Source organism: Chitinophaga polysaccharea, assembly GCF_902150045.1.
GTDB lineage: Bacteria > Bacteroidota > Bacteroidia > Chitinophagales > Chitinophagaceae > Chitinophaga > Chitinophaga polysaccharea_A.
The window spans coordinates 749,730-807,400 of the sequence record NZ_CABFVU010000004.1 but is presented as its reverse complement, the minus strand read 5'-3'; the positions used below and the strand labels follow the sequence as shown (position 1 = coordinate 807,400).

Annotated in this window: 49 protein-coding genes and 1 tRNA gene (2 of these 50 cut by a window edge); 22 read left to right on the top strand and 28 right to left on the bottom strand. The window is 47.2% G+C overall.

Annotated elements, in window-relative coordinates:
* Positions 1 to 340 carry the 3' end of a c-type cytochrome domain-containing protein gene (locus tag FN124_RS27885; protein ID WP_142688058.1) on the top strand. It extends 1,100 nt beyond the left edge of the window, so only the last 340 of its 1,440 coding nucleotides appear in the window; the start codon falls outside the window, past its left edge; the stop codon is at positions 338 to 340.
* Positions 341 to 470: 130 nt separating this feature from the next.
* On the opposite strand, the gene FN124_RS27880 is transcribed toward FN124_RS27885, so the two are convergent.
* Entirely contained in the window at positions 471 to 1,481 is a 1,011-nt protein-coding gene (locus FN124_RS27880) for a helix-turn-helix transcriptional regulator (RefSeq protein ID WP_142688057.1), read from the bottom strand.
* Between the two features lie 243 nt (positions 1,482 to 1,724).
* Between FN124_RS27880 and FN124_RS31030 the strand changes: the two genes are divergently transcribed.
* The 3 genes from FN124_RS31030 to FN124_RS27870 all read left to right on the top strand — a co-directional run bounded on the left by FN124_RS31030 (position 1,725) and on the right by FN124_RS27870 (position 5,625).
* A tRNA-OTHER gene (locus FN124_RS31030) sits at positions 1,725 to 1,844 on the top strand.
* A gap of 78 nt (positions 1,845 to 1,922) precedes the next feature.
* Positions 1,923 to 4,154 (top strand): hypothetical protein, encoded by a 2,232-nt coding sequence (locus tag FN124_RS27875; protein ID WP_142688056.1) that lies wholly within the window; start codon positions 1,923 to 1,925, stop codon positions 4,152 to 4,154.
* Between the two features lie 316 nt (positions 4,155 to 4,470).
* Positions 4,471 to 5,625 (top strand): BamA/TamA family outer membrane protein, encoded by a 1,155-nt coding sequence (locus FN124_RS27870; RefSeq protein ID WP_142688055.1) that lies wholly within the window; start codon positions 4,471 to 4,473, stop codon positions 5,623 to 5,625.
* A 308-nt stretch (positions 5,626 to 5,933) separates the two neighbouring features.
* Here the strand turns inward: FN124_RS27870 and xseB are convergent, their stop codons facing one another.
* Positions 5,934 to 6,146, bottom strand: coding sequence for an exodeoxyribonuclease VII small subunit (xseB, locus tag FN124_RS27865; RefSeq protein ID WP_142688054.1), 213 nt, complete (start codon positions 6,144 to 6,146; stop codon positions 5,934 to 5,936).
* Positions 6,124 to 7,563 carry an exodeoxyribonuclease VII large subunit gene (xseA, locus tag FN124_RS27860; RefSeq protein WP_142688053.1) on the bottom strand — a complete coding sequence of 480 codons (1,440 nt, stop codon included), beginning with the start codon at positions 7,561 to 7,563 and terminating at the stop codon, positions 6,124 to 6,126. The genes xseB and xseA overlap by 23 nt, the downstream gene beginning before the upstream one ends.
* 94 nt (positions 7,564 to 7,657) lie before the next feature.
* Between xseA and FN124_RS27855 the strand changes: the two genes are divergently transcribed.
* From FN124_RS27855 to FN124_RS31270, 5 genes are all read left to right on the top strand, one after another.
* Positions 7,658 to 8,245 carry an RNA polymerase sigma factor gene (locus FN124_RS27855; RefSeq protein WP_185937415.1) on the top strand — a complete coding sequence of 196 codons (588 nt, stop codon included), beginning with the start codon at positions 7,658 to 7,660 and terminating at the stop codon, positions 8,243 to 8,245.
* A gap of 102 nt (positions 8,246 to 8,347) precedes the next feature.
* A complete protein-coding gene (locus FN124_RS27850; protein ID WP_142688051.1) occupies positions 8,348 to 9,514 on the top strand; it encodes a FecR family protein in 1,167 nt (388 codons plus the stop codon).
* 276 nt (positions 9,515 to 9,790) lie between these two features.
* Positions 9,791 to 13,342: a SusC/RagA family TonB-linked outer membrane protein gene (locus FN124_RS27845; RefSeq protein WP_185937414.1), complete on the top strand. Its 3,552-nt coding sequence runs from the start codon at positions 9,791 to 9,793 to the stop codon at positions 13,340 to 13,342.
* Positions 13,343 to 13,352: 10 nt separating this feature from the next.
* Positions 13,353 to 14,702: a RagB/SusD family nutrient uptake outer membrane protein gene (locus tag FN124_RS27840; protein ID WP_142688049.1), complete on the top strand. Its 1,350-nt coding sequence runs from the start codon at positions 13,353 to 13,355 to the stop codon at positions 14,700 to 14,702.
* A gap of 10 nt (positions 14,703 to 14,712) precedes the next feature.
* Positions 14,713 to 16,221: a TlpA family protein disulfide reductase gene (locus FN124_RS31270; RefSeq protein ID WP_221887932.1), complete on the top strand. Its 1,509-nt coding sequence runs from the start codon at positions 14,713 to 14,715 to the stop codon at positions 16,219 to 16,221.
* 466 nt (positions 16,222 to 16,687) lie between these two features.
* Here the strand turns inward: FN124_RS31270 and carB are convergent, their stop codons facing one another.
* Both carB and carA read right to left on the bottom strand, forming a co-directional pair.
* Entirely contained in the window at positions 16,688 to 19,915 is a 3,228-nt protein-coding gene (gene carB / locus FN124_RS27830) for a carbamoyl-phosphate synthase large subunit (protein WP_142688048.1), read from the bottom strand.
* A 54-nt stretch (positions 19,916 to 19,969) separates the two neighbouring features.
* On the bottom strand, positions 19,970 to 21,607 hold the full coding sequence (carA, locus tag FN124_RS27825) for a glutamine-hydrolyzing carbamoyl-phosphate synthase small subunit (RefSeq protein ID WP_221887931.1): 1,638 nt from the start codon (positions 21,605 to 21,607) through the stop codon (positions 19,970 to 19,972).
* A gap of 215 nt (positions 21,608 to 21,822) precedes the next feature.
* On the opposite strand from carA, the gene FN124_RS27820 reads away from it, so the two are divergent.
* Positions 21,823 to 22,509: a transposase gene (locus FN124_RS27820; RefSeq protein ID WP_142688047.1), complete on the top strand. Its 687-nt coding sequence runs from the start codon at positions 21,823 to 21,825 to the stop codon at positions 22,507 to 22,509.
* Positions 22,510 to 23,389: 880 nt separating this feature from the next.
* On the opposite strand, the gene FN124_RS27815 is transcribed toward FN124_RS27820, so the two are convergent.
* From FN124_RS27815 to lgt, 3 genes are read right to left on the bottom strand one after another with little or no spacing between them, the layout of a single operon-like run.
* On the bottom strand, positions 23,390 to 24,259 hold the full coding sequence (locus FN124_RS27815) for a DUF4846 domain-containing protein (RefSeq protein WP_142688046.1): 870 nt from the start codon (positions 24,257 to 24,259) through the stop codon (positions 23,390 to 23,392).
* Between the two features lie 47 nt (positions 24,260 to 24,306).
* Entirely contained in the window at positions 24,307 to 25,248 is a 942-nt protein-coding gene (locus FN124_RS27810) for a CobW family GTP-binding protein (RefSeq protein ID WP_142688045.1), read from the bottom strand.
* On the bottom strand, positions 25,235 to 26,098 hold the full coding sequence (gene lgt / locus FN124_RS27805; RefSeq protein ID WP_221887930.1) for a prolipoprotein diacylglyceryl transferase: 864 nt from the start codon (positions 26,096 to 26,098) through the stop codon (positions 25,235 to 25,237). The genes FN124_RS27810 and lgt overlap by 14 nt, the downstream gene beginning before the upstream one ends.
* 59 nt (positions 26,099 to 26,157) lie before the next feature.
* Between lgt and FN124_RS27800 the strand changes: the two genes are divergently transcribed.
* The 4 genes from FN124_RS27800 to FN124_RS27785 all read left to right on the top strand — a co-directional run bounded on the left by FN124_RS27800 (position 26,158) and on the right by FN124_RS27785 (position 29,017).
* Positions 26,158 to 26,958 carry an MBL fold metallo-hydrolase gene (locus FN124_RS27800; RefSeq protein WP_142688044.1) on the top strand — a complete coding sequence of 267 codons (801 nt, stop codon included), beginning with the start codon at positions 26,158 to 26,160 and terminating at the stop codon, positions 26,956 to 26,958.
* 121 nt (positions 26,959 to 27,079) lie between these two features.
* Positions 27,080 to 27,541 carry a PA2169 family four-helix-bundle protein gene (locus FN124_RS27795; protein WP_142688043.1) on the top strand — a complete coding sequence of 154 codons (462 nt, stop codon included), beginning with the start codon at positions 27,080 to 27,082 and terminating at the stop codon, positions 27,539 to 27,541.
* 116 nt (positions 27,542 to 27,657) lie between these two features.
* A complete protein-coding gene (locus FN124_RS27790; protein WP_142688042.1) occupies positions 27,658 to 28,266 on the top strand; it encodes a Crp/Fnr family transcriptional regulator in 609 nt (202 codons plus the stop codon).
* Between the two features lie 49 nt (positions 28,267 to 28,315).
* Positions 28,316 to 29,017 carry an alpha/beta fold hydrolase gene (locus FN124_RS27785; RefSeq protein WP_142688041.1) on the top strand — a complete coding sequence of 234 codons (702 nt, stop codon included), beginning with the start codon at positions 28,316 to 28,318 and terminating at the stop codon, positions 29,015 to 29,017.
* Here FN124_RS27785 and FN124_RS27780 read toward each other — a convergent pair.
* Complete coding sequence (locus FN124_RS27780) at positions 29,014 to 29,883, bottom strand: DUF4349 domain-containing protein (protein WP_142688040.1); 870 nt, start codon at positions 29,881 to 29,883, stop codon at positions 29,014 to 29,016. The two genes, FN124_RS27785 and FN124_RS27780, sit on opposite strands and share 4 nt — an antisense overlap.
* Before the next feature lie 123 nt (positions 29,884 to 30,006).
* Here FN124_RS27780 and FN124_RS27775 point away from each other — a divergent pair, with 123 nt between their 5' ends.
* Positions 30,007 to 30,417, top strand: coding sequence for a helix-turn-helix domain-containing protein (locus FN124_RS27775; RefSeq protein ID WP_142688039.1), 411 nt, complete (start codon positions 30,007 to 30,009; stop codon positions 30,415 to 30,417).
* Here FN124_RS27775 and FN124_RS27770 read toward each other — a convergent pair.
* The 4 genes from FN124_RS27770 to FN124_RS27755 form a co-directional block, all read right to left on the bottom strand.
* Positions 30,385 to 30,873 carry a hypothetical protein gene (locus tag FN124_RS27770; RefSeq protein ID WP_142688038.1) on the bottom strand — a complete coding sequence of 163 codons (489 nt, stop codon included), beginning with the start codon at positions 30,871 to 30,873 and terminating at the stop codon, positions 30,385 to 30,387. The two genes, FN124_RS27775 and FN124_RS27770, sit on opposite strands and share 33 nt — an antisense overlap.
* 403 nt (positions 30,874 to 31,276) lie before the next feature.
* Positions 31,277 to 32,362, bottom strand: coding sequence for a Gfo/Idh/MocA family protein (locus FN124_RS27765; protein ID WP_142688037.1), 1,086 nt, complete (start codon positions 32,360 to 32,362; stop codon positions 31,277 to 31,279).
* Between the two features lie 66 nt (positions 32,363 to 32,428).
* Positions 32,429 to 32,887, bottom strand: coding sequence for a NanQ anomerase/TabA/YiaL family protein (locus FN124_RS27760; protein ID WP_142688036.1), 459 nt, complete (start codon positions 32,885 to 32,887; stop codon positions 32,429 to 32,431).
* A gap of 60 nt (positions 32,888 to 32,947) precedes the next feature.
* Positions 32,948 to 33,625 carry a GDSL-type esterase/lipase family protein gene (locus FN124_RS27755; protein ID WP_142688035.1) on the bottom strand — a complete coding sequence of 226 codons (678 nt, stop codon included), beginning with the start codon at positions 33,623 to 33,625 and terminating at the stop codon, positions 32,948 to 32,950.
* A gap of 82 nt (positions 33,626 to 33,707) precedes the next feature.
* On the opposite strand from FN124_RS27755, the gene FN124_RS27750 reads away from it, so the two are divergent.
* Positions 33,708 to 34,094 carry a YrdB family protein gene (locus tag FN124_RS27750; RefSeq protein WP_221887929.1) on the top strand — a complete coding sequence of 129 codons (387 nt, stop codon included), beginning with the start codon at positions 33,708 to 33,710 and terminating at the stop codon, positions 34,092 to 34,094.
* Here the strand turns inward: FN124_RS27750 and FN124_RS27745 are convergent.
* The 5 genes from FN124_RS27745 to FN124_RS27725 form a co-directional block, all read right to left on the bottom strand.
* The gene (locus FN124_RS27745) at positions 34,091 to 35,074 is read right to left on the bottom strand and encodes an ABC transporter ATP-binding protein (protein WP_142688033.1); all 984 of its coding nucleotides are present in this window, start codon (positions 35,072 to 35,074) and stop codon (positions 34,091 to 34,093) included. The two genes, FN124_RS27750 and FN124_RS27745, sit on opposite strands and share 4 nt — an antisense overlap.
* A 246-nt stretch (positions 35,075 to 35,320) precedes the next feature.
* Positions 35,321 to 36,394, bottom strand: coding sequence for a dipeptidase (locus tag FN124_RS27740; protein WP_142688032.1), 1,074 nt, complete (start codon positions 36,392 to 36,394; stop codon positions 35,321 to 35,323).
* Between the two features lie 23 nt (positions 36,395 to 36,417).
* The gene (locus FN124_RS27735; RefSeq protein ID WP_142688031.1) at positions 36,418 to 36,888 is read right to left on the bottom strand and encodes a RidA family protein; all 471 of its coding nucleotides are present in this window, start codon (positions 36,886 to 36,888) and stop codon (positions 36,418 to 36,420) included.
* Between the two features lie 157 nt (positions 36,889 to 37,045).
* A complete protein-coding gene (locus FN124_RS27730; protein WP_142688030.1) occupies positions 37,046 to 37,258 on the bottom strand; it encodes a hypothetical protein in 213 nt (70 codons plus the stop codon).
* A gap of 14 nt (positions 37,259 to 37,272) precedes the next feature.
* Positions 37,273 to 37,761 carry a DinB family protein gene (locus FN124_RS27725; RefSeq protein WP_142688029.1) on the bottom strand — a complete coding sequence of 163 codons (489 nt, stop codon included), beginning with the start codon at positions 37,759 to 37,761 and terminating at the stop codon, positions 37,273 to 37,275.
* A 143-nt stretch (positions 37,762 to 37,904) separates the two neighbouring features.
* Between FN124_RS27725 and FN124_RS27720 the strand changes: the two genes are divergently transcribed.
* Positions 37,905 to 38,879 (top strand): GlxA family transcriptional regulator, encoded by a 975-nt coding sequence (locus FN124_RS27720; RefSeq protein ID WP_142688028.1) that lies wholly within the window; start codon positions 37,905 to 37,907, stop codon positions 38,877 to 38,879.
* Here FN124_RS27720 and FN124_RS27715 read toward each other — a convergent pair whose 3' ends face one another.
* From FN124_RS27715 to FN124_RS27680, 8 genes are all read right to left on the bottom strand, one after another.
* Positions 38,880 to 39,407 (bottom strand): DinB family protein, encoded by a 528-nt coding sequence (locus tag FN124_RS27715; protein WP_142688027.1) that lies wholly within the window; start codon positions 39,405 to 39,407, stop codon positions 38,880 to 38,882. It abuts the gene before it with no gap.
* A gap of 128 nt (positions 39,408 to 39,535) precedes the next feature.
* Positions 39,536 to 40,939, bottom strand: a complete 1,404-nt coding sequence (gene uxaC / locus FN124_RS27710; RefSeq protein WP_142688026.1) for a glucuronate isomerase — start codon at positions 40,937 to 40,939, stop codon at positions 39,536 to 39,538.
* A 17-nt stretch (positions 40,940 to 40,956) separates the two neighbouring features.
* On the bottom strand, positions 40,957 to 42,612 hold the full coding sequence (locus FN124_RS27705) for a UxaA family hydrolase (RefSeq protein WP_142688025.1): 1,656 nt from the start codon (positions 42,610 to 42,612) through the stop codon (positions 40,957 to 40,959).
* 18 nt (positions 42,613 to 42,630) lie between these two features.
* A complete protein-coding gene (locus FN124_RS27700) occupies positions 42,631 to 44,094 on the bottom strand; it encodes a tagaturonate reductase (protein ID WP_142688024.1) in 1,464 nt (487 codons plus the stop codon).
* Between the two features lie 7 nt (positions 44,095 to 44,101).
* On the bottom strand, positions 44,102 to 45,274 hold the full coding sequence (locus FN124_RS27695) for a glycoside hydrolase family 88/105 protein (protein ID WP_142688023.1): 1,173 nt from the start codon (positions 45,272 to 45,274) through the stop codon (positions 44,102 to 44,104).
* The gene (locus FN124_RS27690) at positions 45,264 to 47,495 is read right to left on the bottom strand and encodes a glycosyl hydrolase family 28 protein (protein WP_142688022.1); all 2,232 of its coding nucleotides are present in this window, start codon (positions 47,493 to 47,495) and stop codon (positions 45,264 to 45,266) included. Before FN124_RS27690 ends, FN124_RS27695 begins: the two co-directional genes overlap by 11 nt.
* The gene (locus FN124_RS27685) at positions 47,495 to 49,135 is read right to left on the bottom strand and encodes a RagB/SusD family nutrient uptake outer membrane protein (protein ID WP_142688021.1); all 1,641 of its coding nucleotides are present in this window, start codon (positions 49,133 to 49,135) and stop codon (positions 47,495 to 47,497) included. The genes FN124_RS27690 and FN124_RS27685 overlap by 1 nt, the downstream gene beginning before the upstream one ends.
* 17 nt (positions 49,136 to 49,152) lie before the next feature.
* Entirely contained in the window at positions 49,153 to 52,110 is a 2,958-nt protein-coding gene (locus FN124_RS27680) for a SusC/RagA family TonB-linked outer membrane protein (RefSeq protein ID WP_142688020.1), read from the bottom strand.
* Positions 52,111 to 52,327: 217 nt separating this feature from the next.
* Here FN124_RS27680 and FN124_RS27675 point away from each other — a divergent pair, with 217 nt between their 5' ends.
* Positions 52,328 to 53,362 (top strand): LacI family DNA-binding transcriptional regulator, encoded by a 1,035-nt coding sequence (locus tag FN124_RS27675; RefSeq protein ID WP_142688019.1) that lies wholly within the window; start codon positions 52,328 to 52,330, stop codon positions 53,360 to 53,362.
* A gap of 6 nt (positions 53,363 to 53,368) precedes the next feature.
* Here the strand turns inward: FN124_RS27675 and FN124_RS27670 are convergent, their stop codons facing one another.
* Positions 53,369 to 54,979 carry a glycoside hydrolase family 43 protein gene (locus FN124_RS27670; RefSeq protein ID WP_142688018.1) on the bottom strand — a complete coding sequence of 537 codons (1,611 nt, stop codon included), beginning with the start codon at positions 54,977 to 54,979 and terminating at the stop codon, positions 53,369 to 53,371.
* 241 nt (positions 54,980 to 55,220) lie between these two features.
* On the opposite strand from FN124_RS27670, the gene FN124_RS27665 reads away from it, so the two are divergent.
* Positions 55,221 to 55,682, top strand: coding sequence for a GNAT family N-acetyltransferase (locus tag FN124_RS27665; RefSeq protein ID WP_142688017.1), 462 nt, complete (start codon positions 55,221 to 55,223; stop codon positions 55,680 to 55,682).
* 64 nt (positions 55,683 to 55,746) lie between these two features.
* Positions 55,747 to 56,211, top strand: coding sequence for a YMGG-like glycine zipper-containing protein (locus tag FN124_RS27660; protein WP_142688016.1), 465 nt, complete (start codon positions 55,747 to 55,749; stop codon positions 56,209 to 56,211).
* A 179-nt stretch (positions 56,212 to 56,390) separates the two neighbouring features.
* On the opposite strand, the gene FN124_RS27655 is transcribed toward FN124_RS27660, so the two are convergent.
* Positions 56,391 to 56,756: a winged helix-turn-helix transcriptional regulator gene (locus FN124_RS27655; protein ID WP_142688015.1), complete on the bottom strand. Its 366-nt coding sequence runs from the start codon at positions 56,754 to 56,756 to the stop codon at positions 56,391 to 56,393.
* Between the two features lie 95 nt (positions 56,757 to 56,851).
* On the opposite strand from FN124_RS27655, the gene FN124_RS27650 reads away from it, so the two are divergent.
* Both FN124_RS27650 and FN124_RS27645 read left to right on the top strand, forming a co-directional pair.
* The gene (locus tag FN124_RS27650) at positions 56,852 to 57,520 is read left to right on the top strand and encodes an NAD(P)H-dependent oxidoreductase (RefSeq protein WP_142688014.1); all 669 of its coding nucleotides are present in this window, start codon (positions 56,852 to 56,854) and stop codon (positions 57,518 to 57,520) included.
* A gap of 11 nt (positions 57,521 to 57,531) precedes the next feature.
* Positions 57,532 to 57,671 carry the 5' end (the start) of a short chain dehydrogenase gene (locus FN124_RS27645; protein WP_142688013.1) on the top strand. 463 nt of this gene lie beyond the right edge of the window, so only the first 140 of its 603 coding nucleotides appear in the window; its start codon is at positions 57,532 to 57,534; its stop codon lies beyond the right edge, outside the window.

Here is a 57,671-nt window from a genome sequence, read left to right as displayed (position 1 = left end):
TATCACCGACAACGCTTTTGCCGCACTTGGCCAGCTGAAGAAGCTCACACGGCTGGATCTGAGGAATACTGCCATTAAAGGCAATGGCATAAAAGAACTTGGCAACTGCAGGGAGCTCCGCTATCTTAATCTCGCCGGAACGGCGGTAAATTCCGAAGGACTATTAGCCTTACGGCAAAATAAGAAGTTGCAGCAGTTATATGTGTACCAGGCGGGTGTTACACCTGCCGCATTCGGGCAGCTGCAGCGGGCGTTACCAAAGCTGAAGCTGGATACGGGCGGTTACCGTTTACAACAACTGGCATCCGATACTATTATTTATCATAAGGTAAGCGGGTAATGATGCCGGCGTTTACGGCTGTTATTTATCCGGAAGCAGCAGGTTATGATGCCGGCCCTGGAGATCATCAGTAATATGCATCTGCCGGTATCAGCTGCCATTAAACAGCAACTGCGTGCAGGCATTACCGTTACTCATACTCCTGCGCCGCATTCGCCAGCCGCAAGGCAATTTTCTTAGCCAGGGATCTGGGGGACAGCACTTTCATATGTTCCCCGAATCCCAGGATCTCCCGCTCCAGCTCAAAATTCAGGACTACATCAATGCTCACGATAGTCCCTTTCTCATCTTCCTTTAATATTTCCTGCGAATGATGCAGCGGCTTTGTAAGCACATAAGGCGCATGCTTAGGATCAATTTGCAGTACTACTTTATGTACCGGGTCTTTCTCCGTTTTGGTAACGCCTATCAGGTTATTGTAATACTCATCAAAGGGCATACCTTCCCAGGCAACGAATTTTTCTTTGGGCAGTTCCTGGATGCTGATGATACGGTCCAGCGCCAGAGTTAGCAGCTGATGATGGTGTTTGTTCCGCGTGATCAGGAACCAGCGGTTGCGGTATTCCTTCAGAAGATAGGGATAACAGATGAATTCCCGGGCCTTGCTGGCCTTAAAGGATTTATAGGCAATCAGCAGGGCCCTCTTATGCAGCGTCGCCTGGTAAAGCGGGTTAATATGCGATAACCCCAGCAGGCGGTGATTATTCTCCAGCTGTATACAGTTCTGGTGCGCACCGGTCGATTTATACAGGTTATTCTCCAGCCGCGCTATCATATCGCTCATATCATCAAAGTAACTGAATCCGTTGAACTGTTTCAGCACCGCTACTATTTCCTTCATCTTATCTACGTCGGCATTATTAATGGGAGCGTTTGTAATGCTATAGGCAGGATCGCTGTAGGTATAATACTTACGGTCCTTTACTATAATAGGCGCATTATAACCCAGCTTATCACTGCGCATTAACTGGATATCCGCCTGGATGGTGCGCCTGCTCACACCACTGCTGATACCTTCAAAATCATACAACACGTCTGCTACTTTCTCAATGAGATCTTCCAGCGTCCACTTACGGTAGCGGTTACGCAGGCATTCATCGATGGCTTTGTACCGGATCAGGGCCAGCTTATTAATGGACATACTAACTATTTATACAAAGAAACGAAATTACTACGCAATATACCTGCGTAGCATTTTTTATTTTCCGGGAAATGAAAATATAAGTAGATGATAAACAGTATATTAAAAATATTTTCAGAAAAATAACCCAGTACGCAGGTGCATTGCGCAGATGTATATGCATCTTTGTTTCATCGGAAGCGGTCAAATAAATGTTACTTCATTCGATTAAAAAGAACATTTGTAATTAACGCAGAAGATGGGAAAGCAGTAGTTCAATGGTTGAACACCGGATCCTGTAGTTTTGAAATTACCGCCAGGGTCAATTAAAACTTACTTCCTGATTCCAACCCGGAGTTGCTGGTTCGAATCCGGCCTGCTTTACGAAATCGAGGTCAATTGTTGCTTACTTCTTTTTGGTAAAACAGCAACAAAATTATCTGATTATTAAATACGACTACAATGGACGCTTTATTAAGAACAGGATTAAGACAACAGGCTATTTACATTCCTGATACAGTTGTGAATACAGACATGCTGCACATCACGCTGGCGACGGGAATGCTGGTGACCAATCTTGCTAAACTGGGATTCGGCGTTACGGAAGATCTTCTGCACGCGCTGAACCATACCTCGCCTGCCTACCAGGCTACTATCCTGGAAACATTCCAGGAAGTGATGGGTGTGAAAGCCAACTGGACCCCGCTGATAAAAAACTGGCAGGTGCCTACCAACGAATCGTTCATGGATCACTTTATCACCTACTTCACCAATAAATTCAAAGGCCCCGGCACAACGCTCCGGTGCGGGCATATCATTCCTGCGAATACTTTTCCGCTGGAAAGATATAACGGCTGCCCTTACTGCGGTACACCGTTTGAATTTGGGGAGCTGGAGAACATGGGTCAGGGAAGCAAGATCCGTGTACTGGAACGCTGGAACGATAAGCTGGCAGCGAAATACATGGAAGATCTGCTGACTTCCAAAACAGCCCTGGATGCTACCCAGGTAGAAAGCCTGAAAGCATTACTGTATATTTTTCCGCTGCCTGCTGTAAAAGTGGGTATGAAAGAAACGCTGATCACAATTATAGATGTGCTGATCGAAAAAGAGGAAACAGAAAAAGCGGGGACAATGTTTACTACGCCTACGGATATACTCCGCTACCTGTGGTACAAACATACCGGCTTCCTGCAACTGGTTAAACCTGGCACCATCATCAAACGGAAAGAAAAAAACAACCGGCAGATGCACCCTGATAGCTATCCTACGTTACAGTCGGTATCCGCAGCAGCCATGCTGAAACTGAAATACAACCGCCGGCAGGGATTGATGGTCGCCCGGTGGCTGAACAGCCTTGACATGGATATAACAGCCATGTGTGAAATCATGCATCCGCAACGTAACATGTGGGTACGCTTTATCCGCGCCCTTCGCCTTCCTGAATTCAGCAAACGCGAAGGCTTCGGAAAACTCCGGGCACTGCTTGACCGGTTCTACCGCCAGGATTATACGGTATGGCAGGGGCAGGTGAATCATTACCGTTTACGTTATGATGCCACCAATACACTGCAGCTGCTGCAACTGCGCCCAGGCCTGTTTGCCCGCTCGCTGTTTGCCAATATGCTGTGGTTTGGCCCTGAAGTCGTGGTTGCGGCCTTTGATAACATCACCCATAAAGTACCTGCCCGGCTGTTGCTGACCCTGCAGATGTACGCAACGTATTACTTCGATAAATCAGCTACCCGTACAGTAAAACCACTGGGCGGCGTAAGTAAAAGCATCCCGGCCAACCGCCAGCTGCACATCTACGAAGATGATCAGGTACAGGAAATGCAACAGGCTGTAACAAACCTCTGCATCTCCGCCATGAAGAAACGCTTTGCAGCGGTGCCTGCCACTGCCAAAAGCATCTACATCGCGCCGGAGCTGTACAAAATACCACTGTCTATCGGCGACCGCAGCGAACAGCTGCAGGACCTGCCGGGCGCATTAATGGGTACCCGGTTTAAAGTGGAAGGCGATAAGATCATCCTGTTCATGCAATGGGGTAAAGGCTTACCTGCCCAGCACCTGGATATGGACCTCAGCTGCCGTATCGCTTATGAGAACAACCGTACAGATCACTGCTCTTTTGCCAACCTGAAAACAACCGGGTGTATACATAGCGGGGATATCCGTTCCATACCGGACCAGATAGGTACTGCGGAATATATTGAAATAGACATTCCTGCACTGGCCCAGGCCGGCGCACAGTATGTCACATTCACCTGCAATGCCTACAGCCAGGGCGCCATCGCCCTGAACCTGGTACTGGGATGGATGAACAGTAAACACAAAATGACAGTATCCAATAAAAGCGGCGTAGCCTACGATCCTTCATGCGTGGATCATCTGGTACGCATCACCGGCGGGTTAGCCAAAGGGCTCGTGTTTGGCGTACTGGATGTGGCAGCCCGGGAAATCATCTGGCTGGAAATGGCCTTCGATGGCCAGATTATCCAGAGCCTTAGCACCAGCAACGTACAGGCTATCCTGAAAAAACTGGACAGCAAACTGACCATTGGCCAGCTGCTGGCAGCCAAGGCCGAAGCCCAGCAACTGCAGCCTGCCACCGAAGCAACCGCCGACGAAGTGTACAACATGCAATGGGCGCTGAACACCGCTGCCGTAACACAATTGCTCATCGATTAAAACAATTATAAAACACAACTACTCATCTGTTAACATTAAATATTCATAAAAATCAACACATTATCGCCGCCGCGATGCAGTGACTCATCGATTTAATATGATAAGATCAACACATAATCCATCATAATCATCATAATCATTATATAATCATTATAATCCTGAGTCAGACAACATCCGCGTATCGCCTTCGGCGATCCCGGTAAAACAACAGCAGCCGGCCCGCCGTGCTGCTGTTGTTATTGTGATTTAACACACTTTTTGCATCCGCCCTCATCAATTTTCTGAAAATGGTGTTATATTCATTCCATTGTCATACATGGATAGAAAGATTTTACTACTACTGCTACTGGTTGCACCTGCTGTAGGGTATGCCCAGCAAACAGATAAGGCAGACTCAACAGTCACTGTTTCAGCGCCCAAAGGATTTTTTGATAACATTAAGTATTATCTGAAGCATACCAACGTAGAAAAGAAAAAGAAAAACCTGGACCTCAGCTTTATCGGAGGCCCGGTTTATACCCCCGAAACCAGCTTCGGGCTGGCCGTCATGATGGCCGCACAATACAAAACAGATAGGAAAGATTCCCTGCTGCCTATCTCCAATGCCGCGATATACGCCTCCGGCGCCCTCACCGGGTTTTATGGCATCGGGATCAGCAATACCACCATATTTCCGCACGACCGGTTCCGGCTGGCACTCAAAGCCTCTTTCAGCTCCAGGCCCAACAAATACTGGGGCATAGGCTATGAAGCCGGCAGCCATAAAGATGATTACACCGAATATGTACAGCTCACAGAAAAACTCCAGGCCGATTTCAGCGTGAACCTGAATGGCAACCTGTTCATGGGTATCTGTACACAAATCCAGAACGTACAAACAAAAAAGCTCGATACAGCCGGCGGCAAGCCGCTCATGACACCGGGAAAAGTGCTCGGCATCGGGGCCGGCCCGTTTATTGTGTATGATACGCGCGACTTTATTCCGAACGCCTACAAAGGCATGTACGTACGACTGGGGTACCGCTTTTTCCCCTCCTTCATGGGTAATAAAGCTGTATTTTCGCAACTGGACCTGCAGTTCGACTGGTACAAGCAACTCTGGAAAGGCGCCGTACTGGCTACAGACCTCTACGCAGAAGAACGCAGCGGCAATGTTCCATGGAGCCTGCTGGGAGAAGCTGGCGGCTCTAACCGCCTGAGAGGTTACTACGAGGGCCGCTTCCGCGACAAGAACTACCTGGCGGCCCAGGTAGAGCTACGGCAGCGGATCTACAACCGCAGCGGCGTGGTGGCCTGGATAGGCGGAGGCAACGTATTCCCCCGCTTTAATGAACTTGAATTCCGGCAGTCGCTCATCAGCTATGGTATCGGTTATCGCTGGGAGTTCAAAAAACGTATCAATATCCGGCTGGATTATGGCAGGGGCAAGGATCAATCGGGTTTTTACTTTGGTATTAACGAGGTTTTTTAAGGAGATGCCCAGGTGATGATCCGCGACTTTTAAATCAACGCCGGACCCTTTACAGCAAGTCGTTTCCTGATCAAGTCCACCTCCCCTCCACGTACAGAACACCTGCTAAACATGTGCAAAGCAACTGCCAGGCATTTCCCCGGCAATTGCTCCTCCTGTCACCTTTACTGCTGGCTTAAACTAAATGCACCACGTGGCTATTTTTGTGTAAGCTTCCTTTCTTTTAACGCGGCAGCGCTTTCTCCGGGCATGGTGTTGAAATATGCGTATCTCCCTGAGGCCCCGCGAAACGGCTTCCAGGCAAGCGTTTACTTCTCTCCTTTATTCCCCTCCATCTGCTTAATAATATTATTCACCTCCGTTTCGGTGGCGCGTAACTTCTGCTGGCAAAACTCAATAAGCACAGCAGCACGCTTTACCTTCTCCGCCAGCAGGTCTACGGAAACAGCTTCATTCTCTATTTCTGCTGCAATCAGCTGCAGTTCATTATAGGCAGTTTCATATGTCAGTTCCTGGCTCATGTATAGTGTTTTTTTCAGTAATAGTTGCTTCCAGTGAGGCATCCTGCAATACCACCCTGATATGGCTCCCGGGTTCGAGGGTAGACGCATCGGGAAGAATTTGCCCGTCCCGGTATACGATGGCGAAACCCCGTTTCAGGATACTGGCGGGGCTCATTAGTTTAAACAGCGAATCGTAATGCGCAACCTGTCCCCTTTTGCTTTGAATATACAAACGGCTGAAAGAACGGAAGCGGCCAATCATATTTTCCAGGTCATTCAGGCGGTTGGAAACAGTGATCCTGGGTTTCGACAACACGGCATTGGACACATTCAGCAATTCCCGGTGCCGGTTCAGCAGTATGGACTTCGAGGTGTGCAGCACCACGTTGTTGCACACATGCAGGGTCTCTTTATGATGAGCCAGCAGCGTCCTCGACTGATTAATAATAGTGCTGTTCAGGTATGACAATGCCTGGAAATGCGCGGAGAACAGCTGCTGCGAACGGATCACAATATGCTGCTGCATACCGGTCACCAACTCTTCAAATGAACGGTTATGCGCAATGATCAGTTCCGCCGCTTTAGTGGGTGTTTTGGTAGCGGTATGCGCCATCATATCAGTGATGGTCTCATTTTTCTGATGCCCTATTCCCGTGATCACCGGGATGGGAAACTTTGCCACCGCCCTGCCCAGGATAAAGGTATCAAAGATCAGGAAGTCGGTTTGCGCACCTCCCCCGCGGATAATCACCACTGCATCATAAGGCACCTGTCGCTGGTAAATATCTATCAGCCGTTGCTGCACCAGCTCCGCCTTGGTTTCCCCCTGCACCACAGTGAAATAATTATCGATCTTAAACGTATACCCGAAATGGTTATGCTCCAGCGTATGCCGGAAATCCTGGTAACCGGCGGAATTCCCGGAGGTGATCACCGCCAGCCGCTGGATCACTCCGGGCAGCGGCAGCTGGTTGTTGCGGGTAATGTAACGATCGCCCGCCTTCCGTATAAAATCCGCACACTCGGTGGTAAGCCGAAGCAACGTTTGTTGTTTCTGCTGTTCCAGCAGTCCCACCGTAAAACTGGTATCTATATCCAGCAGCGTGATCTGCAATCCGTGTACCTGGTGATATCCTACAGCCACTTTCACCAGCACGTGAATATCATTCTTAAACTGCTGCCCGGTAACAAATTCAAATTCCTTTATCCGGATAGCGCCGTTCCCCCATGCAACCGCCGATACTTTAGCCACAATGCCACCTGCATCCGTCTCTTTTTCCACCAGGTCAAAATAATGGTATCCCTTCTGCTGGTAGTACGAATGATTGGTAACATCTGCCACTACCCAATAGGTTTGTTCTGCAAACACCTGTTGAAGCGCCTGCTGGATTTTCCCTGTAAGAACAGATAATTTTATGAAAGATGAATCGGTCATGGCAGTGAGTAAAGATAAGTAAAACGTTTATTATGCTTTTTTGCTACTTTTAGCCGGTAATCAACCATTCATTGTAGATAGTAGCATTTTCAGGATGTCCAATAATTCAGACAACGAACGGGAACTGCTCCGGCTGGTAGCTGCCGGGGATGAGTATGCGTACCGGGTTTTATTTGACCGGTATTCGGACAGAATGTATATGAATGCACTGCATTTTACCAAATCAGCAGAACTGGCGCAGGACCTCACACAGGAGATCTTTATCCGTATTTGGATGAACCGGGCGAAACTCGCTGCCGTGGACCGTTTTGATGCCTGGCTGTTTACGGTGGCCAGAAATGTGATCCGCAATGAGTTAAAGAAAAAAGTATTACCGGTAGAAAACGCGGAATCGCTGGATGCTTATTTCAGGGACAATAATTTAACCCCGCAGGAAAGAGTAGAATATAAAGAGCTGGAAACGGCCGTTCACCAGGCCATTGAAAATTTACCCCCGCAAATGCAAACGGTGTTCCTTTTAAGCCGGCGGGAAGGACTAACGCATGAAGAGATTGCCCGGCGCATGAATATCTCTGTTGTTTCTTCCAAAACCTATATGGTCCGCTGTCTGCTGGCGATCCGCAGGCACCTCGGCAAAAATGCCGGCAAACTGGGCATCCTGATCTTTTTCCTCTACCGGTAAAAATATTTTCTTCCAGACGTCTTACCTCTGTTTATTTGATTGTCTTTACCTGGAATGGCCCTCAGGCGGCAGGTACTATTATCATTTTAACAACGCATTATTATGTTGCCATCTGAATTTCAATATCTGGTAGAAAAATTCCTGGACGATAGTATTACCCCGGAAGAGTTACAGCGTTTCCGGCAATGGGTGTTGGAAGACAGGGCCGTAGCCATACAGGAAGCCGCGATAGAAGCTGTACTGCAAAAAAATAATTATCCCGGCGAAATGCCGGAAGATAAACAGGTGATGTTCTCATATATACTGGAAGAAGCCAATCGGCGCACTGCCACGCATTCCGGTACGAAAACAGTGAACATGCGGAGATGGTGGGCGGCGGCAGCTGTTTTATTACTGCTGGGCACCGGCTTTTATTTCCTTACCCGTACTGAGTCGCCGGTAGCAGTAGTTGCACAACAATCCAATAACATCATCCAGCCGGGCAGGGAAGGCGCTGTGCTTACCCTTGCGGATGGTTCACAGGTGGTGCTCGACAGCCTGAAAAACGGGGTCATCACCCAACAGGGAAATACGGATGTAAGGCTCCGGAACGGGCAGCTGTTATACAACAGCCGCAATAATGCTGCTTCTGCGTCCCTTACCTATAATACGGTAGCTACGCCCCGGGGCCGCCAGTTCCGCGTGATACTGCCGGATGGTACTACCGTTTGGCTCAATGCCGCCTCCTCGCTCCGGTACCCGGTTACTTTTCCGGAAAGAGAAAGAAATGTGACAGTTACGGGAGAAGCCTACTTTGAAGTAGCTGCTGATGCGCACAAACCATTTACCGTGAAAACAGACAACGGTACTGCTATCAGGGTATTGGGTACCAGCTTTAACGTAAACGCCTATACGGACGAATCGGCATTGCGGGCCACCCTTTTACAGGGAAAGATCCTGGTAAAAACCACTACCGGCAACCAGGTATTGCTGCCGGGAGAACAGGCAGTAGTAGGCCAGTCCATTACTGTAAATAAACAGGCGAATACCAGCCAGGCCATTGCCTGGAAGAACGGCATATTTAATTTCCAGCAAGCCCCGCTTGAAGTGGTAATGCGGCAAATTTCCCGCTGGTATGACGTAGAAGTAGTATACGAAAAGAATATTCCGGCTATTACTTTCGGCGGTGAAATGGGACGGGATCTTGAGTTGAAGGACGTACTGGAATTCCTGCAGGAATCAGGTGTACATTTTAAATTATCAGGAAGAAAACTGACTGTTATGCCATAATTATTAATCAACCAGATCATCGGCCACAAAAAAACCGGAAGCGGTTCGAAGCACTTCCGGTCAGAGGTTGGCTTAACTGAGAAAACAAGTCACGCAAGACTGCTTATTCATCAACTAAACCATTGCAAAGCTATGCAATTAAATGCTCTTTGTAACCGGTCGGGGAAACGTATGCAAAGCCCGCATGCCCCCGGGGTTCCAGCTGTGTACAGCTGCCGGTTATCAGCCAAAATCAAAGGATCGCACTACCGGACAACGATCCCAATACTAAAAATCATGAAACTAACCATGCTTCTTCTTATAGCTGCATTCCTGCATGTAACAGCGGGCAGCTATGCGCAACAGATCACCTTTTCGGGGAAAAATGTACCGCTTGAAAAAGCGTTTTCCGTGATCAGGGAACAAACCGGGTACCTGGTGGTATACAATGCCGACCTGCTGAAAAATGCCAGGACAGTTACGGTAAACGCGCGCAACATGCAGCTGGAAGCATTCCTGGAGCTTACGTTCAGGGAGCAACCGCTAAAATATGTGATCCGTAACAATACGATCCTTGTAACAGAAAAACCCCGGCCGCAGCAATCTCCGAGCACCTCGCCGGCCAGTTTCGCGGCTGCACAGCTGGCTCATTTAAAGGGAACCGTGGTCAATGAAAAAGGGGAACCTCTGCCCGGCGTCACCATCCTGCTGAAAGGCAGTGCCCGCGGCACTGTTACAGACGACGGCGGCTTATTCCTGCTCAGCGGCGAGGTGGAAGAAGGCGCCGTGCTGGTGGTAAAGATGATCGGCTATATCCCGCAGGAAATTACGGTGAATGGGCGCAGCGATATCCGTATTGCGCTCCGGGCGGATGTGCGGAACCTGGAAAATGTGACAGTTTCCACCGGGTACAAAAAGATCCCCAAATACCAGCTTACCGGCGCCGCTTCAGTGGTAACGCAAAAGGAATACGATCAACGTGTAGCCGTCACCGGTAACTTCCTGGAAAGCCTGGAAGGAAAGGTACCTGGTTTGGTGTACAACAGCCAGTCCGGGGAATTGTCTATCCGCGGTGTTTCCACCTTTGATGCGGTAAAAAAGCCGCTGATAGTGGTAGATGGCTTTCCCACGGAGATAGACCTCAACACTATCAATCCCATCGATATCGTTTCCATTTCCGTACTGCGGGATGCCGCTGCTGCTGCCATTTACGGCGTACGCGCCTCCAACGGGGTGATAGTGGTGGAAACCAAACGTGGAAAATCCGGTAAAGCAAGATTCAGTTTGCGCGCCACCACTGCATTGCAGCAATCGCCCGATTTTGGTTACCTGAAATTTGCGGGTGCAAAGGAATTTGTAACCCTGCAGGAAGCACAGTTCAGGCGCAGCAACCCCGATGAAAGCTCCTATACCGCTTATGGCCGGCCCATGAGCCCTGCCACCGCCATCCTTTTCGATGAGCAGCAAAAACGCATTTCTGCGGCCGTAGCCCGGCAAATGCTGGATTCGCTGGGCAGTTACGATAATACAGCAGGATATAAAGATCTCTATTTCCGCACCCGCCAGGCTACCAATCTTAACCTGGATGTAAGCGGGGGAAACGACAAAAGCACTTACCTGCTGGGCGTGAATTATATTGCCGAACAACCAGTGAATATTGGCGCGAAGAACAACCAGCTGATCCTGAATTTTGCCAATACCTACCAGCTTTCCAACCGGCTGAAAATGGATTTCCGCGGTGTATATTCGCACGCCGAATCTGAAAAAGGCTTCACTGCTCCCATCAATGATTTTTATCCCTATGAAAAGCTGGCCGATACCAACGGTACTCCCCTGGCGGTTGCGCAGGGAACCAACAGGGACTATCTTAACTTTGGCGTTAGCCGTGAGCGTAACAACCGCCTCATTGCACAGGGCCTGTATGATCAGCTCTATTATCCCTACCGTGAGCTCACAGCCAATACCACCAGCATCAATACCAATGTGTTCAGGGTACAGGCCCGGCTGGAAGGAAAGCTCACCGATTGGATGTCGGCAGAAGTGGGCGGTAATTATGAACGGCAGCAAGGGCTGCAGGACAACCTGCTCAATGAACAATCCTACATGGTACGCAAACTGCTGAACCTTAAAGCCGCCAAAGATCCCAACGGGAGACCTTTGTTCATTGATATCCCGCAGGGTAATATTCTCCGGAGAACAGACCAGAAAGCCGTGAACTACACCCTGCGCGCACAGCTGAACTTTGATAAACGCTCTGCCAACAGCCGGCATGAAATGTCGGGCATCCTTGGCGCCGAACAGCGGAAAACCACCAGCGACAGCTATCTTAACAGTTACTTCGGGTACGACGGTCAATCCCTGATCAGCAAACCCGCTAACCTGCAACGCGCGAGCCTTTGGGTAAACCCTGCATTCCCGGACGTATCCCAGTTTGGTGGTGCTCTTTCGCTGAGGGATTATCTCAATGAAACCAGTTCCGACCGGCGCTTTCTTTCCTGGTATGCACAGGGCACCTATATCTACAACAGTAAATATATTGTTACCGGTAGTTACCGTATCGACCAGTCCAACCTGTTTGGCGTGGACCCTAAATATAAGTACCGCCCTTTATGGTCCGCTGGCGCTGCATGGCGCCTCCATATGGAAGATTTCCTGAAAGACAAAACCTGGATCAGTGAGCTGAAGCTCAATGCTACCACAGGTTTCAATGGTAACGTACCGCTGAGTAACAACGGCCCTTTCCTCATCCTGGCTTCGCAGCTGAACAATGTATTTGAGGTATCCCAGCCATCTTTTTATGTGATGACGCCAGAGAACCAATCATTACGCTGGGAAACAACCCGCACCTACAACTTTCGCCTGGACTACGGATTCTTTAACAACCGGCTGTTTGGCTCTGTGGACTATTACTACAAAAGAACGGGTGATGTGTTCGGGCAATTTGACGCTGACCCTACCAGTGGCTTTAACCAGTACAACGCCAATACGGCTACTATCCGGAACAGCGGCGTGGACCTGTTGATTTCATCCGTAAATGTACAAAACCGCAGGTTCGAATGGCGCACCGGTCTCACCGCATCGCTGAACCATAATAAAGTACTGGCGGTAAAAGCCAGCGAGTATGATAATTCAGAATATATTACCAGCAGTCGTATCAACCGGCAGGGCTATCCCATGGATGCATTATTCAGCTATAATTACGGCGGACTAACGGATATGGGTAAACCCTTTGTATATGACGCCAAAGGTGGCCGGCATATCCTTGATTTTTATGGCAATGCGGTGGTGGATGTAGCATTTGAGGACCTGATCTACAGCGGTACCACTACGCCCAAATATGTATTGGGTCTGAATAACCAGTTCACTGTAGGCGCATTTGATGTTTCATTCCTCTTCATGTATTACGGTGGGCATGTGATGCGGGTGGAACAACCGAATCCTGTGAACATCACTACTTACAGTACTCCCCTGTTAGAAGGCTCCTCCAATTACTGGAAAAAAGCCGGCGATGAGCTATATACCAATATTCCCGGGCTAACACCTGGCAGAGCGCAGGATCCATACTATTTCTCTTCGTATGCCCGTTACGGTTACCAATATGCAGCACAGTTCATCCGCAAAGCCGATTATATCCGGCTACGCGACCTGATCGTCACCTATAACCCGAAGTTTGAATTTCTGAAACGGATGGGGCTCAATCAGACGCAGGTCCGTTTACAGGGACAAAACCTGTTCTACTATACTTTCAGCGGAAATGATATTGACCCGGAGGCAATAGACCGTACCAGCGGCGTGCGACAATTACCACAACGGCCGCTTTACAGCATTTCCCTTTTTACTAACTTCTAATCATTCATCTATGAGATCAATCAATATTGTCTTTATCCTTTTACTTACAACCGCCGGTTTCTCCGGCTGTGATAAGTTCCTGGAAGTAAAGCCAAAAGGGATCGTGATCCCGGAGAAGCTGAGCGATTACCAGCTGATGCTGAATTCCAGGCAACTGACCCTTACATTTCCGCCTGCCTTGTTATATTGCACAGACGATTACTACGAGGAATTTGATGACCTGAGCACTGTGCCCGCAGCTAATGCTTACTACTGGCGGCCAGGGATCGACCAGAACGAAAAAGAAAGCCCCGCTGCATGGGGCGATCTGTATAACAGTATTTACAATGCCAACGTGATCATCAATAATGTGATGGCCACCACAGATGGCACACCGGCCGCCCGTGCCTCCACACTCGCAGAAGCCCTGGTGATCCGTGCAGACTGCTATTTTATGTTGCTGACGCTTTTTGCAAAAGCATATAATCCCGCAACTGCCGCCAACGATCCCGGTTTGCCGCTGGTGCAAAGCACCAATGTAACCGATAAAGCGCCGCCACGGTCTTCCGTACAAACAACACTGGATACCATCGTTACCAATGTAACAGATGCCATTGCTGCATTGCCGCTCACCAACCTCAACAAATACCGGCCTACAAAATATGCTGCGTATAGTTTGCTGTCAAGGGTGTATCTCTATATGCAGGATTATGCCAACACGAAAAAGTATACCGACCTGGCGCTAACCGCGCCGCACAGCATGATCAACTTCAATGACTATGAAGATGCGTATGCCTTTCCTCCAACTGATATGAATCCACAGGTGCTCTGGCAACGCGCTTCGTCAGATTATACGATCCCCTCTATGATGGGCATGCAGCGTGGATTGAGTACTTTATACCAACCTGGCGATCTCCGGTTGCTCTTTCTTGCCTATTCGTTTGATACCGCTCCGGATGATTACTATTATTCCGCTGAAAACGGCTACTCCAATTTCGGTACTACCTTCCAGGAAATGTACCTGACAAAAGCTGAGGTACTGGCACGTGATAATCAAACCGAAGCCGCCATGAACGTAGTAAATGAACTGCGGAAATACCGGTTCAAAACAGATGCTTATACGCCCCTGTCGGCCACTGATAAGGAAGACGCGTTAAAGAAAGTGCTGGAAGAGCGCAGACGGGAACTGGCCTTCCGCGGGCTGCGCTGGATGGATATGAAGCGCCTGGACCGCGAAGGGCGTATGCCTTTGGTAGAGCGCAGGGTGAACAGCACCGGCGCCTTAAAAGGCACGCTGGAACCAGGCAGCAAAAAGTATGTTTTCCAGATCCCTGCCCGCGTACAACAATTTAACCCGGATATGCAATTAAATGACCGTTAATCACTATTACATGAAAAGCATTATTCTCGCACTGATACCCTGCACACTGCTGTTCACAACAGCCGATGCACAAAAACAAAATACTACCCTTTCCGGCAAATTGAACAGCAGCGATATTACTACGCCGCTGCACCTGAAAAATATGACCGGAGCCGACCTGCTGATCCCCGTAAATGGGGACGGTACCTTTAGCAGCAAAGTGACCTTACCTGCAAAAGGATTCTATTCCCTGACCGGCGTAGGGCAGCTGTACCTGGAACCGGGCTACCAGCTCCAGATTGCGCTGGGACCAGATAGCACTTACCGCTTCAGCGGCAAAGGCAGCATTGAAAACAATGCCGTTTCAGACGCACGGAAAGCACTGTCCAGATATGTACAGACTTCCCCGGAGCGGTTGCTTGCCCAGGAAGCCTTGTATACCCCCGTACCAGTATTTATCAGCAAAATGGACGCTTTTGTGAAAGATGGACAACATTTGTTTGACCAGTCGCCCAGCGCTTTTTTCCGGGAGATGGCCGGTAAGGACCTTGCCTACTATGCCAAATATGTGCTGTCCGACTACAGCCTGTATTACGGAACAGACCTGGAAAAACAGGAAGCCTTCTATAAAATGATGGAAACCGGCGACCGCACAGATACCGCTTTCCAGCGCCGCTTATCTGAGGCACGCAGCGCCATGTGGGTAAAAAGGGCCGACAGCACAGAGCGCAGGCTGCTGGATAATATCACCATGAACAACTGGGATAAGAACGATTCCGCATTGTTCCAGCAATCTGCCTGGTACAGGGAAGTGCTGGACCACTACCTTTCCGTTATCCAGTACACAAAGTACAGGCATTTGTTTGAAGCATCTGTGAAAGACAATAACATACGGACCCTGATGGACCTGTATATTTCCAGGGGTGAAATCACGAATTCCTTTATGCTGGAATACTACACGTATACCGGCACACAGAATGCGCTGAAAATGCTGAAGGATAAACGGGTGCGCGATAGTTTGTATAAAGATTACGTTGCCGGCGCAAAACATCCCGCACACCTGAAAGAGATCCAGGACATTTACAGGAATGCCAATACCTATGGCGATAATTCCCCTGCCCCTGATTTTTCTTATGAAGATGTGAACGGTAAAAAAGTTTCCCTGAAAGATTTACGCGGGAAATATGTTTATATAGATGTATGGGCCACCTGGTGCGGCCCCTGTAAAATGGAGATCCCCCATTTATCGAAGATAGAAGCGCTTTACGAACATAAAAAGATCCGGTTTGTGAGCCTGTCGGTAGACAAAACCGCTGATAAACAAAAGTGGAAAGATTTTGTTCAGAAAGGAAACCTGAAAGGTATACAGTTGCTTGCGGATAAGGATTTCCGGTCCGACTTCATCCAAAAATTCAACATCAATTCCATTCCACGGTTTATACTGATTGCGCCGGATGGCAAAATTGTAAGTGCCGATGCGCTGCGGCCTTCCAATCCTGAATTGAAAGCATTGCTGGATAAATTACTAACGGAAGGATAAATAAAAGAGGATGTCATTTATTTACCGGCCTCCCCCTGCCTGCCTTCCAGGTGCCGGATCATGCCGTTCATCTGCTCCAGCTGCGTTTTCTAGATTTCGATAATGTCTTCCTGTTGCCGGATGATGAGGTGATTTAGCTTTTCATGCAGCATGAGGTTCTCTAGTTCTAACTTCAGGTAGTAGGAAATAAGTAGATATTTGGAGGAGAAGACATCTCTGAACTTCAGGGTACTTTTCTGATTTCTGATAGCTTTCTGACCCCTTATACGTTCTAAAGTTCAAAAGTTATTGCATGCGGCATTGGCCGCATACAATAACTTTTCTGATTTTAATGAACCACAAGATCAAAATAAGCGAAGCACTGGCAAGTTGCCAGCACCTCGCATTTATTTTTGATTCAATACTTAGGATGGTTTACATCTTCACCTTTTTCGTTTTTTTCAGATCAATACAATCTACTACAGATTTATTCTGTCAGATATAACTCTTGCAATGGTCTTACATTCATATAACTATTTTTTCCAAATGATTCTGAAAGCGCATTTACCGTGGCCATTGCAGCAGGTAAGGTTGTAATTACAGGTATATTATGTATTAAAGCCTGTTGGCGGACATTCATTTCATCCTGTATTGACCCTTTGCCTACACAAATATTGATGATCATGTTAATTTTCTTATCTCTGATATAATCTATCACAGAAACTCCTTCTTCGTCCGAACTAATCACAATAGAATTATTGGTAAGACAAGACCTACCGTCTACTATTTTATTTACGTGTTTTTGCGTTTTAGGAGAAAACAGTATATCAAATCCAAGTTCAGTGAGTTGCATCGCCAGTGGAACGATAGAAGGAATATATTTTTCTTCCACGCTAATAAATACATTTCCGGAAGTAGGAACATTATATCCTCCTCCTATTTGCGATTTCAAAAAAGCCATTCCAAAAGTATCCGCTATGCCCATAGACTCACCTGTTGACTTCATCTCAGGAGTGAGTAAAATATCGGAACCGGGAAACCGCTTGAATGGAAATACTGCTTCTTTCACAGAATAATAAGGTGGAACAACTTCTCTTAATTTTAATTCCTCAATGCTTTTTCCCAGAATGACTTTCGTTGCCATTTTTGCCCATTGAACCCCAGTTGCTTTACTCACAAATGGAACTGTACGGGACCCTCTTGGGTTCACCTCCAGAACATAAAGCTGATTATCTTTTGTAATGGCAAATTGAATATTCAGCAATCCAATCACATGTATTTCTTTAGCAATAGCAATGGTAGCTTCTCGGATTTCGGAAAGTATTTGTTTGCTTAACGAATAAGTCGGAAGGGAACAGGCCGAATCACCGGAATGAATTCCAGCTTCTTCAATGTGTTCCATGATACCAGAAATCACACATTCTTTTCCATCAGCCAAGGCATCCACGTCCACTTCAATTGCATCTTCCAAAAATTTATCAATAAGAATTGGATGTTCCGGAGAAATGGCCAGCGCCTTACCCATATATGTCTTTAGTTCCTCTTGATTATATACAATTTCCATAGATGACCCTCCTAAAACGTAAGATGGCCTCACAACTACGGGATAGCCGATTTTTTTTGCCGCATCTGACGCTTCTTCTAAAGAGGTTACAGTATCATTTGCAGGTTGAATAAGATTTATTTTATGAAGGAGTTGCTGAAATTTTTTTCTATCTTCCGCCAGATCAATATTAGCCGGAGATGTCCCCAAAATTTTCACTCCTGATTTCTCCAATTGGATGGCCAAATTCAATGGTGTTTGTCCACCAAACTGTATGATGACCCCCATTGGCTTTTCATTTTCATAAATATTAAGTACATCTTCCAACGTGAGCGGCTCAAAATATAATTTATCAGAAACGTCAAAGTCAGTAGAAACGGTTTCTGGGTTGCAGTTCACCATAATGCTTTCATATCCTTCTTCCCTTATGGCCATAGATGCGTGCACGCAACAATAATCAAATTCAATGCCCTGTCCAATCCTGTTGGGTCCTCCACCAAGTATCATCACTTTCGGGTTAAGTGTTACTCTCGATTCATCATCCTCTTCATATGTAGAATAAAAATAAGGCGTGAACGCTTCAAATTCTGCAGCACAAGTATCCACCAATTTATAGGTTGGTAGCACCCCAAGTTTTTTTCTAATCGTTCTCATTTCTATTTCGCTTCCAAAACCGAGAAGGTTTTTTAGCTGTATGTCAGAAAACCCATATTGCTTTGCTCGTCGAATACTTTGCTCATCTGCAATAATACTTGTTGCAGTTTTGAAAATCTGGTTCATTTGATTCAAAAACCAAGGGTCAATATGTGTATAAGCATAAAGCTGATCAATACTCATTCCTTTCTCCAAAGCATATTTAATAAAGTAAATTCTTTCCGAATTGGGCTTACTGAGTTTTTCAACTAACAATTCCTCGGTCACTTCTGTCATATCCTTATTGTCAAAACCCAACCCATATCTTTTTGTTTCCAATCCGCGAAGACCTTTTTGAAACGCTTCTTTAAAAGTTCGGCCAATTGCCATGGTTTCCCCAACAGATTTCATAGACGTCCCCAGTATTGACTCTGCTTTTGGAAATTTGTCAAAATTGAACCGGGGAATTTTTACTACGCAATAATCAATAGTAGGCTCAAAGCAGGCCACCGTTTTTTTAGTGATATCATTTTGGATTTCATCGAGTGTATATCCTACAGCAAGTTTCGCTGCAAATTTAGCTATTGGGAAACCTGTTGCTTTTGATGCCAGTGCAGAACTTCTAGATACCCTTGGGTTCATTTCGATTACAATCATCCGCCCATCTTTAGGATTCACGGCAAACTGCACATTGGAACCGCCGGTTTCTACACCGATTTCTCTCATGATAGCAATAGAGGCATCACGCATCTTCTGGTATTCTTTATCTGTAAGTGTCTGAGCCGGAGCAACAGTTATTGAATCACCAGTATGAACACCCATTGCATCCAGGTTTTCGATGGAACAGATAACGATTACATTGTCATTCTTATCCCGCATCACTTCAAGTTCGTATTCTTTCCAGCCAATGATGGATTCTTCTATCAATACTTCAGTGATTATACTGCTTTTCAATCCTTCAGCTACAATAGTTTCCAAATCATTTTCTGAATAAGCAATTCCTCCACCGGTGCCACCTAATGTAAATGATGGTCTCACCACACAAGGATACCCCAGACGCATTGCCGCCTGTTTCGCATCTTCCAAAGTATTCGCAACATCAGATTTGGGTAAATCCAATCCAATGTTCAACATGGCCTGTTTAAACAATTTTCGATCTTCTGCTTTTGCAATAGATGTAGGCTTTGCCCCCAGCATTTCAATATTGTATTTTTTAAGAATGCCTTTGTTATGTAAATCCATGGCAAGATTCAATGCTGTTTGTCCACCAAAAGTAGGAAGCACCGAATCGGGTTTTTCTTTTTGAATGATCTTCTCCAATATTTCTACCGTGAGCGGTTCGATATAGGTTTTATCGGCCGTATCCGGGTCGGTCATAATGGTAGCAGGATTCGAATTGACTAGAATAATCTTATAACCATCTTCTCGTAAGGCTTTGCAAGCTTGCGTACCAGAGTAGTCAAACTCACAGGCTTGACCAATAACAATCGGACCGGGACCAATAAGCAATATACTTTTTATATCTTTTCTTTTGGGCATAAATTTAATATTAATTGCGTGTTGATAGTTAAGAGATTTGGTATTGGATTTCATTTAAATTGATAACAGAGACTCTTTTGCAATAGTGCGCAATCTCTCTTTTTCCATCATGTCGATAAAATAGTCAAAGAGATATTTTGAATCGTGCGGACCAGGAGAAGATTCTGGATGATATTGGACAGAGAATGCGGAGTATTTTTTGTGGCGGATACCGGCAATAGTTTGGTCATTTAGATTTATATGTGTAATCTCTACTTCCTCTTTATTAAGACTATTGCGGTCAATAGCATAATTATGATTTTGAGACGTAATTTCAACCTTCCCAGTTGATAGGTTCATGATTGGATGATTTACTCCATGATGGCCAAAACGCAGTTTGATTATTCGGGCACCCAATGCGAGACCTAATATCTGGTGACCAAGACATATTCCAAAAAAAGGAATTTTTCCCAGTAGTTCTTTCACCAATTCAACCACGTCTATCAAGGGTTCGGGATCGCCAGGCCCGTTTGATAAAAACACCCCGTCAAAGCCTCCTTCTAAAATAGTTTTAGCATCTACAGAACAAGGAAACACTGTCAAATCACAATTCTTACCTTCAAATAACCGGAGGATGTTATATTTGATTCCGCAATCAACCACGGCAACTTTATAATCTGGAAATTGATTTTTATCCCATTTAAAACTCGTCCTCGTAGTAACATCTTTCACTATGTTTTTTCCTACAATTTCGTCAGCTTGTTTCAGCCTCTGCACCAGTATTTCTAAACTTTCAGAGGAGGTGGTGAGCAATGCTTTCATGGCGCCTTTCTCTCGTAGATATCGAGTGATGGCCCTTGTATCAAAACCTTCTACGCCAATAATGTTGTGTTCTTCTAAATAAGCTTTTAATGTTTTAGTGCTTCGCCAGTTACTTGGCTGAGGTGTGTATTCTTTTACAATTAATGCATCCAGGTAAATTTTGCAGGATTCGACATCTTCAGCGTTGATTCCATAATTGCCAATCATGGGATAGGTCATTACCACCATTTGTCCATAATATGATGGATCGGTCAATACTTCCTGATAGCCACTCATGGCTGTATTAAAAACAACTTCGGCAACCCGTTCTTCATTAGGAACGGAGGTGAATGTTTTTCCGTGAAATATCTTTCCATCCTTAAAAATAAGATGTGCATTTTTAGGTTTACTGGCAGACTCAGACTTCTTGGCAAGCACGTTTTCAAAGAAAGCATGTAGTGGTTTAATAAGATCATCGGAGGTTTTAAAATTACAGTAGCTAATCCTGGCTATATCGTTAAGGTCCCTTAGCAAAGTTGTTTTAATTGGCGTTTTGTCTTGTATCGCTACAAAAATGGGAATGTTTTTCCCTTTGAAAATGTTATATGCCATTTCAAATGCAGTACTTTCACTGAGGCCCGTTTTGATAACGACCATAGCATCCGCTTCATCGAGCAACGACAGCCGGTAATCCCGGAAATTTTTCGGTGTAAATTCAATCCCTGTATTTTTTTCGAAGGATTGTTTAAAGGTGAGCTGATTCGCAGCTTCTAGGTCGGTTAGAAACCTAACCTTATATGGTTTCCCTAAGTCTAAAAGCTGTAAGGTATCCATCACTTCTTGGATAACTCTTTGTTCCTCTTCACTTGTTTCGGAAAAGGGTTGTCGAACAAATAAATTTAAAATGTGCATGTCGATTTTGTTGTGGTGTTTAGTAAATAATCAATAGTTCAGTAGTTTTAAAAACTAGGTGAGCAGTAACGTGGATAAAAATAATTTTTTACAAAAGATATTAACAGGAGGAGAAAGGGAAGAAAAAGGCAGTAAAATTTGGTGCGAAACGAGATTCTACCACCTTTATTAAAGCGATTAGCTTTATCAGTACAAGTATAGACCAAGTTAGTGAAATGACCAAACCACAGAAGAATAATGCTGGGCGGCTGTTGTCTTATACTTCTTACCTGGCTGTAGATGGCTACTTTATGAAGAAAACGTTCATAGCTCCGGTGCTGGGCATGGGACTGCAGGTCATCACCCGTTTGTGGCAGGACGCGAACCTGCAGTATATCTACAAAGGGCCTCAGCACAAAGGCAGAGGCAGGAGACGCCCCAATGGCCGAAAGGTGAACGTAAAAAATATAGATAAACGCCGCTGGAAGTATTGTTACCAGGATGATCATATTAAAGTATTTGAGTTGATCGCTAAATCGGTAACATTGAACTGCATCGTTAAGGTAGTGTACCTGCAAAACAAAGCAAGTGGAGGATACACCATATTAAGTACAGACACCGATATGGAAGCCGGTAAGATCATACGCTACTACAGTTTACGCTTCCAGATTGAATTTTTAATCCGGGACGCCAAACAACACATGGAACTGGAAGAATGCCAGGCAGTCAGTGAAACCAAATTATATAACCATTTTAATTTTTCGATCATGACGGTGTCATTAACGAAGTTAGCGTGTTGGGCCAGTTTGCCCGACAAGGAGAATACTCCTTTCTCCATGCGCAGTATTAAAACCTGGTTCTATAACAAGCATCTGACCGAAAACTATTTTTTCAAACTTAGGACTGGAGTTGAAATGCAATAAAATAAAACAACTATACTCCAAATGCCTCAATATTGGATTGATGGCTGCTTAAATAACTACCGAACTATTGACAAAAAAAACACAAAAAACGGGAGCGTTAATGTTTAACTTGACCTACCTTCATTATATAGTCTCATTTTTTGTAACGCCCCCCGGTCAGGACGCCATTTGATATTCAATGTATCATTGAATCGGGATGTCAATTTGCTCGATATTTAACTTTTGCACCTCCATCCTTAAATTAATTACTTTCTGATTCAGCGCGGTAGTAGGAGTGGAATTATGCTTTTTACCCCCATTGATTAGGAACACAAATAGGCACAAGACAGCAAAAAATAAATTTTACGTCATGCATTAATAGTCTCATAGTAATTAATTAAAGGTAGAGTTAAAGGGTTACAACTAAAAGCTTACATTCTTCATCCAAAGTTTATAATATAAGATCACAACACACCCAATATTAGGCATTTTTGATCAACATGCCTATTAAACTAGTTTAATAAATCAGAATGTTATTAAATGAATTTTTGAGCACTGATTGAATTATTCAATATTCTCCGTTTTATAAAACGGTATTTACAGTAACCGGTCAGTTTTGTACAAGGTATATACATAATGAGAAAATATTATAATCCGATTTCGCCAGATGGATTTAGAGCACGAGCATAACTATGCTATCATTTATATGATTGGTTCTGCAACAAACGGAGGTCACTATAAATTAGGCTTGTATTTCTGTTTGCTTTAAACTATACTCCAAATGCCTCAATATTGGATCGATGGCCGCTTAAATAACTACCGAGCTATTGACATATCAAATCGAGTTGATATGCGCGCAAAAATAAAAGAGCGTCTCATTTTATTTTTGAGACGCCCTCTTCTATTGCGGGAACCTTGACAGCTCTCTTGCATCAAACACCCATTCCGGTGTCAGCAGCTTCCCCGTAAAACCTGCACTATACCAGGGCGAAGCGCCCATTGGGTTCTTCAGCACATGAATGCTCTGTGCAGGCATATAACTCTGTGCCAGCAGGAACATCCTTTCACCGACGGCATTTTCTGCCACATCCATTACAATAACCGCATGACCCGGGGCGCCGCCTTTTATAAAAACATTCCCTGGTAGTATTTTACGTGTATCCTTTACCGGTAGTAACTCCTTGCTGAGCGACAAAGTGCCTGCCCAGGAAAAAACAGTTTCAAGATACCTACTGAAGCAGTCCTGCCCGCTGCAGGGCGCGGCTTTCCGTACTTTTACCAAACGGTTCTGTTTCAGTACAAACCGGTCCCCTTTCATCCAGCTGGTATAATCCATCAGGGTACCGTCCGTAGCATGAAAAGCGATCTTATCAAACTGTTTGCTGTTGTACAGGTATGCTGCATACAGGCGGATCACTGCATCCGCGCATTGCTGGAGATCCTTGTTGCCCGTGGAAATATCCAGTACGGCATATTGCGCCTCCTGGTTGTTTTTTAACTGCCCGTTATAAAGATATACCCTGTTATCCCTTTTCAGCGGCATAGCCCGCAGCCAGGCGCCAAAACTACCCGCGGGCTGGGGAACGCGTGTAAATCCCCCTGGCAGTGGAAGGGCGCCTACTACCGCAGGCGGATACGTCCCGATAAAAAACGGCCGCTCATTTTCCGGGACAGCCATAGCTGATGTTCCATACTGCCATGCATATACGAAACAACCTGAAAAAATAAGGATAGCTACCAATAGTATGGTTAATTTCCGGGCGTTGATCATAGCAACAGTTTTCCGAGTAGATGCTTTTTCCGGAATTTTCCATAAAATTATTTTTTCAGCGCCGGTGCAAGTATCCGCTGGATAGTGGCTGTTTTTAATTCCCGCCCGATAAATACCAGTGCAGATGCCGGTGTGGCGCTGCCCCACCCTCCCGCCGGTTGTATGTGCAGGTATTTCCCGGTTGACTGTACCAGCATTCGTTCCTGGCTGTCTTTCACGCGGATATATCCTTTGATGCGGTACAGCTGGTCGGGGTACGCATTGAAATGAAAGTCCAGCACAAATACCAGCATGTTCAGGTCAAACACCTCAGGCGATTCAAATAACACCGTATTTACTTTATGCGGATGCTTCACCGGGGCTACTGCTGCAACAGCGGCGGCTATTGGTTTTTCAGGGAACTCTATTGTTTTCAGTAATACAGTGCCGTCCTCCGAGGTAGTAATGAAGGCCAGCGGGTTCATCTGCTCCAGCTGTTGGGAAAGATAGATCAGTTGTGGTATATCCAGGTGTTTTATTTTATTGATGATGATCACATCGGCACAGGAAAGTTGTTTACCTGCCTCAGGCACCTGTTGTAATCTCTCAAAAATATTTTCCGCATCTACGATGCAAATGGTGCTCACCAGGGTATAATGCCGCTGCACCTCCGGCATCAGCAACATACCGATAATATTGCCCACATCTGCTATCCCGGTGGTTTCGATAAACACATGCTCCGGGCGCTCCTCCTTTTGCAGGATAGTGCCCAATACCTCCAGCAGGTCGTTATCCAGCGAGCAACAGATGCAACCGCTGGTAAGTTCATACAACTGGTCTATTTTTTCTGTGATCAGGCTGGCGTCGATATTCACTTTCCCAAACTCATTTTCAATAACGATGTTATTGTGCCCTACAAACTGCTGCAGCAGGCTGTTTAGCACAGTGGTTTTACCTGCGCCCAGGAAGCCCGTTAAAATATATACTTTAACCCGTTCATCTCTCTCCATACTTTCTCTTATAAAAATTTAAAAAATAAATACCCAGTATGATCATCGGGATACTGAGCACCTGTCCCATGTTCAGCAGGTGCCCGTTTTCAAAAGCCACCTGGTTTTCCTTTACAAATTCAAGCAGAAAGCGGGCGCTGAATACGCCCGTGAGCAGCCAGCCAAGTAATTTGCCCGGCGCCGGATGCTTCCGGTACAGGCGCCACAGCAATATGAATATGATAAGGTAGCACAACGCCTCGTACAACTGCGCCGGGTGGCGTGGCAGCATATCCACCCGTGTAAATACCACAGCCCAGGGCAGGTTGGTTGGCAGGCCAATGATTTCCGAATTGAAAAAGTTACCCGTCCGGATCAGTGCACCTGCCAGCGGTACCACCAGCGCCAGGCGATCCAGCAACCACATCAGCGGTACGCGGTAACGGTAACTGAAAAGTGCGGCAGCCAGCACAATGCCTATGGCTCCGCCATGACTTGCCAGTCCCTGGTAGCCCGTGAAAGTGATCCGGCCATCAGGAAAGGCAAATGGCAGGATCATCTCCCAAAAATGCTGTTTATAATAAGCCCAGTCGTAAAACAAACAATGCCCCAGGCGCGCACCCGCCAGGGTGCCGGCTATGATGTACACCAGCAGGCGGTCGGGCAGTTCCCGGGGCCGCCCTTCCAGCCGGAGCACGTACAACAATACCATATACGAGGCCGCAAAGGCCAGCATAAAGCCCAAACTATAGTATCGCAGTGCAAAACCGCCAATACGGAATATTTCCGGGGAAATGCCCCAATGCAAAAAGAGTGTCACTGCCAGTTTGTTAAACCATACAAACATAATAAAAAAAACAATCTGCAACACAGTTGCATTTATAAACACCTGCGGATGCAAATCTCAACCTGAAATTTTACCTTTGCCGCATGTCGCTATTTATCACATCATTGAATTCGGGAAGCAACGGGAATTGTTATTACATAGGCAACGACAGTGAAGCCGTGCTGGTGGATGCGGGCATCTCCTGCAGGGAAACGGAAAAGCGGATGGCCCGCCTGGGGCTTTCCATGAATAAGGTAAAAGCGATATTCATTTCACACGAACATATAGATCATATCAGGGGCGTACCCGTACTGGCAAAAAAATACCGCCTGCCGGTGTATATTACCAATACTACCATGGTACATGGTGGTCTTACACTGGAGCAGCAACTGGTAATGTCGTTTAACCCCTATGAACCGGTACAGATTGGTACCTTGTCTGTAACCGCCTTTCCCAAACATCACGATGCTTCCGAGCCACATAGTTTTATTGTAGCCGGCAACGCCGTTACCATCGGGGTGTTCACCGATATCGGCGCGCCCTGCGAACATGTGATCCGTCATTTTCAGCAATGCCATGCCGCATTCCTGGAAGCCAATTACGATGAGGAAATGCTCGATAAAGGCCGGTACCCCTACTACCTGAAAAAACGCATCCGCGGAGGGAAAGGGCATTTATCCAATAAACAGGCGCTTGAAATATTTACCACCCACCGGCCGCCGTTTATGAGCCATCTCCTCCTCTCTCATCTTTCCCGCGATAATAACAACCCTGCACTGGTACAGGAACTTTTTGACCAGCACGCCAACGGCACGCACATCGTGGTAGCCTCCCGCTTTGCGGAAACAGCCGTTTACCACATTTCCGTTCAGCATACCTGCGAAGTTCTGCCACAGAATGATTAGCCGCTTCCACACCTGTTAAACACTTTATACAGCATTTCCCCTGTCAATGATACAATTAGGTGGAGGCATCGTTACTGGCATGTTTTATGGCTGGTACATGGTACATCTAAAAAAAATTACCATGGAAAATATAACAACAAGTGCTACCAATGAAGTATTGAATGACCTCATCGCGATCAACAATGACCGTATTGCAGGTTATGAAAAAGCATTAAAGGAATTGGAGGCAGACAGCAGTGATCTGAAGCCGCTCTTTACCGATATGATTGCAGAAAGCCACCAGCTTAGAAATATCCTCGGTAATGAAGTGCAGGCCAACGGCGGAACAATGGAACCCGGTACCACCGCCAGCGGTAAAGTGTACCGCGCCTGGATGGATGTAAAAGCCGTTTTTACCGGGCATGACCGCAAAACAGTGCTTTCCAATTGCGAAGCAGGAGAAGACGCCGCACAAAGGGCTTATAAAGATGCTATAGAACACGAGGCCCTGCCGGCTTACATCAGGGAATTACTGACCCAGCAAAAAGCGGAACTGAAGCGCTCACACGATAAAATAAAAGCATTACGGGACCAGGCTAAGTAAAGCAGATAGTGTATACATATCATCATTGGAAGCAGCAGGAACGTCCCTGCTGCTTCTTTTGCTGGTGGTTTGAAAATAAATACGATTCATTATCTTGCAGGCAAACAATTGCCGACATGGATCAAGTATTGCCCGCCTGGTATGATCGTCTCATGAAAAAATACCCGGTAGTAACCCAGGCAGAATGGCAGTTACTGGATAGTATTGCCACTGTAAAGCACATTAAAAAAGGAGACGCCTTCCTCAGGTACGGTAAAGTTGCCCGGTATTCTGCTTTTGTGATCTCCGGCATGTTTAAATTTTCTATACTTGATGAGGATGGAAATGAAAAAATAGTGAAGTTCGGCTTCGCCGATGATTTTCTTGCCAACTGTGAAAGCTATAACAGGAAAGCACCTTCCGCTGTCAGCATTATTGCCGTGGAAGACGCGGTAGTGCTGAGAATAAATATCAAAAAGCTGCAACCCCTGTACGATCTACATATGAACCTGCTGCATGTAAACCTGCAGCTGTACCAGGAACTGCTGGAGCAGCAATCCGAGCATCAGTATATCCTTTCCCTGAAAACACCACTGCAGCGTTACCGGTTCCTGTTGGAAAGACGCCCCGCCATCATACAGAAAATATCGCTGACCAATATTGCACGCTACCTGTATACCAGCCGGGAAGCCTTGAGCAGGGCGCGGTTATACCTCCTGGACCAGCGCCGCACCTTTTGTGACTGAGATCACAGCCGCGTAATTTTCCCAGCAATAGTTTTGTATCAAAAAAGATATGAAGCAAAGCATAATCCTATTGCACGGGCTTTTTGGCGGACTTAGTAACTGGGAAGGCGTTGTAGCACATTTTCAACCGCATTATGATATTCATATTCCATCCCTGCCCATCTATGAAGCGCATTCCGACGACCGGCTCGAATACCTTACCAACTTCCTTGATCAATACATCCGCAACGCAGGGCTGCAACAGGTGATCCTTGTGGGTAACTCACTGGGTGGGCATGTAGCCATCCTCTATACCCACCGCTATCCATCGCAGGTAGCCAGGTTAATCCTTACCGGCAGTTCCGGTCTTTATGAAAATACCAGTATGGGTAGTTATCCTAAGCGTGGCAATTATGCCTATATACGCGAGCGGGTAGCCTATACTTTTTATGATCCTGTTATAGCCACAGATGCATTGGTAGCTGAAGTGTTCCAAACAACCACAGATGCCCGGAAATGCTATGCTATTGTGAAAATGGCAAAATCTGCCAACCGCAATTATGTAGCGGCGCTGCTACCGGAAATACGGGTAAGAACATTGTTGATCTGGGGTATGGAAGACAAAATTACTCCGCCGGATGTAGCCCGGGAATTCAGGCGTTATTTACCACATGCTACATTGGTGATGATAGATAAATGCGGCCATGCACCTATGATGGAACGCCCGGCGGAGTTTAACCAATTACTGGAAACATTTCTCAGCGAAGCTTAACTACTTTTACGCCATAATAATTTGCGATAAGCCAGCCAGGCCAGTACGCCTGCCAGTATAAATGGCCACAGCCGGATAAAGAAAAGCAGGAGGTTGCGGAAAATTTCTGCGCCGCCACGCAGCGCTACCAACAGCTCTGTGCCAAAGCCTGCACGGGTGATCCTCTCGGGGTTAACGATCACCTGCTCATCGGTAACCTGTGGCTGAAACAATTGCACCGTGAAAGTAGAATAAGCCACATCATCCAGTATCACGAGGTTATCCATCTGCCGGTTTATCGCTGCATCCCCTTTCTGGTCTTTGTACTCCACCACATCAAGGGTAGTTCCTTTCTTTGCAGGCGCTACTTTGCTCAATTGTGCTTCCTGCTGTTCCTGGCGTTCGTTCTTCAGCGCATTGGCCAGGTATTTCATGGTCATGTCCTGGTCTTTTACCACGCGGTGATCAATAAATTTAGCATTGGCAGTAAGATCATATACCACGGAATCAAGATGCGCCACCGGTACTTTCAGCGTGAGATTGGCAACGGGTGTGTAAAGCTGTATGTCCTTTACAGAATCTGCTGAATAAGGCACATTGAAATGCTGCACTTCTTCATTCTGTAAATTACTTTCCACTACAATACCGCCCAGGCGCATAACCAGCTGCTCCATATGTGAAGCGGCTGCAAACACATTACTGACGCGGCATCGCACGTCGGCTGATTTTACTCTTTTGCGGGAAGCGGAATTAAGATCGGTGATGTCGTTGGAGAAAGAAGTGGAGTCTGCAGTGGCAGCATAGGCCCTCATTTCCTTGTTCATGTTTCCCTGGCAGGCACACAGCGCCAGCAGGGGGATACCCAGGTAATAGAGTGAAAGACGCATAACAGGAGAATTTAACCTTTATACAGGCAACCTGAAAAAGGTAACCTTTAAAAAATGTTAAAGTCGTTTTCACCTTTTGCATGATAACATCATTTAGTATCTTTAGATAAGATATAAAACAGCATGCCCGTTCTTCCGAAAAAATACCAGACAAGGAAAGCAGAAATTACCGCAGACTTTATTGCCGCGGTGAATGAACATATAGACCAGGTAATGGATGGCCGCATAGACAAGATGTATCATATCCAGGACTTTGCCCGCCTGTTATTCATTCACCCGGTACACCTGAGCAATACCATTAAGTTGCATACCGGTCATGCGCCCTGTTACTTTTTTGAGATGAGATTAATGGAAGAAGCCAGGAAAATGCTGCTGGAACAAACGCTTACCATTACGGATATTGCGGCAAAGCTAACATTCGACAATTCTAATTTCACCAAATTTTTCAAACGCTTTGAAGGAGTTACCCCTTCCCAGTACAGGCTGCAGCATGCAGCTTCTTCAGAGGTAGCGCTGCAGGTAAATGGGCTTTAAGAAATAATAATTATTAAGGGGCTTGTTATCGAACAGATCGCCATCGTCAAAATAAAATCCATTGGTGAACTCCGTTTTTGAGTTGAGCTGTATTTTACCAGTGCTGTGCTCCACTATAAAATACACGGGGATGATCACATAATACCTCCCGCTTTTCCCGGTAAATTTATTCCATTTAATATCCAGTTCTTCCAGCCTGAAGATGCGTGGTTTCAGGTTACCTGCCACATTGGTGGAGCAATCCAGTTTAGTGATAGCGCCGTGATCTATTTCTGCTTTTACGGAGAAAGCAAGACTGGTAGTGCCGCTCTTCATGGGCACAAGCGCGGAGTCCATAAACCGGCTTAGTTGCTGATATGTATCGCTGAAAGTGGGGGCCTGCTGGGCTTTGGAGCTGATACCGGAATAAAGGATGCCTATGTTGAGGAAAATGATATAGAAACAGTTAAATCTCATAATACCAGTTTTTCATCAGAAATAACGTTCACGCCTATCCTGTTTTAACTATATAGTTAAGTTACGATTTCTTCCGTCTAAAAAGATCGCAGGGCTATAAAAAACTCAAGGTAATTGAAAGGCATAGGGTTGCATATAGCGGGGAAATATTATTTAAGCAGGAAAGCGGATCTGGCCTATCCCCGGGGATAAAGCGGCCATTAACAACGGATTTCACGGCGGTTAAATTTAAGTGCGCAATATAGTAGAAAACCTGTTTACAGCAAAAGAGGCTGTATCATAACTAACTTAATGGGTGTGAGAATCGCATATACGAAAATTTTCTCCACCCGGTACCCGAGTAAAATCGGGTAAAAGTTATTTATGATACAGCCTCTTTCTCTTTTTAATACAGTTTAATTTATCAGAATTTAACGGCCTTGCCGGTACGTACAGATTCGCGGGCTGCAGCCAGTATCCTCACTACAATTACATTATTGGCCGGCGCGTACAACCCGTATGCAGGCATGTTTACTTTTCCGTTCAGCACATCTATCAGGTACCGGAACGGATCTTCATATACCGGTATATCCGTTGCCGTTATACGGCGTGTTACAGCCGGCATCCGTTCATTGTTACGTTGAACCAGGGTATTTTTATCGGCGGCAATGAGGTAACCTTTATCGCCATATACTTCCATATCCTTACGACTGAAGCTCCAGTTCCACGAGGCCTGTATGGTGCATTGCACATCGCCGTAATCAACCAGGATAGTGGCATCATCTTCTACTTTAGGATATACCTGCGGCTTAAAGTGACGAGCTACTGCAGTAACGGATACGGGCAAACGGTTTTTCATAAGCGCCGTCATAAGATTGGCGCCATAACAGCCAAAATCCATGAGAGCGCCGCCCCCGTTTAATACCGGGTCGGTGAGCCAGTTCAGGAATTCCGGTCCGCAGCCAATTTCCTTTGGCCCCTGGTGACCATCATTCACCGTTACCTTTCTTATTTTCCCGGCGTAACTGCTGTCTTCCAGCAGCTGGAAGGTTTTGGCAACGGAAGGATACCAGCTGGTTTCATAGTCTGTAAGCAGTTGTACTTTATGCCTGCGGGCCAGCGACTCCATGTATTCTGCATCGGCTACTGTGGTGGCCAGCGGCTTCTCCACCATAATATGGATACCACGCGGCGCAGCGGCTTCCACCACTTCGCGGTGGGCTTTAATGGAGCCAAATGCCAGTACTGCAGCAGGCTTTACCGCATCCAGCATTTTATCCAGGTTAGTATAAAAGATATTCTGTGGAAGATGGTATTGCCGGGCTCTCAACCTCGCTACGGCCGTATCAGGCTCGTAGATGCCTACAATCTGTATGTCCCCTTTATCAGGGCGACCAAGAATAAAAGCCGCATGCCCGTGCGATACTCCGGCAACGGCTACACGCAGTGGCTGGGCCATGATGCAGCCAAAAATGTGCATCAGCAGAAAAGTAAAAAAAACAGAACGCATCCCTAAAACTAGGAAATATGTACTGTTTTTTATAACGAAATGATGAACGGTAATTTCCGGGAAATACTATAAGCTCACCGCTATTTTAATCACTACTTTTTTTACCGGCATTGGCGTGCTCACCCTGATATTAGGCATATGCAGGTCGGTAGGAAAAAAAATGGCGAACATGCCTTTTTCCAACCGGGAGAAGAACACAGGATGCTCTGCAAACAGCTGGTAGTCGGCCGCTTCATCGTATGCTTTGGAAGGCACCTGCTCGCCCAGGAAATCATGACCTATCAGTTCTGAACCGGACACCATATACTGGATATCGATGTACTTCTTATGCGCCTCCATTTGTTCGGTGGAGGCATCTACTGTATCGTATTCATTAACGATAGCGAAGATATTGCTCCCGTCTATTTCATACTTCCCTTTCTCCAGGTTCACCAGGTCTGTTTGTGCCAGGTATTCAAAAGCCTTGATAAATTTAACGCCGAGGCGGTAGTAAAGATGGGCGTTCTGCAGTGTATCCAGTATCATGTGCTGTAAAAGGTATTAATCAGGCGGCAAGATACTTTTTTTCTATATATGCCGTTACGTTTACTTTCCCGTCTGTCTCTTTAACAAAAGCGGCTGAACAGCTTTTTCCCAGATGGCATATCCCGCCTTATTCATATGCAGCATATCTTCCACAAAAAGCTCCCGGCGCGGTTTTCCTGCTTTATCAAGCATCAGGGAGAAAATATCAACGTATCGTATATTTTTTTCTTTGGAGATATAATCTTTGATGAGTGCATTCGACTGCTTCGCCTTTTGGAAGAACTTTTCCCGGGAAGGACTTGGTTTCATGGAAATATATACAACCGGTACTTCCGGGAGCTTACTCCTGATGGTGGTGTACAGTATTTTAAACCTCTGCAATAAAGTATCTGCGGTAGCCGCCTCATTTGTTAAATCGTTTTCTCCCACATAGATCACGATCTGCCGGGGCTGATACGGGAAAATAATATCCCTGGCAAAATAGGTAATGTCGTTGGTCTCCGCTCCCCCAATTCCCCTGTTCAATACCACGTACCGGCTGAAATTGCGCTCCAGGTCGTCCCACTTCCTGATGGATGAGCTGCCCACAAACAGTATGGGATGCTCAGGAGCTTCATACATTTTGTCAAATTCCCTGATGGTATTAACATCCTTAGCGAATCGCAGCGGCGATTGGGCAAAGAGGGAACCGGTTATATTCAGCAGCGCCACACACACAACAACGAAGTATTTTTTCATAACAGTTAATTTTTCAGCTGCTTAAGATAAAAGAAATATTTATTTTGGGACAAACAATTACATGAACACTCATCCTTTAAACTTGATTATCCGCTTTCTGCTGGAGATATTGATGCTGGTGATACTGGGATACCGGGGATGGCACTTTGGCGAAGGATGGCTTTCTTATGTACTGGTGGTGGCATTTCCACTCACCGCCGCAGTGCTGTGGGGTGTATTCCGTATCCCCAACGACCCGAAGCCTGCACCGGTGGCTATTCCGGGGGTAGCACGACTATTACTGGAACTTCTTTTATTTGGTGCAGCGGTGTGGTCGTTATTGTCGCTGGGCTACCCGCGTGAAAGCATTGTGCTGGCGGTGGTGGTGGTAATACATTACGCCGTGTCCTGGGACAGAACAGGGGTGATGCTGCAAAACAAACCCTACAACGGGTTTGCAGGAAAAAAGATCCTGGGAATGAAACCCTAAAAATACCAGATGGTTTCCGGCGCCACGCTTACATTCACGGCAGCGCCTTTTTTGAGGTGGGTATCCGTGGTTCTGATGGTAACTATCTCCTCTCCCAACGCTACTTCCGCTTCAAGAAAACTTCCGTAATAGGCAATATCACGGACCTTACCGGGTATTGCATCTTTTTTGGTGCGTACGATCCTGAAATCTTCCGGTCTTATAAAAACGGGCCTGCCGTTCAGCTCAATACCCGGCAAACCTTCCAGTACAGCGGCCTTCCCGGGAGCGAGCAAATTATATTTTCCAAACAGCCCCGCCACATATTCATTGACCGGCTGGTTATAGATCTGCTGCGGCGATCCCTGTTGTACTATTTCCCCGTCTTTCATCACCAGTATCTCATCTGCCCAGGGCAGTATATCCACGGGATCATGGGAGATCAGCATCACCGTAATACCCAGCTTCCCGCCTATATCGCTGATCACATTTTTCAGGATGCTCTTATGGATCATATCCAGGTTGGAGTAGGGCTCATCCAGTAAAAATAGCCTGGGAGAGGATATCAGCAGCCGGGCCATGGCAATGCGCTGCTTTTCACCACCCGAGAGCTGGTCTGTTTTTCTTTTCAGAAGATGGGAGATGCGGCAGATATTATAGATCTGCGCTGCGTCTTCATCGGTGAGCTTATTGGCATAGGACAGAATTTCCTCTACCCGGTAATTATTTCTCAGTTCAAAATGCTGGGACAGATAGGCTGTGCCCGGATGCCCTGGTATCAATACTTCCAGCGAGCCCTTTACACGCTTGCCCTCAAACATTACGGTGCCGCTGTCGGCCTGGGCCATGCCGCCCACAATTTTCATCAGCGTGCTTTTACCGGAACCGGTTTCGCCCGCTATTACTATTTTCTGAAAGGCCTGTTGTGTAAAGCTGACATTCTTTAAAATATAAGCGCCGTGCAGTTCCTTGCTGATGTTTGATACTTCGAGAAAATTCATTCGTGCAAATTAATAAAAATAGCGGAGTTTGTCTTGGAACACTGATTACGCTGATTATAATGATTAGTTTGATTTTTACTTTTAAATTTAAATTATAGTTAAGGGAGATAAAAGCACACCCGCTTATATCTCTCAACAACTTTTAAAATCATTTTTAAAATCCCAAAATAAAAACTCAGGGAAATCATTATAATCAGCGTAATCAGTGTTCCAAGACAAAATCCGCGTGGCGCCGAAGGCGCCACCTCACCCGCGCCAGGCGTTCCGGAGGAAGCGGAGCCAGTTGCCGTGCATTACGTTATCGATGTCGGCTGCGCTGTAGCCTCTTTTGCCGAGGAGGGCGGGCAGTTGCTGCATATCGGCAATTGTTTCCAGGTCGTAAGGGCACTGCTCTTTGCCAAAGGCGCCATCCAGGTCGGTGCCAATGCCCACATGGAGGGAGTTGCCGGCGATCTGGCAGATATGATCCATGTGATCGATCATTTTTTCCAGGTTACAGCCCATACTACGGGGATCGGACTGCCCACGCACCCAATCGGGTACCATCATCCAGGCATCGAGGGCGCCACCGATAACAGCGCCTTTCTGAATGAGGACTTTAATCATATCATCACTGAACTGGCGGTTGTGATTTACCAGGGCACGGCAGTTATTGTGACTGGCCCATACGGCGCCGTTAAACAGGTCCATCGCATCCCAGAAGGCATCGTCGCAAAGATGGGTGGCATCAAGGATCATATGAAGCCGCTCTATTTCCCTGATCAGCTGTTTGCCCTGTTCGTTCAGGTGGCCGGTGGCATCGGTACCGTTGGCATAGCGGCCAGGCCCGTAATGCGCAGGCCCTATAGCCCGCAATCCGTTGTTATAGGCACGTTCCAGGTATTCCAGATTCACGATGGAATCGGCCCCTTCCAGGCTGAGAATATAACCAATAGGCTTTTTATCGTTCGGAGTACCGTTATTCCATAGCTGCAGGTGTTGCTCAAGGCCTTGCAGATCTTTGATCATCACCATTTCACCGGCATCTTCCATAGCTTTATACCAGGCCAGCTGGCCCTGCGTCTGCGCCCAGGCCTGTTCCGGTGAATGCCATCCCGGCAAAGGATTATCCGGCGCCACATAGCGGCCGATTTGCGTGGCTACCACCAACCCGATATTTCCTTTCCGCAATTCGGGGAACGCCACTACGCCTTTGGCGCGGTCTGGTTTATCATTCATGCCGGCTTCTCTTGCGCGAATGGCAGTTACCGGCTGTTGCAGGTCCCTGTTCCATTCCAGCGCATTCATGCTCAGATCAAGATGTGCATCTATTATAAACATAATTCTATCCTTAGGTGGGCTGATCAGTAGAGTTCAAACAAGGCTTCTATTTCCACAGGTATGTTGTCGGGCAGGGAACCAAAGCCCACAGCACTTCTCACGCCTATCCCGTTCTCTTCTCCCCATATTGCAGCAAACAGTTCACTGCATCCGTTTATAACATAGGGATGCCGTTCAAAGTCGGGCGTACAGTTTACCATTCCAAGTACCTTGATCACCCTTTTCACTTTATCCAGGCTGCCTACGCGTGTTTTGATGGTAGACAACATCGTTAATCCTACTTGCCGCGCCGCCAGCTTTCCCTGCTCTATGTCCAGTGTATCGCCTATCCTGCCGATGATCAGAGATTTATCATTCCGCACAGGACCATGACCGGAGAGATACAGGTATTTGCCATCAATAAGGCAAGGCTTGTAAACACCCAATGGCGATGGAGCCGGTGGCAGTTCCAGTCCCAGAGCAGCTAATTTCTCTTCTGCATGATTGTTTTCCATAGTTACTGTTTTAATATGCCTATAAAGATATCACTTCCTCCTTTGAAAAAAAGTGCAGGTAAGATAGTTAATCTCAGCAGAAAAACAGGCAGTAAGGGGTTTGAGATTTTCAGAGGTTAAGGGGTTTACAGAACAGCCGTCTGTATAAGACGGCTGCTTAATCTTCCATGACCTGGCATTGGAATCCATTTTCGTTTACCAGCATCATTATTTTTCCGGGATGGAAATTTTCTCCTTCCACTCTTAATACTTTATCACAATCTTCGAGATCGAAATTAATTTTACTATCCGGGAAGTTACGAAGCAGCAGCGCTACTATTTCTTTCGCCGCTGCCACTCTTTTTACATTCGTTACAAATACTTCTACCATTGCAATTAATTTAATTACATATATTTCATCGGCTCGTAATTCAAAAGCCGCCTCCATAAGGCAATCTGTCCTATACAATTGGCCTCCCTGTAAGTGTTAAAAGTCAGCAGGTCCCAAAGCGACATTTTCATACCGGGGAATTCCAATATCTGATCCAGTTGTTCATCGGTTACATTTACCAGTGCTGTTCTTAACAGCGGGGAAATTCTCTGCCAGTCTTTCTTAAAAATTTCGAGAGACGGATATTGCTGCCCGTCTTTTATTCCCTGGAAATCCTTAAAAAGATCATTAGCAGAAGATGCTGCTTCCACCTTCAGCAGGCCAGCCAGCTCGAACCGTTGCTGTACAAGGCTGCCTGTGAGCCAGGCAACATGATTGGCGGGAGTATCCAGTCTTTTATGTGCATCTTCATCTGAAATTCCATCCAGCACTTTTGGAAAAAATGTGGTGTGCAGATCAAACAGGGGAAGGATGCCCTGCATCCGTGTGCTTACAGTTTCCATATAATTTCAATTTTTTGGTTCTCAAACTAACGCTAAGATACCCTATTACAGGGGTCCGGATGGATGCTGATAGAGTCAATATTAGGGGGTATTTGCGACAAATTCGTTATGTTTGGGTAGTTAACTAAAAAATTCACCACCATATGTTACAAATTGGGATCCTGCTTATACGCCACTACAAGCTTTTAAGCCTGGCTGCCATAACAGATGTACTGGACACCGTCAACAAGATTTACCATAAGAACGATCAGCCTGCGCCATTCAAGATAACCCTGGTACATACCTCAGAAATGGAACACCTTGCAGCCGCCTTCCCCGCGTATGCATCGCAACGCATAGACGCTGCCGGTACTTTTAACCTGGTGCTGGTACCTTCTTTCACCACGGATGATATCCGCCAGTCTATTGCAGAAAACAGGTGTTATCTTCCCTGGCTGCAACAACAATATAAAAATGGCGCTGAAATTGCCAGCTTTTGCACCGGCGCATTTTTACTGGGCGCATCCGGCCTGCTGGATGGTAAAATAGCCACCACCCATGTGGATGCCTGCAAGGAGTTTTCCTCCGCTTTCCCTGCTGTGAACCTGTTGTCGGATAAAACCGTTACACATGATTCCGGCATTTACACAAGTGGCGGCGCCACTTCTACCTTCCACCTGCTGCTTCATCTGCTGGAAGTGCATTGTGGCATTGAAATAGCAATCAGGACCGCCAAAATTTTCGCTGTGGATATGGGCCGTGATAAACAGTCTTATTTCAGCACCTTCCAGCCTGCCCGCAATCATCACGACGACCTGGTGGCATCTGCCCAGCAACGGATTGAAACCTGTTACCAGGATGTTGGCACCATTGAAGAAATGATCAGGGACATCCCTTCCAGCAGGAGAAATATTGTGAGAAGATTTAAACAGGTGACTGGTGTAACCCCTATCGAATACCTGCAATTCACACGTATTGAAGCGGCCAAGAAACTACTGGAGGAAACCGGGCAGCAGATGGCGGAAGTGATCTACAATTCCGGCTATAACGATCCCAAAGCATTCAGAAAGGTATTCCGCAAAACAGTGGGAATGACCCCTTCTGAATACCGGGAAAAGTTTAATGCAGCCAGGTCATAATTATGATTGCCATTCCCTGTCCCAGAAAGCGGGCGGCTCTATACCGAGGGCGCGGAGGTACACATATCCCTGCCCGCGGTGATGGATCTCATTGTCAAAAATGTAGAACAGGATGCTCACCGACTTACCTTCATATTGTCCGAAAGCGGTAATTTCCTTTTGAAAAACTTCCACCGGGATCTTAGGCCACCACTCATCGAGCTTATCGGTGATAACATCCCAGAGCTGTAATAACTCCGCTTTATTGGTGGGGGCAATTACAGCGCCGGTATCTTTCAGGAGCACATCAATACCCAGCCATTCATCGGTAACAACTCCATATACAGATGGGAAGGCCATTCCACAGAATTCCATTACCAAAGCGGAAAATGGACGCATACCGCCAATGCTGAAAGTAAAAAGCTGGTCTTCCGGAAAGGCTTCAATCATCCTGCGGGTAAGTCCGCGGTGGCCCTGCCAGTGTTTCAGTAACTGATCAGGCGTGATCACAGTGGTAGTAGTTGCGGCAGATAAAGTGTTGTTTTCCATAAGTCTGTATTTTTTGTTTTATGATACAAAGAAAACAACGGGTTGTGACAGCCCTATGTCAGTAGTCCTAAAAAAAACTTACCTGCTATAAAAAAAGCAGGGATAATAACCCTGCTTTTTCACTGTGCTTACCAGCCGAAATATGATTTGGCGTTGCAGTAACAGATATCCTGCACCATCTTACCAACGGCCTCCATATCGTCCGGGATTTCACCCCGCTCGATCTCTTCCCCGAAAAGATCACAAAGCAGGCGCCGGAAGTATTCGTGGCGCGGGTAGGAAAGAAAACTGCGGGAATCTGTAAGCATGCCTACAAAACGTGAAATGAGCCCCATATTCGATAATGCGTTCATTTGCCGGGTCATGCCCTCTTTCTGATCCAGGAACCACCAGGCGGCACCGAATTGGATTTTACCAGGTACGGAACCATCGTTGAAATTACCGGTCATGGTGGCCATCAATTCATTATCAGCAGGGTTCAGGTTATAAATAATGGTCTTGGCCAGTTTGTCCTGGCTATCCAGTTTATCAAGGAACCTCGCCAGTGCGCGGGCCTGGGAAAAGTCGCCGATGGAATCCCAGCCGGTATCCGGTCCCAGCTGCCGCATCATGCGTGAATTATTATTCCGTAGGGCCCCAAGATGGTATTGCTGTACCCATCCCGATTTCCAGTCCATAAGCGCCAGTTCATACAGGAGCGCCGATTTGAACTGCCGGGCCTCGGTAAGGGTGAGCGACTGCCCACCGCGGATCTTTAAAAAGATCTGCCGGATATTTTTCTCCAGGAAATCATCTGCATATATTTCCTCAATACCGTGGTCGGATACTTTACAGCCATGTGCCGCAAAAACATCGTGCCGGTCTTTCAGCACCTGGAGCAGGTCGTCGTACGTACGGATATTGGCGTTAGCCGTTTCCTCCAGTTTCCCCAGATACCGGTTATATACCTCCGGCGAATCTACATTCATAGCCTGATCCGGGCGGAAGGCGGGTATTACGGGTATTTCAAAGCCATCCTGTTTTAACTGGCGATGATATTGCAGGTTGTCTGCCGGATCATCGGTAGTGCATATCAGCGACACATTCCTGCTGCGTAACAGGTTCTGCACGCTGTATGCCGGTGTTTGCAGCAGCGCGTTGCAGGTATCATAGATCTGCTTTGCAGATGCGGGGCTCAGGATATCGGTTACATTGAAATAACGCTGCAGCTCCAGGTGCGTCCAGTGATGCAGTGGATTGCGCAAGGTGTATGGTACCGTAGCGGCCCATTTTTCAAACTTTTCCCAGTCGGTATTGTTGCCGGTACAGTAACTTTCCGGTACGCCATTGGTGCGCATAGCGCGCCATTTATAATGATCGCCGTACAGCCATGCCTGCGTAATATTTTCGAACATGGTATCCGCCGCTATCTGCGCGGGTGGCAGGTGACAATGATAATCGATGATGGGCATATCCTTTGCATAATCGTGATAGAGCCGTTCTGCCGCATCGCTATTCAGGAGGAAATTTTCATCCATGAATTTTTTTCTCATCAGTAAATTTTTAAACATTACAATGACACCCCTCTTTTCCAGGGAATAAAATCATCCTGACCGTTAAGGACAGATTTTGCGGTAATGACGCCGCTGGCTACCTGTATAACGTATTCGAGTATACGTTCTCCCGCTGCGGTGATGGTTTCTTCACCGTCTATAATAGTACCGGTATTAATATCGATGATATCATGCATGCGCTGGTACAGCTTCGTGTTGCTCGACAGCTTGATCACCGGCGCAATGGGGTTACCGGTGGGCGTTCCAAGCCCGGTGGTAAACAGTACTACATTAGCGCCGCTGCCTACTTCTGCCGTGGTGGACTCCACATCATTACCCGGTGTACACAACAGGTTGAGCCCTGGTTGCTGTACCTTTTCAGGGTAATCCAATACGGCGGCTACAGGTGAGGTGCCTCCTTTTTTGGCCGCACCGGCAGATTTAATGGCATCGGTGATCAGCCCGTCTTTTATATTTCCCGGAGATGGATTCATATCAAACCCGGAGCCTGCTTCCTCGGCACGCTGCTGGTAGGTACGCATCAACCCGATGAACCTGGTAGCGTCTTCCACGTTACGGCAACGGTCGCTCATTTCCTGTTCCACTCCGCATAATTCAGGAAATTCAGCAAGGATCACGGAGCCTCCCAGCGCGGTGAGCAGGTCGGAGGTATAACCGATGGCGGGGTTGGCGGAAATACCGGAGAACCCGTCGGACCCGCCGCATTCCAGGCCTATACATAATTTGCTCAGCGGCGCCGGCTGCCGGGTGTTCTGGTTCGCTATCATCAGCCCTGCAAAAGTTTGGCGGATCGCATCGGCGATCAGCTGGCTTTCCGTACCGGTTTGCTGCTGGTCCAGTATATAAAGGGGTTTTGAAAACCCCGGATCGCGCTTACTGATCTCTTCCTTCAGCATGCTTATCTGTGCATTCTGGCAGCCAAGGCTCAGCACAGTGGCACCTGCAACATTGGCATGGGTAATATACCCTGCCAGCAGGCCGCACAACGTTTGCGCATCCTGCCGGATGCCCCCGCAGCCGCCATCATGCGTAAGGAATTTTATGCCATCTACATTTTCAAAAATGCGGTTTCCCTGCGCCCCGGAAGTCCCTTCCGTGTATATGCTTTCAAGGATCTGTGCCGGGTCAGCGCCGGCCTGCTGCCTGGCTACGAGCGAACGGGTAAAGGCCGCATACTTAGCCGGACGGCTATATCCCAGTTCCGGCAGCAACGCTTCTTTCAGCACTTCCACATTCCTGTTTTCACAAAACACCAAAGGTATAACCAGCCAGTAGTTGGCAGTACCAACACTGCCGTCTGCGCGGTGATAGCCCATAAAGGTCCGCTGCTGCCACCGGGAAACATCCGGCGCCTGCCAGGCTGTTTTCCGCTCAGCAGCCAGCTCATAAGCATTGGCGGCATGCCGTACATTCTCTACGGCTATCCTGCTGCCGGCGCTGATGTGATGCTGCGCGCGTCCTACCAGTACGCCATACATGTAAATGGCGTCGCCTTCTTTCATGGGTGCTGTTGCAAACTTGTGTTTCGCAGGGATCTCTTCCTGCATCGTGTATACGGCGCCGTTATATTCCACCGTTTCGCCCTTTTCCAGGTCCTGTAGCGCTACCAGCACATTATCGTGCGGATGCACCTTTAATACTTTCTGCTTCATTATCTGTCCTTAAAATTTTTACGATACCGTTATTTCCGCTGCTACCTTTTCCAGGTAAGCAGCTACTCCCTGCTCCATTAACGCCTTTAACATGGTGGTTACCAGCTGTGCAAACCCGGGAATAGTGTTGAGATCCAATCCCCAGATAGCCTGGTTGCCGAAGGCTGTTTTTATCAATACTTCCGGCGAATGCAGCTTCCATTGTTCCGCATACCAGCCGGCATGTTCGTCTGTAATAGTATACCCGTCGCCCCCCCGCATAAATAAAGCATGCGCAGCGAATCCCAACGCCATCAATGCCGGTACCTGTCCCGTACGCCGCTGGTATTGCAACAGCGCCGGCAGTACCCGCATTTTGAGCTTAGCCGTATACTGGGCGCAAATGCTTAACCACCGGTGCTCAATAGCGGGGTTACGGAAGCGGTCAAGCACAGCCCCTGCAAAACGGATAGCGGCATCATTACGTATATGTATATCCGTTATAGCCGGGATGATCTCATGCATCATCAATCCTTCCATGTAAGCAGCCATCGCCTCATTATTCATGGCGGCCTTCACGGTTTCATGACCGGCCAGGAAGGCCAGTCCGCAGCTAAGGGTATGGGTGCCGTTGAGCAGCCGGAGCTTCAGCTCACGGAACACGTTAATGTCGGGCGACAACACCACTCCTGCATCTGTTTCACTAAAGGATAATACTTTTCTTACCTGTTCACTGCTGGTTTCAATAGCCCATAAACGGTATACTTCAGTCATGATCAGCAGCCCGTCTTCATAACCGGTGTCCAGGTCTGCTGCACCGGGCACAATACAATCCACCAGCGAATTACAACAGTAGTTATGATGAGTAAGCCAATCTATAAAACCTTCTTCCAGCCGGTTAAAGCTACTCAGCTGCAACAGGATCTCACGGAGCCTGCTGCCATTATCCGGTATCAGCTCTGCAGGAACGATCACCATTCCTTTAGTGACATCTCCTTTAAAGTGGAGATAGCGGTGATACAGGAATGCCAGCAGCTTGCCGGGAAAAGATACCGGCGGCTTTGCATGAATGCTTTCTTCTGTATACACAATACCTACTTCGGTGGTATTTGATATCACTACCTGCATATGCGGATTTTCAGCACAGGCAAGCACCTCCTCCCATTGGGAAGTGGCAGTAAGCACCCGGCTGATGGACGCATTAATAATATTTTCAGAAACGGGTTTTCCCCCATCAATTCCCCTGATACATTGCGTATAAAGGTTATCCTGTTCATCAAAAGCTTTGGTGCTGCCCTTGTCTGTCGATTTCACCACTACCACCCTGCCATTGAATACGCCCTGTTTATTGGCTTTGTCTATAAAAAAACAGGGGAGTCCTCTCAACAATACCCCTGTGCCGAACTGCAGTACTTTTTCCGGCAGGGCAAAATATTCCTCACCAGGGATCTGCCATTCATCCTTTTCACGCAGCCGTTTCAGTAACTCTTTTGAAAGTTTCATATCCTCATTATTTAGTCATTGTTTCCATTTCATTGGCAGCTAACAGGTACGCCCCTACGCCTTTGGCGTCATTATCGATCACTTTTTCACTGAGATAATAGGCATAACTGCCATCGCGGTAGGGTTCCCCACCCAGTCCGGCTACGCTTACGGTTCCTCCCAGGGTTATATCCCCTTCCGGATTTTTACGGATAAACTGTTTAAGAATACCATTGTAACCTTTCTGAGCTACCGAGCGGTAAGTTTTTGGCAAATAGCCAAGACGTATGCCTTTCGCCAACGCATATACGAACATGCAGGAAGCGGAGGCTTCCACATAATTCCCTTTGCTGCCGGCTTTATCCAGCACCTGGTACCAGCAGCCGGTTTTGTCGTCCTGGTATTTTCTGATCGCTGCGGCGGTACGGTCTAAAATAGCAATAAGACTGTCGCGGCCGGGGTCTGCAGACGGGTAGTATTCCAGTGCGTCTACCAGTGCCATGGCATACCAGCCCATGGCACGGCCCCAGAAGTTTGGCGACTGCCCCGTGGTTTTATTGGCCCACCGCTGTTCCTTTGATTCATCCCAGGCATGATACAGCAACCCTGTGCGTGGATCACGCGCATGCTCTTCCATCAGTACAAACTGCCGCGTAATGTCGCGGAAGGCGCTGTCTTCCCCGAAAAGGGCTGCATATTCCGCATAAAACGGCTCGCCCATATAAAGCCCGTCCAGCCACATCTGGTAGGGGTAACGCTTCTTATGCCAGAAGCCACCGTCGTTTGTACGGGGTTGCTGCCGTAGCTGTTCACGGAGCAGATCGGCAGCCAGTTTGTACTTATTATCTTTAGTCGCTTTATAAAGCGTTAATATGACGCGGCCGTTTTTAATGTTATCGATGTTATAGTCCTTCAACTGGTACGTACGGATGTTACCGTTAGTATCTATAAAATGATCCATACTCCGTTGTATGTACCGGAAATACCGCTGATCACCTGTTCTTTTCCATAAGCCGGTGAATCCCTCCAGTACCACGCCCTGGTCGTACGACCATCTTACCGGCCTGCCTGGCTGTACTTCCAGCGAATCGCTCCATATACGCATTACTGTGGCGGCCATCCCGGCTGCGCCGGTTTGAGCCTGTGCAAGTGAAACTGATAACAGCAATGCAGTGGATAATAATGATGTTTTAAAACGCATGATCTTCTGTTGATTGGGTTTTAGTATCGCGGTAACTGCAACTATCGAATGTAATATGCTTTGTATTGCGTGTTTGCACCGGTTTCTGGCCGGAAGAGGTAAGCAGGTACACTTTATTGAAGTGTATGTCTTCCGCCTCCAGGCACTGAATGCCTTCCTCTGCCTTTATCACCAGGTCCCGCAGGTGGATATTGCGTACAGGCATTTCCGGTAGTCCGCGTATGAACACGGCTTTTTTTGCGCCGCTGCATACAATATTATTCATATAAAAATTGCGGAACACCGGGGTGGCATCCGTTACCGGCAATGTTTCCACACGTGGGGCGGTCCTCTTCTCCCCTGCCAGCGGCACCGGGTCTTTAGCTGCATAATACATATCAAACAGGATGGCTTCACCGGGAATATCCTTCATGTTGATGGTAGCGGCATAAATATCCTCCACTATGCCGCCACGGCCCCGGGCAGTTTTGAAGCGCAGCCCGATGTCGGTACCCAGGAAAGAGCAATCCGATACATAAATATTACGGGCGCCGCCCGACATTTCGCTGCCTATCACAAAGCCGCCGTGGGCATGATATACGGTGCAGTGCTGCACTATCACATTTTCGGTAGGCTTGCCCCGTTTACGTCCCTGTTCGTCCCTTCCGGATTTAATACAGATACCATCATCGCCCACATCAAAGGTGCAGTCTACGATCTGCGCCTGACGGCACGATTCAAGGTCCACACCATCCCCGTTCTGTGCATACCAGGGATTCCTGGCATAAATACCACGCAGGGTGATGTTTTCACAAAGCAGGGGATGCAGGCACCATGCAGGTGAATTCTGGAAGGTGACCCCTTCCAGTAATACATTCTTACAGGAGGCTATGCTCACCATATTTGGCCGCAGGAAGTCTTTTATACCAGCGTAGTCTGTTACTTTGCTACCTGGCTTGATAACGCCCGGCTGATTGGTATTGGCGCCGCGATAAGACGATTGTGTAGGATACCAGTTAGCGCTGTCCGGGCCTACCAGGCCACCGGATGCCACCAGCTTCTCCCATTGGGTTTCAGTGAGCTTTGCCCTCTTAACAATACGCCACGCATCACCGCCACCGTCAAGGATACCACTACCGGTAACGGCTATATTTTCCTGGTTGATGGCGGAAACAGGCGCCTGGCAGCGCACCGCTTCCAGCCCTTCGTAGGTGGTGTTGATCAGCGGGTATTGGTCGAAGTCGGTTGTAAACTGCAACACGGCATTCTTTTCCAGGTGAAGGTTCACATTGCTTTTCAGTACGATGGGGCCGGTGAGCCACATACCCGAGGGCACCAGCACTACGCCGCCGCCCTTACTGTTACAGGCACTGATGGCCTCGTTGATAGCTTTGCTGTTTAGTGTGATACCATCTGCTTTTGCACCAAACGAGGTAATTATAAAAGTATCTTTCCTGAAATGCGGTTCGTAGATCTGTGGTAGTTCGTAGGCATATTTGCCTTCAAAAGGAGTTTGTTGCAGGTAATCTGCCAATGGTAATTTCTTCTCCCTTATTTCACGTGCTACCAGCGCGGCTATAGTAGCAGCGCCATAAGCGGAAAAATGTGTATTGTCTGTAATGCCCTGTGGCAAAGAGTTATAATGCCCCGGAGGCGTAGTACGAAACATTTTCATGGTAGCTGCCTCTCCTTCCTTACTCAACAATGCCGAACTACTTTGCTGTAAATCGATCAGCGGCGTTTGCGTAGCCTTTGCCACGGCTCTTACCACTACGGGATAAGCGCCGTGGGTATCTTCCAAAACTCCTTTAGTAAATTTACGGCGCGCCACCGGCGTAATAAGCACGGGATGGGCGCCCCTGGCACGGGCCTCTTTTACAAAACGTTCCAGGTTAGTTTTATAAGCTCCTTCCGGTGCGGCATAGCGGGTGGGATCACTGATCTTCCCATCGTTATGGCCAAACTGGATCATCACCCAATCTCCCGGCTTCAGTTGCGCTAACACGCTATCCCATCTATGTTCATCGATAAAGCTCCTGGTGCTTCTCCCGTTTACTGCATAGTTCTTGATGATAACATCTTTTTCAAAAAATTGCGAGAACAATTGCCCCCATCCCCGTTCAGGATTATCTTCCAGCGGTTTGTCTGCCATCGTGGAATCGCCGATCATGAATATAACCGGTTTGGGACCGGCCGGCGCCAGTCCCAATAATGATAATAAAAGTATCTGAAGAATTTTCATTAGTTGTATTTATCGTTCTGCTTAAATTCATCTTTATTTGTTACGGCGTCGATCTGGTCCTGCGGAATGGGCCGCAGTGTGTGGTACGACTGAAAATATGCTTTGGCGTCGGGATTATGCAGGGCAATCCGTTCTCCCAATTTGCCGGTACGCTTCAGATCAAACCAGCGAAGCTGTTCACCTGCCAGCTCTCTCGCCCGCTCATCAAGAATAAAATCAAGATTGATGTCTGCAGCTTTAACCACCATCTCTGCTTCATGCCCTGTAATAGTAGCCCGTTTACGGATCACATTAATATACTCAGCAGCTTTAGAAGAATTGCCCAGCTTAAACTGCGCTTCCGCCGCAATAAGGTACATTTCGGCAAGCCTGATAATAAATGCATCCCTGGCGCTTTGTTCTTCGTTCATAGATGCCCGTGTGGGGTCATCAAATTTGTAGAACGACACATAACGGGTGCGGTCCTTTCCTCCACCGTTTTCTGTATACACGGCATTCCTGTCGTAAATCCGGTATTTGGTGGAAGCAGGCAGCACATACTTACTGCAGTAGATAGCAGTATCACCCAGCTTCATGCCTGCCGGTGCAGTTTTAAGGTTATTACAATACCATACCTGTTTGAAAGATCCCTCATAACGTGCATCGGCATTTTCATTAAAGAGGTTTAACAGGAAAAGCGTAGGCATATACCTGTTAAATGGCCGCTGGTTGAGGATATCCCGCTGCATACCGGGCAAATCATCATATTTCATGGCAAACAGCATATGCGCGTTGTTGGCGCCGCGGGAGTGCCCGTTAGGAAACAGCGTAGCGTCTGTCCGGTCGTCAAACACAAGGTTCTTCATGTAATTTACCGCCCAGATCACTTCCTTGTTCTGCAGGTTGTCCATACGCCAGAGATCCGCGTACTTCGGCTGCAGCGTATAGCCATAACTGTTAATTACTTTATCTGCCAGGTCGGCGGCCTGCTGGTTCATACCACGGGTGAGATACATTCTTGCCAGGAAAGCTTCTGCAGCTGGCTTTGTAACACGGCCATAGTCGGATGTGGTAGTGGGCAGGTTATTCACCGCTTCGCCCAGGTCGCGGAAGATCTGCGCATAAAATGTATCTACCGGCGTACGGCTAGCCGTAGTAACCACTCCCGATGTTTCGGTGAGCGTGAAATGAACACCGCCCCAGGTTTCCACGATATGCCAGTAGTAAAATGCACGAAGAAAATGCAGCTCTGCAGCGCGTATCTTCTTACGGTCTTCCGGCAGCCCTGCGTTATCGATCCGGTTAATCCCCGCATTGCACAGGTTGATAGCCGCATACAGTTGTTTCCATAAAACACTCATCACGGAATTACTGGCCTGCAGGTTATTATAGTTGGTCATGTCCGGGTATTTATCACCGGTGCCGCTGGTCCATATATCGGTCCCCATTTCGGAGATGCTATATCCTTCTTCCTTCCCATACCACCAGCGGTTATAGGTATACGCTGCATTTACCAGCGTTTCAAAACCTTCCGGTGTGGAATAAACGGCATCAGTGGTAGTGCCACCGGGATTGTATTCTTCCAGTTGTTTATTACAGCCGGCAAGACTTCCCGCCGCGATGTACAATATGATGAGGTATTTATTTATACTGGGTGTCATTGTTACGTTTTTAAAGATTAGAACTCAACATTTATTCCTGCTACATACATCTTCGTAAGCGGATTACTCAAATCGCCTCCTCTTTCAGGGTCATAATCCTTCACTTTACTGAAAGTAAAAAGGTTCTTACCGGTAACGTATAAACGAAGACTGCTCAGGTGCATCGACTTCAGCGCTTCAGCGGAAAACGTATAGCCGAGGGAGAGATTGCGGATCTTCACGAAAGAGCCGTCTTTATATCCCAGTGTTTTGATGAAAGGTGTACCGTCTTTCGAAAGACTGGCATTGGGCCGCGGGTAATCGTTGGATGGATTTTCAGGTGTCCAGTAGTTAACCGGTGCACTGTTCTCCAATCCCTGCGGATCATACTTCGCTGCATATTCAGAATTGATCCATTGGCCAATGCGGGCAAATACGTAAATATTGAGATCAAAGTTTTTATACCGCAGATCGTTATTGAAACCACCGCTCCATTTGGGCACCTGTGCGCCCAGTATCACACGGTCGGATGTATTGATAGTGCCTTTACCGTCCTGGTCTTTCACTTTGATATCACCTGGTTTGTAACCATACTTTGCAGCTTCGGCTGCTTCTGATGTTTGCCAGATACCTGTTTTCTCGTAGTCATAATACACTTTAACAGGAGAACCAATAAACCATCCGTTAGCTACGTCATTGGTACTGCCATCTGCCAGCGCAACAATTTCTTCCTTGTTACGGGAGTACACGATGTTGGAAGTCCACCGGAAATCGCCTGTTGATATATTTGTTGTATTAATACCTATTTCAATACCCCTGTTACGGGTTTTGCCAATGTTCTGCACTACGCTGCTTACGCCGGAAGAAGTTGGCAATGTACGTTGCAGCAGCAGGTCTTTCGTTTGTGTATCATAGTAGTCGATGCTACCGGAAATCCTGTTGGCAACAATACCGAAATCGAGCCCTATATTTTTTGTGGCAGACAATTCCCATTTAAGCCCCTTGTTACCGGCCTGGTCGCCGATAGCATAGGCAGTAGCAGCATTGGTATCATCCCAGGAGAAAGGTATTTTGGTGAGATAGCTCATGGTAGAATAAGGATCCACCGCATCGTTACCAGCTATGCCATAGCTCACTCTCAGCTTCAGGTCGCTGAAAAAGGTCTGCGACTTCATGAACGTTTCGTCGCTGATACGCCAGGCCGCGGCTACTGAAGGGAAAAAGGCCCATTTGTTGCCCGGCGATAATTTGGAGGATCCGTCGGACCTGCCGGTGAGCGATAGCAGGTATTTTCCTTTGTAGGCATAATTCAGCCTGCCTGTAAAGGAGATCAGTTTGCTCGACTGGTACATACTTCTTACCGCAATGCCGCTTACATTGTTTTGTAAAGCATAGTACAGCTGTGAAGGTAACAGTTGCCCTTCTCCCTGCATCATTGAGGAATCACGCTGGTCCGATAATACGCTGGCTACGCCAGTAATACCAAAGGAATGATCACCGATTGTTTTTGTATAGGTAGCCACGTTTTCCCAGCTAAGGAAGCGGCGGGTACTGCCGTTCGATTGAGACCGGGAAGTAGAGGAAGTAGAACGGTCAATAGAGTTTTTCGATGCAAATACACCCTGTTTGGCATTTTCCAGTGTTACCCCAAAGTTCGAACGGAACAGGAAACCGCTGAAAGGAGTCAGTTCCAGGTAAGCATTGAGAAAAGTGCGGGTAGTACGGGTGTTATTCTGGTAAGCGTTCGGTTGCTCATCTGCCAGGGGATTGATGGCCGAGCCACTGTTAGGGAACAGCACAAAGTTTCCGGCGGAATCATAAGGGATAGCCAGGGGAATATACTTGTTCGCCTGGTTAAGCGGATCGCGGCGGGCACTCTGATCGTAGTAAGTGATCTGGCTTTGCGCACCTATCTTGATCGCATCGTTAATAGTCTGGTCAATATTCAAACGGGTAGAATAACGTTTGAGATCATCCAGCTTCAGCAATCCTTTTTCATTGAAATAGTCGAAGGAGAAATAAACCTTTGTTTTTTCTGATCCTCCGGAGATGCCTGCCTGGTAATCTTGTTGTAAGCCGTTATGCAATAACAGATCAGCATAGTCGGCCCAGAGATTGTCCTTAATTTCATTCAGCTCAAATGCGTTGAATATTTTGGGATCATCGGCTTCGCTGGCCCATCTGCCTGTAGTACGGTTGGCTTCTCTTTTCAATGCCGTATATTCCTGCCCGTTACTCATGCGCGGGTAACCGTTTACTTCTGAGGAACCAACATAGGAGCTCACGTTAACTTTTGGCTTACCGGAGGAACCGCGTTTGGTGGTTACCATAATTACACCGTTAGCGCCACGGGAGCCATAAATGGCGGTGGAAGACGCATCTTTCAATACTTCCATCGACTGGATATCGTTAGGATTGATATCCTGTATATTTTCATACTGCACACCGTCAACAATATACAGCGGACCATTGCTGGCCCTGATAGATCTGTTACCTCTCACCGTTACATTTACTTTTGCACCCGCTGCGCCGCTACTGCGGGTAATATCCACACCGGGCAGCCTTCCCTGCACTGATTCCATCACGTTGGTAGAGGGTACTTTTTTAAGCTCCTCTCCTTTCACCGACACCACAGCACCCGTGAGATCCCTTTTTTTCACCAGGCCATAACCTACCACTACAATTTCATCCAGTTTCTTATTGTTAGGCTCCATTTTTATTGTCATGTTAACATTATCCGCTGCCAGCGTAACTGCTGTGTACCCTATGTAGCTGAATAACAGGTCTGTTTTTTTTCCTTCCGGCACCTGTAAGGCAAAGTTTCCGTGTGCATCTGTTTGAGTGCCCGTGGTAGTGCCTTTCACCTGGACGCTTACAAGCGGCAAGGGATCGCCGGTGGCGGCATCTGTGACCTTCCCTTTTACAGTACGGGTCTGTGCAATCGCCCAGCTGCCGAACCCCAGCAGCAATAAGCAAATGAGATAAATTCTTTTCATAACGTTTGGCGTGAATTTTAAATGGCAAATAAAGATTCTGCGATAATTAGCGTGGTGATTTAATTGGTTGAAACAGGAGCTCTTTCTTCCATGTTGTGCTGTTACAAGTCTACAGAACAATTTGCTAACGGTGAAGTTTATTTACGCAATCGTTCCCGGAAAAATCGTTACTTTCACCACTAATAAGAATGCCGGAAAACATAGTCCGGAAGACGTTATGAAGTACAGAGCAGCAACCATCAAAGATATCGCACAGGCGCTCCGCCTGTCCACCTCTACTGTGTCGCGCGCATTGCGCGACAGCCATGAAATCAGTGCGGCTACAAAGCAGCTGGTACTGGAACATGCAGCGCGGTTGAACTATCATCCCAATCCCATTGCGCTGAGTTTAAAAGAGAAGAAGAGCAGGTCTATCGGCGTGATCGTATCTGAAATTGCCAACAGTTTTTTTTCGCAAACGATCAATGGTATCGAATCTGTAGCTAACGAGAAAGGCTATACGGTAATTATTTCCCAGAGCCATGAATCATTTGAGAAAGAAGTGAGAACATTACAATACCTGGCTTCACGGTCGATAGATGGGTTGCTCATTTCCGTGTCCAGCGCCACGAAAGATCTTACACATCTCAAAGCACTGCACCAGTATGGGTTTCCGATTGTATTTTTTGACAGGATCATTGAAGACATTGCCACGCATAAGGTGATGGTTGATAATTTCCAGGGCGCCTATAATGCCACTATGCACCTGCTTCAGCAGGGTTACCGGCGCATTGCATGCATTACCAATTCCGCTCATCTTTCCATTACACGGGAGCGTGTAGCCGGCTATGTGGCCGCATTGGAAAAACATGGCATCCAGGCGCAGCCGGCGCTGATCAAGTATTGTTTTCATGGCGGCATGCTGCTTCCTGAAGTAACAGATGCGGTGAACCAGCTGCTTAAATTAAAGCAGAAACCAGACGCTATTTTTACCACATCGGATAAACTGACCACTGGTTGTATGCGTGCGCTTAAAAAGGCCAGGGTAGCAATTCCCGATGAAATAGCCCTTACCGGGTTTTCCAATTCAGACCTGATTGAGCTGCTGCATGCGCCCATCACTGTTGTACGGCAACCTGCTTTTGAAATGGGACAGGTAGCCACCGAGCTGTTGCTGCAACTGATAGAAAGCAAACGACCGGTGAAAGAATTTGAAACAAGGGTATTACATTCAGAATTGCTTATACAACCGGCGGCAAAGAAGAAAAAATAACCGGTCCTATTCCACCCGCCACCAATCCACATCGGCCCAGCCGGCATCATTTGTTTTTACATCCCGGCTGCAGCATAATCCCATCTTCGCACCTATCCACCTGCCGGGAACGGCGGTAAAGGGCTCTCCTGTGTCAGTAAAGGTTTTTCCATCTGTACTGTAGCTGAAACGGCAAATGCCGCCTGTAGTTACCTTTACCCGGAAAAATATATCCGTTGCCGTTATATCTGCTATTTCTGCAACGGTTTCAGCATTGCCTTTATCTGCCTGTTTACAGGTGAAGTACGACAAATAAACACCGTTTGCCTTTTTGATCAGCGACAAGCCCGCGTAATCTGTTCCCATCACAAGAAAGCTGATACGGTCGCCGGTTTGCCGCGGTTTGAAGCTAAGCTTTGTGGTAGCCTGGAATACCGGCGCCGGGAATTTCTGCAGGAGCACATTGGGCACTTCCCAGAGGTTACGGGCGCTGTCCGGCACCTGTGCACCGAATAATCGCAGGCTGCCTTTGGTCACGGAAGGAAATGCCCATCCGGCGGCCGGATTGGCCTGCCATTGCCACTGCAGCCCTAATGCCGATGTGTTAAACTCATCAGACTCCTGTGGCGTGGCAACCGGTTGAGGGGCTGCTCCATTGGGTTTACGAAATGTCAGCACCGGCTCGCCTTTTCCATCGTTGTCTTGATCCACTCCTATCACGGGCCAGTCGTTCACCCATTTCATCGGCTGGAGATGTATTACCCTCCCGTAGGCATCCAGGTCCTGGAAATGCAGGAACCAGTCCTCCCCTTTTTGCGTTTGCACCCAGGCGCCCTGGTGTGGCCCATTTACGGGCGACTTTCCCTGGTCCATCACAATTTTGCTTTCGTAGGGCCCGTATACTTGCTTAGAGCGCATAACAAGCTGCCAGCCGGTGGCAACGCCGCCTGCGGGTGCGAAGATGTAATAATAGCCGTTACGTTTGTAAAACTTGGGCCCTTCCAGCGTGGGATGATCATCATGCCCGTCAAATACCATTACGCCTTCATCCATAGCTTTAGTGCCGCTGGCATCCAGCTGCTTTACTACTATGATGCTTTTGATACCTGCACGGCTGCCGGCATAGGCATGCACCATATATACGTTCCCGTTATCATCCCATAAAGGGCAGGGATCAATCAGCCCTTTGCCTGCCACTACCAGCTGCGGAACGCTCCAGGGGCCTGTTATCTGTTTTGCTTTCACCACGTATATCCCAAAGTCCGGATCAGGATAATAGATATAAAATTCATTGTTGTGATAACGTATAGCAGGGGCCCAAACACCATTGCCGTGCCGGGGTGCAGCAAAATGATCATAAGGAGGCTGCCTTAGCAAGGCATGCCCTATGATACGCCAGTTCACAAGATCCCTGGAATGCAGGATGGGCAATCCGGGAACCGCATCGAAACTGGAGGCGGTGAGGTAGTAATCATTTCCTACGCGGATTGCGTCGGGATCGGAATAATCTGCATACAGCACCGGGTTCCTATAGGTACCGTCGCCTTTGTCTGATATCCATACCCTGGAAACATCTCCGTTTGATTGTGCAATTGCGGTGGTGGCGAGCAGGCATAATGCACAGGTAATTATCTTCATAAAAAAATTAATTGTCGCTTATTCTCCAGGCATATACCTTACAGAGACGCTTGTTTCATAACATGACTGATATTGCGATGGTCAAAATAGTAAACGGCTTGCAAACGCAGCGTATTATTTATGCAATCGTTCCCGGCAAAAGGGGTACCTGATGCATTACCGGTTACGGGGCATGAACAATTTACAGACCGGACAACGGAATAATAACTGATATTTGTAACATCAGTTTATTTAGAAAACCATGCAAGAAATTATTATCCGTAAAGCCACCCAGGCCGATTTACCTGTATTACAGGATTTTGAGCAAGGCGTCATCGCCGCTGAACGTCCTTTTGATCCTACTTTAAAAGAAGGCGTTATACATTACTACGATATAGCTGCCATGATCACCGCACCACATATTGAGCTATTGGTAGCCGAAGCAGAAGGCCGCTTAATTGGCTCGGGCTATGCGCGTATTGAAAATGCCAAGCCTTATCTGATATTTACCCGGTACGCCTATCTGGGATTTATGTATGTGGTTCCCGCCTGGCGTGGGAAAGGGGTAAACAGGCTGATCATAAACGGTTTGAAAACATGGGCACAATCACAGGGCATTGCAGAAATGCGCCTGGAGGTGTATGCCACTAATCAGCCCGCTGTAAAAGCCTATGAAAAGGTAGGTTTCCGGCAACTCCTGGTAGAAATGCGTCTGCCCATCTGAGTTTCAGCGGCTCCGCAGAAAAATGGCACAATTTTCGACAGGTGCGGGGTAAAGAATTAGAACCATGAAACAGATACTAGTAGCCTTAGCAGCAGCAGTCGTTTTATTCTCGTGCAAAAGCAATGCTGATAATGCCGCCGCTATTGAAAGTGCAAAGAAAGCCACCATCGATTCCATGAACAATGTAAATGCCATCAAACAACAGGTGGTAGATTCCATGAATGCGTTAAAAAGCAACCGTTCTCACAGCCGTGAAAACGTTGCCGGTACCCAATATAACAATGAAGCCGCCCCCGTGGTAACCAATACAGAAGCTCCCGCTCCCACCCCTGTTAAGAAAAAGGGCTGGAAATCCTGGAGCCATACAGCAAAAGGCGCCGTAGTTGGCGCTGGCGCTGGTGCAGTAACCGGTGCCATCGTTAACAAAGACCGCCTGAAAGGCGCTGCTATAGGCACCCTGATCGGCGCCGGTGTTGGTGCTGGTACAGGCGCCATTGTAGACCATAAAAAGAAACAATCAGCCCAGTAATAACAGGCAATCATAAAGAAACGGCGTATCCTTACGGGTACGCCGTTTTTTTATGATACAGTTTACAGCACTGGGAGATGATAATGGATTGCTGATCGTCGTAAAAGAAGGATGGAACTGGTTTTCCTACAATACTCCCTGCTGCCATTACTTTGGAGAATAACGGTAACGCTGCTACGTTATCGCTGTAACCGGCTGTTGCGGTGCTGATGCCCCCACTCATTCAACTGGTCCCATACGGGGATGAGCCGCGCAGCTATTTCGGTGAGACTGTACTCTACCCTGGGCGGCACTTCAGCATAAACGGTCCGGCTAACAAGCCCCTCCGCCTCCAGCTCCTGCAGGTGAAGCGTGAGCATACGATCGGTAATATTGGGAATATGTTCTTTCAGCTCGCTGAAACGCAACGTTCTGTTCACCAGCTTATACAGGATAAATAATTTCCATCTGCCGGCCAGGATATCAATGGCATGGGCCACTCCGCACACGCCTGAGATCTTCTCGCGGTTTATGTGATTGGTAGACGTTTCCTTACGCTTTGCCATTACTTACAATTTTGTGTGTTGCATACAATAGGCTGCAAAAATACAAATGTAATGTTCGTGAAATAATTTTGTCCGCAGTTATCAAAAAACAATTTATGAAGATACTGATGGTATATGCGCATCCTGAGCCAAAGAGTATGAACGGTGCTATGTTTCATACAGCAATTACCACATTGCAGAAAGCAGGCCATGAGGTGAAAACATCCGATCTCTATGCCATGCCCTTTAACCCCATTTCCGACAGGACTAATTTCACCAGTGTATACGATGATGCTTTTTTCAAACAACAACTGGAAGAAAAACATGCCTCGCGTATACACGGCTTTGCGGCCGATATTGCAGCTGAACAGGAAAAAGTAGCCTGGTGTGATGTGATGATCTGGCAATTTCCCCTCTGGTGGTTCAGTGTTCCGGCCATTCTCAAAGGCTGGGTAGACCGGGTGTTTGCCATGGGCACGTCGTATGGCGACGGGCACATTTATGAAACCGGTATTTATACCGGGAAAAAAGCCATGCTTTCCCTCACTACCGGCGGACCGGAAAATGCGTACCTTCCCGGCGGTTTACATGGGGACCTGGACGTGCTGCTGAAACCTATTCACAGGGGCATATTTCAATTCACAGGTTTCTCCGTGCTGGAGCCACAGGTGATCTACGGCCCGGTGCGGCTAACACCGGAAGAACGCGCCGAAGCCCTGGAGCAATGGGCATTAAGGCTCACCCATATTGCAGAAGAAGCCACTATTGAAGTAACAGCATACTAAGTTGATCTGCTATGAAAATACTTATCATAGGCACCACCGGCGCCATTGGCAGCAGGGTAAAGGAAAGGCTGTTGGCAACACATGAAGTGATCAGCGCAGGCCGCAACAGCGGCGATATACAGGTGGATATTACAGATGCCGCGTCTATCGA

Bases quoted from the DNA above. Each gene is read 5' to 3' on its own strand.
- FN124_RS27880 (WP_142688057.1), bottom strand. From the start codon at position 1,481: ATGTCCATTAATAAGCTGGCCCTGATCCGGTACAAAGCCATCGATGAA.
- FN124_RS27875 (WP_142688056.1), top strand. From the start codon at position 1,923: ATGGACGCTTTATTAAGAACAGGATTAAGACAACAGGCTATTTACATT.
- FN124_RS27870 (WP_142688055.1), top strand. From the start codon at position 4,471: ATGGATAGAAAGATTTTACTACTACTGCTACTGGTTGCACCTGCTGTA.
- xseB (WP_142688054.1), bottom strand. From the start codon at position 6,146: ATGAGCCAGGAACTGACATATGAAACTGCCTATAATGAACTGCAGCTG.
- xseA (WP_142688053.1), bottom strand. From the start codon at position 7,563: ATGACCGATTCATCTTTCATAAAATTATCTGTTCTTACAGGGAAAATC.
- FN124_RS27855 (WP_185937415.1), top strand. From the start codon at position 7,658: ATGTCCAATAATTCAGACAACGAACGGGAACTGCTCCGGCTGGTAGCT.
- FN124_RS27850 (WP_142688051.1), top strand. From the start codon at position 8,348: ATGTTGCCATCTGAATTTCAATATCTGGTAGAAAAATTCCTGGACGAT.
- FN124_RS27845 (WP_185937414.1), top strand. From the start codon at position 9,791: ATGAAACTAACCATGCTTCTTCTTATAGCTGCATTCCTGCATGTAACA.
- FN124_RS27840 (WP_142688049.1), top strand. From the start codon at position 13,353: ATGAGATCAATCAATATTGTCTTTATCCTTTTACTTACAACCGCCGGT.
- FN124_RS31270 (WP_221887932.1), top strand. From the start codon at position 14,713: ATGAAAAGCATTATTCTCGCACTGATACCCTGCACACTGCTGTTCACA.
- carB (WP_142688048.1), bottom strand. From the start codon at position 19,915: ATGCCCAAAAGAAAAGATATAAAAAGTATATTGCTTATTGGTCCCGGT.
- carA (WP_221887931.1), bottom strand. From the start codon at position 21,607: ATGCACATTTTAAATTTATTTGTTCGACAACCCTTTTCCGAAACAAGT.
- FN124_RS27820 (WP_142688047.1), top strand. From the start codon at position 21,823: ATGACCAAACCACAGAAGAATAATGCTGGGCGGCTGTTGTCTTATACT.
- FN124_RS27815 (WP_142688046.1), bottom strand. From the start codon at position 24,259: ATGATCAACGCCCGGAAATTAACCATACTATTGGTAGCTATCCTTATT.
- FN124_RS27810 (WP_142688045.1), bottom strand. From the start codon at position 25,248: ATGGAGAGAGATGAACGGGTTAAAGTATATATTTTAACGGGCTTCCTG.
- FN124_RS27800 (WP_142688044.1), top strand. From the start codon at position 26,158: ATGTCGCTATTTATCACATCATTGAATTCGGGAAGCAACGGGAATTGT.
- FN124_RS27795 (WP_142688043.1), top strand. From the start codon at position 27,080: ATGGAAAATATAACAACAAGTGCTACCAATGAAGTATTGAATGACCTC.
- FN124_RS27790 (WP_142688042.1), top strand. From the start codon at position 27,658: ATGGATCAAGTATTGCCCGCCTGGTATGATCGTCTCATGAAAAAATAC.
- FN124_RS27785 (WP_142688041.1), top strand. From the start codon at position 28,316: ATGAAGCAAAGCATAATCCTATTGCACGGGCTTTTTGGCGGACTTAGT.
- FN124_RS27780 (WP_142688040.1), bottom strand. From the start codon at position 29,883: ATGCGTCTTTCACTCTATTACCTGGGTATCCCCCTGCTGGCGCTGTGT.
- FN124_RS27775 (WP_142688039.1), top strand. From the start codon at position 30,007: ATGCCCGTTCTTCCGAAAAAATACCAGACAAGGAAAGCAGAAATTACC.
- FN124_RS27770 (WP_142688038.1), bottom strand. From the start codon at position 30,873: ATGAGATTTAACTGTTTCTATATCATTTTCCTCAACATAGGCATCCTT.
- FN124_RS27765 (WP_142688037.1), bottom strand. From the start codon at position 32,362: ATGCGTTCTGTTTTTTTTACTTTTCTGCTGATGCACATTTTTGGCTGC.
- FN124_RS27760 (WP_142688036.1), bottom strand. From the start codon at position 32,887: ATGATACTGGATACACTGCAGAACGCCCATCTTTACTACCGCCTCGGC.
- FN124_RS27755 (WP_142688035.1), bottom strand. From the start codon at position 33,625: ATGAAAAAATACTTCGTTGTTGTGTGTGTGGCGCTGCTGAATATAACC.
- FN124_RS27745 (WP_142688033.1), bottom strand. From the start codon at position 35,074: ATGAATTTTCTCGAAGTATCAAACATCAGCAAGGAACTGCACGGCGCT.
- FN124_RS27740 (WP_142688032.1), bottom strand. From the start codon at position 36,394: ATGTTTATAATAGATGCACATCTTGATCTGAGCATGAATGCGCTGGAA.
- FN124_RS27735 (WP_142688031.1), bottom strand. From the start codon at position 36,888: ATGGAAAACAATCATGCAGAAGAGAAATTAGCTGCTCTGGGACTGGAA.
- FN124_RS27730 (WP_142688030.1), bottom strand. From the start codon at position 37,258: ATGGTAGAAGTATTTGTAACGAATGTAAAAAGAGTGGCAGCGGCGAAA.
- FN124_RS27725 (WP_142688029.1), bottom strand. From the start codon at position 37,761: ATGGAAACTGTAAGCACACGGATGCAGGGCATCCTTCCCCTGTTTGAT.
- FN124_RS27720 (WP_142688028.1), top strand. From the start codon at position 37,905: ATGTTACAAATTGGGATCCTGCTTATACGCCACTACAAGCTTTTAAGC.
- FN124_RS27715 (WP_142688027.1), bottom strand. From the start codon at position 39,407: ATGGAAAACAACACTTTATCTGCCGCAACTACTACCACTGTGATCACG.
- uxaC (WP_142688026.1), bottom strand. From the start codon at position 40,939: ATGAGAAAAAAATTCATGGATGAAAATTTCCTCCTGAATAGCGATGCG.
- FN124_RS27705 (WP_142688025.1), bottom strand. From the start codon at position 42,612: ATGAAGCAGAAAGTATTAAAGGTGCATCCGCACGATAATGTGCTGGTA.
- FN124_RS27700 (WP_142688024.1), bottom strand. From the start codon at position 44,094: ATGAAACTTTCAAAAGAGTTACTGAAACGGCTGCGTGAAAAGGATGAA.
- FN124_RS27695 (WP_142688023.1), bottom strand. From the start codon at position 45,274: ATGCGTTTTAAAACATCATTATTATCCACTGCATTGCTGTTATCAGTT.
- FN124_RS27690 (WP_142688022.1), bottom strand. From the start codon at position 47,495: ATGAAAATTCTTCAGATACTTTTATTATCATTATTGGGACTGGCGCCG.
- FN124_RS27685 (WP_142688021.1), bottom strand. From the start codon at position 49,135: ATGACACCCAGTATAAATAAATACCTCATCATATTGTACATCGCGGCG.
- FN124_RS27680 (WP_142688020.1), bottom strand. From the start codon at position 52,110: ATGAAAAGAATTTATCTCATTTGCTTATTGCTGCTGGGGTTCGGCAGC.
- FN124_RS27675 (WP_142688019.1), top strand. From the start codon at position 52,328: ATGAAGTACAGAGCAGCAACCATCAAAGATATCGCACAGGCGCTCCGC.
- FN124_RS27670 (WP_142688018.1), bottom strand. From the start codon at position 54,979: ATGAAGATAATTACCTGTGCATTATGCCTGCTCGCCACCACCGCAATT.
- FN124_RS27665 (WP_142688017.1), top strand. From the start codon at position 55,221: ATGCAAGAAATTATTATCCGTAAAGCCACCCAGGCCGATTTACCTGTA.
- FN124_RS27660 (WP_142688016.1), top strand. From the start codon at position 55,747: ATGAAACAGATACTAGTAGCCTTAGCAGCAGCAGTCGTTTTATTCTCG.
- FN124_RS27655 (WP_142688015.1), bottom strand. From the start codon at position 56,756: ATGGCAAAGCGTAAGGAAACGTCTACCAATCACATAAACCGCGAGAAG.
- FN124_RS27650 (WP_142688014.1), top strand. From the start codon at position 56,852: ATGAAGATACTGATGGTATATGCGCATCCTGAGCCAAAGAGTATGAAC.